This is a genomic window from Streptococcus pasteurianus (genome assembly GCF_004843545.1).
Taxonomy (GTDB): domain Bacteria; phylum Bacillota; class Bacilli; order Lactobacillales; family Streptococcaceae; genus Streptococcus; species Streptococcus pasteurianus.
Genome location: NZ_CP039457.1, coordinates 207844 through 265514, shown reverse-complemented (window position 1 = coordinate 265514; position 57671 = coordinate 207844). Strand labels below are relative to the sequence as shown.

Genomic DNA, 57671 nt, shown 5'->3' with positions numbered 1-57671 from the left:
AGTCCACTCTGGTCCTCTCGTACTAGGAGCAGATCCTCTCAAATTTCCTACGCCCGCGACGGATAGGGACCGAACTGTCTCACGACGTTCTGAACCCAGCTCGCGTGCCGCTTTAATGGGCGAACAGCCCAACCCTTGGGACCGACTACAGCCCCAGGATGCGACGAGCCGACATCGAGGTGCCAAACCTCCCCGTCGATGTGAACTCTTGGGGGAGATAAGCCTGTTATCCCCAGGGTAGCTTTTATCCGTTGAGCGATGGCCCTTCCATGCGGAACCACCGGATCACTAAGCCCGACTTTCGTCCCTGCTCGAGTTGTAGCTCTCGCAGTCAAGCTCCCTTATACCTTTACACTCTGCGAATGATTTCCAACCATTCTGAGGGAACCTTTGGGCGCCTCCGTTACCTTTTAGGAGGCGACCGCCCCAGTCAAACTGCCCGTCAGACACTGTCTCCGATAGGGATCACCTATCTAGGTTAGAGTAGCCATAACACAAGGGTAGTATCCCAACAACGCCTCCACCGAAACTAGCGTCCCGATTTCATAGGCTCCTACCTATCCTGTACATGTGGTACAGATACTCAATATCAAACTGCAGTAAAGCTCCATGGGGTCTTTCCGTCCTGTCGCGGGTAACCTGCATCTTCACAGGTACTAAAATTTCACCGAGTCTCTCGTTGAGACAGTGCCCAAATCATTACGCCTTTCGTGCGGGTCGGAACTTACCCGACAAGGAATTTCGCTACCTTAGGACCGTTATAGTTACGGCCGCCGTTTACTGGGGCTTCAATTCACACCTTCGCTTACGCTAAGCGCTCCTCTTAACCTTCCAGCACCGGGCAGGCGTCACCCCCTATACATCATCTTACGATTTAGCAGAGAGCTGTGTTTTTGATAAACAGTTGCTTGGGCCTATTCACTGCGGCTGACTTAAAGCCAGCGCCCCTTCTCCCGAAGTTACGGGGCCATTTTGCCGAGTTCCTTAACGAGAGTTCTCTCGCTCACCTGAGGCTACTCGCCTCGACTACCTGTGTCGGTTTGCGGTACGGGTAGAGTATAATTAACGCTAGAAGCTTTTCTTGGCAGTGTGACATCACTAACTTCGCTACTTAACTTCGCTCCCCATCACAGCTCAATGTTAGAGATACAAGCATTTGACTCATATCACACCTCACTGCTTAGACGTGCTCTTCCAATCGCACGCTTTAGTTAGCCTACTGCGTCCCTCCTTCACTATATACTCTAGTACAGGAATATCAACCTGTTGGCCATCGGATACACCTTTCGGTCTCTCCTTAGGTCCCGACTAACCCAGGGCGGACGAGCCTTCCCCTGGAAACCTTAGTCTTACGGTGGACAGGATTCTCACCTGTCTTTCGCTACTCATACCGGCATTCTCACTTCTATGCGTTCCAGCGCTCCTCACGGTACACCTTCTTCACACATAGAACGCTCTCCTACCATACCTATAATAGGTATCCACAGCTTCGGTAATATGTTTTAGCCCCGGTACATTTTCGGCGCAGGGTCACTCGACTAGTGAGCTATTACGCACTCTTTGAATGAATAGCTGCTTCTAAGCTAACATCCTAGTTGTCTGTGCAACCCCACATCCTTTTCCACTTAACATATATTTTGGGACCTTAGCTGGTGGTCTGGGCTGTTTCCCTTTCGACTACGGATCTTAGCACTCGCAGTCTGACTGCCGATTATATCTCATTGGCATTCGGAGTTTATCTGATATTGGTAATCCGGGATGGACCCCTCAATCAAACAGTGCTCTACCTCCAAGAGACTTAACATCGACGCTAGCCCTAAAGCTATTTCGGAGAGAACCAGCTATCTCCAAGTTCGTTTGGAATTTCTCCGCTACCCACAAGTCATCCAAGCACTTTTCAACGTGCCCTGGTTCGGGCCTCCAGTGAGTTTTACCTCACCTTCACCCTGCTCATGGGTAGGTCACATGGTTTCGGGTCTACGACATGATACTAAAGCGCCCTATTAAGACTCGGTTTCCCTACGGCTCCGTCTCTTCAACTTAACCTCGCATCATATCGTAACTCGCCGGTTCATTCTACAAAAGGCACGCTCTCACCCATTAACGGGCTCGAACTTGTTGTAGGCACACGGTTTCAGGTTCTATTTCACTCCCCTCCCGGGGTGCTTTTCACCTTTCCCTCACGGTACTGGTTCACTATCGGTCACTAGAGAGTATTTAGGGTTGGGAGATGGTCCTCCCGGATTCCGACGAGATTTCTCGTGTCTCGCCGTACTCAGGATACTGCTAGGGTTTAAGATTATTTCGATTACGAGGCTATTACTCTCTTTGGCTTACCTTCCCAGGTAATTCTTCTATAATCTTGCGTCCCACAACGCAGTCCTACAACCCCGATGTGTAAACACATCGGTTTGCCCTCTTGCCGTTTCGCTCGCCGCTACTAAGGCAATCGCGTTTGCTTTCTCTTCCTGCAGCTACTTAGATGTTTCAGTTCACTGCGTCTTCCTCTTCATTACCTTAACAGTAATGAGTGACATGCTTCACATGCCGGGTTCCCCCATTCGGACATCTCTGGATCAATGTTTACTTACAACTCCCCAAAGCATTTCGTCGTTAGTCACGTCCTTCATCGGCTTCTAGTGCCAAGGCATCCACCGTGCGCCCTTATTAACTTAACCTTATTTTGGTCTATTGACCTTAAACTCATTAAATCACAGCGTTTCGGTTTATTTCTTGTTACTTTCTACAATTATTTCTAATTGTGGAATTTGATATAGATATTCAATTTTCAATGGACAATCACTTTGAATCTTTCGATTCAATGGAGCCTAGCGGGATCGAACCGCTGACCTCCTGCGTGCAAAGCAGGCGCTCTCCCAGCTGAGCTAAGGCCCCACAAGACCTCTCAAAACTAAACAAGACTACCAAACGTGCTTCCGTTTTTCCTTAGAAAGGAGGTGATCCAGCCGCACCTTCCGATACGGCTACCTTGTTACGACTTCACCCCAATCATCTATCCCACCTTAGGCGGCTGGCTCCTAAATGGTTACCTCACCGACTTCGGGTGTTACAAACTCTCGTGGTGTGACGGGCGGTGTGTACAAGGCCCGGGAACGTATTCACCGCGGCGTGCTGATCCGCGATTACTAGCGATTCCGACTTCATGTAGGCGAGTTGCAGCCTACAATCCGAACTGAGATTGGCTTTAAGAGATTTGCTTGCCGTCACCGACTTGCGACTCGTTGTACCAACCATTGTAGCACGTGTGTAGCCCAGGTCATAAGGGGCATGATGATTTGACGTCATCCCCACCTTCCTCCGGTTTATTACCGGCAGTCTCGCTAGAGTGCCCAACTAAATGATGGCAACTAACAATAGGGGTTGCGCTCGTTGCGGGACTTAACCCAACATCTCACGACACGAGCTGACGACAACCATGCACCACCTGTCACCGATGTTCCGAAGAAACTTTCTATCTCTAGAAATAGCATCGGGATGTCAAGACCTGGTAAGGTTCTTCGCGTTGCTTCGAATTAAACCACATGCTCCACCGCTTGTGCGGGCCCCCGTCAATTCCTTTGAGTTTCAACCTTGCGGTCGTACTCCCCAGGCGGAGTGCTTAATGCGTTAGCTGCGGCACTAAGCCCCGGAAAGGGCCTAACACCTAGCACTCATCGTTTACGGCGTGGACTACCAGGGTATCTAATCCTGTTTGCTCCCCACGCTTTCGAGCCTCAGCGTCAGTTACAGACCAGAGAGCCGCTTTCGCCACCGGTGTTCCTCCATATATCTACGCATTTCACCGCTACACATGGAATTCCACTCTCCCCTTCTGCACTCAAGTTTAACAGTTTCCAAAGCGAACAATGGTTAAGCCACTGCCTTTAACTTCAGACTTATTAAACCGCCTGCGCTCGCTTTACGCCCAATAAATCCGGACAACGCTCGGGACCTACGTATTACCGCGGCTGCTGGCACGTAGTTAGCCGTCCCTTTCTGGTAAGTTACCGTCACTGTGTGAACTTTCCACTCTCACACACGTTCTTCTCTTACAACAGAGCTTTACGATCCGAAAACCTTCTTCACTCACGCGGCGTTGCTCGGTCAGGGTTGCCCCCATTGCCGAAGATTCCCTACTGCTGCCTCCCGTAGGAGTCTGGGCCGTGTCTCAGTCCCAGTGTGGCCGATCACCCTCTCAGGTCGGCTATGTATCGTCGCCTTGGTGGGCCGTTACCCCACCAACTAGCTAATACAACGCAGGTCCATCTACTAGTGATGCAATTGCATCTTTCAAGCATCTAACATGTGTTAAACACTGTTATGCGGTATTAGCTATCGTTTCCAATAGTTATCCCCCGCTAGTAGGCAGGTTACCTACGCGTTACTCACCCGTTCGCAACTCCTTCTACTCTAGCAAGCTAAAGTAGTCAGCGTTCTACTTGCATGTATTAGGCACGCCGCCAGCGTTCGTCCTGAGCCAGGATCAAACTCTCATTTAATCTTGTTCTCATTCTGTCACTGACAGATTTATTTCTTAACAGGTCGATTTCTCAACCCGCACGTTTGGTTCGTCTTGTTCAGTTTTCAAAGGTCTTTGTCTCTCGTGAGACAACTTCTATATTCTATCAAATCTAAAACAGCTTGTCAACTACTTTTTTAAAGTTTTCTTCAAATCTGTTTCAATCTGATTACTGCTGAACATCTCGGACAACAGCTATATTAGTGTATCATCTCAAACTTACTTTGTCAACTTCTTTTTTAGATTTTCTGTAAGCCTGACTCCTGCTCTCTTACGACAGCTCAACTAGTATACTAAACTTAAGATAAACTGTCAACTACTTTTTGCATTTTTTACTGTAGTGATATTAACTCCAAGTGGTATGCTCTACCCTTAACGGCAGTTATATCTTCCTATATTTAGTTTTTTCCTATCATAAAATATTATGCACTACAGAGGACTTATATTACCGATTTTTAACAAATACGGGCTCTATAATTTCTGTAGTGGACAAAAGTTCCGCTAAGAAATTATAGAGCCAAAATACGACAGCTCTTCAACTTTTAGAAACAAAAAAAGACATTCAAGATAAAAATCTTGAATGTCTTGAAACATTGATATAATTGAATATTAACGTTTTGAGCAATAATTTTGAAATATTGGTGCGTTCAATATACTTGAATATCCAGTTATATCAACGATTTTATAATTGTTAAGCGGATTGTATTTGATGAAAATGGAAGAATTTAGACGTGATTTGCTACAATTTGCTACAATGCTATTAGATTATTTAATTAGGAGGCCATTCACTTTGAAAGTGAAGTTAATTGTTTTGGGTGAACTAGATGGCATAATTAATTTTGATACTAAAACATATGAATCACTGAAAGAAAAACCATATTTTTCTTCTTTAACGGACTTGGAAATAGATTTTACTTATATGAGCAACAGGTTACGTAAAGCTGTAAGAAATGAACACCAAATATATCATGAAGTCAATTATGATGTTCTAGACACCATTAAAAGTGGCGATGTATTCTTTTATGATAACCATGGAAAGATACGTTTTGAAGTTGAGTAGTGGAATACTGTTCTTCTGGTAGAAATAATTTTTCATAGTTTATGGTTGACATATCCCAATATAAAAAGTAAGATAGTATCAAGTTGATAGTATCTAATTGATATTTAAAAAGAAAGGAGGTATTATTCTGGAATCGCTTAGTTTGTTAGAAGAATTGTTGTCAAATAATAATTTAAGTAAGTCAGAAGTGAGAGTTGTTTATTTTTGTTACAAACAAGAACGTACTTCAAAAGATGTTGCGAATTATCTTAATTGGCAATCTCCTAATGTCGCTAGACTACTTCTTACAATGTATAATAAAGGGCTGTTGACACGGAGACAACTTGATGACAATAAGACATATTTGTACACTACAAATATATCTAGTGAATTACTTGATATCGATTAATGATGGTTTATAAAAACCATCAAATTTTATCACTTATGACTATCGACTGCATAGTATGCACTAGATAATAAAGAAAGGACAATTATTATGAAGAAATTTAAAGAAATTTATCTCAAGGAAGTAATGGAAATGCCTAATATTTCGGGTATCTCTCGAGTACAGCGCTTCAACTCAGACGAATCAGTAGAATTTGAATTAGATGATGAATCAAGAGTATTTTTAAAATCTAATTTGCCACTTACAAGTAAGATTTATGAGCCAACACTTAAAAAACTCGCTGAAAACATTATTATATTAAATCGACAAAAGCACCGTAAAACAGATGTCTCTAGAATTCATTTGATGAATGAACATCAGTACCATGGATATCGAGATGCTTCCTTTTATACGTCTGCAATTTAACAAGCATAACTAAGAGAATGGAGGGGGTGAGATTTCCCCCCTTGCATTGAATTTAAAGAATGGAGAGAAAAAATATGTCTAATTATTTTTGGAAGTCGGCAACACTTATTTTGTTAGCTATCATGTCTTTTTTTGCTGGTTTTACTGCTAAGGGGATTGATTTTACATGTTGGACACCTATGTTATCAGTGAAATTTGCACTTGTGTGCTCTTTGGTAGTTCTTTTGGTTCAAGTACCCTCAATAATTTCAACATTTATTGATTATAGGAGAGCTAAAAATGAGCGCTAAATTGAAAATGTATTTGTTTTTTGTAGTATTCTCGCTGTTCCTTGTTGTTGGTTGTTTTGTATTGGAATCAGGCAGTTTCTTCTCCAATTGTTTTATTGTAATTGGTTCACTAGCCTTCTTTGTATCTGCTTTTTATTTTATAAAACTAAAATTGCACGGTTTATTTAATTTACTGAGCTCGCTGGTTGAAAAAATAAGAGGTATCTAAATGATTAGAATTCTATTGAACCGTTTACGAGGAGAACCACCTTTAATCAACTTTTATGAAGATTATAGGTATGTAAACATTACTCCTTGGATACGGAAGATTCGATTGATTGTCTTAGGAATATCAGCATTCTTATTCTTTGTTGGAATACTTAGTACTACTTCATCAATGGTACCTGCTTTAACTTTTTGGATTATTGCGATTGCTCTTATATATTTTCAAGCTAAATATTTAAAGCGATTGAAAATGTGGGTTGAAAATAATTTTTGGATAGATCGTTTGTTATTAGAAATGATTGTAACCAATGGATTATTTGATGAGAGACTTCAAAATAGTGTGTGGCTATCTTACAGAGAAACGCAGAATACTCTTGAAGTGATTGCGTTAAAGCGTGGAGATAGTTTTTCACGAAAGGTTGAAAATCTAGAAACTGAGATTGAATCAGTTTTAGGACTTCCTCTAATTGAGAAAAACATTTTCCCTACTCGAGTCGAATATTCCCTTTTGAAATATAAGCCAGTAAGGAAACTGGTAGATTCATTACCTAAGGAAGATTCAAGTTTGAGCATAGAAATATATGGGGATTTTGTAATTGACTTGCGACACAATTATTCAATGCTGGTAAGTGGTGCAAGCGGGGCTGGAAAATCTTTCTTTTCTTACTACTGGATAACACGATTTATCTCACAGACTGTAAATGGTAAACATGCTAAGCTTTTTGCTATTGATCCCAAGCAATCAGATTTATATAAACTATGTCGAACTGCTGGTATGCCAACGGAAAATTACGGCACCACAAATGCGGAGGCTTTCAAAATAGTTCGCTCATACCTTAAAGAAATGGAACGTCGTATGGCTATTTATGATGAGAGTTCAGCATTTGATTCAGTTGGCATTGATATTGGACTTGAACCGACGTTACTTATCATAGAAGAATACTCTTCCCTTGTGGCTTCACTCGACACCAAAGAGAAAAAAGATTTCGAAAATAAGGTCGCAATTATAGCGCAAAAAGCTAGGTCTCTTTCAATGGGGATATGTATTGTAATGCAACAACCTCGCTCAGATTCATTGTCAACTAATATTCGTGAGCAATTAGTGAATTCAGTATTTCTTGGTAATCCCTCGAAGGAAAGTGCTGGCATGATGTTTGGCACAACTGATTTACCGCAAGTAAAAGGTAAAGGCGTTGGTGTGTACTCTATTGAACGTGGTAACCCTAAAGAATTTGAGTCGCCACAATTTACCGAAGATGTGTTTGATGTAATCTTGCCAGTGTGGGAGCATGTCGCTAAATCATATCGAACTGAAATAGTTAAAGAAAAGTATTTTTAGTAACCTATAATTGCGCGTTTTGTAAGTGATTAAAACTTGTTTTAATCGCTTATAAAATGCCCTCATGCAGCCGGCGGAATGACGGGCCGGTCGGACGGTACGTCCGAAATAATTGAAAATGACAATAATGTCCAAAACTGAATGACATTAAAAGCTGTACAGAAAGGAAATTTGTTATGAAAGAAACGATTGTTGTTCTTGCCATTTCTACTAAAAAGGAAAAGGGTTGGCTCAAAGTTGCCACTGTACGTGATTCTTGGGGAGACCTTGGAATGCACTTTGACAAAGTAAAATTTAGTAATGTTTTTGTTGCTCCTGGTCTTTACGATGTTGAAGTGGCTAATAACGCTGGGTTTGGACAAAATCCTGCCTATGAGGTTTTACAAGCCCATAAAATTGGTACTTTTGAAGAATTAGTTTCAATGGCAAAAGGGAAATAATCTTATCTCTTATTTTGGGTCAAGACTGAGAACTGCCAGCTCGCTGGCAAGCGGAGCGTGTTCAGTGGAACGGCAGTCTTGATCCAAAATTTAGAGATATGAAAGTGCTTTGCACTTTCAAGAATTAAAACAGGGGGGACTTATGGAAAATGAATTAAAAAATCGGGCTCCCTCTAATAGCCCGATAACGATACATGAAATGTCAAAAACATCATATTCTAAATTTCAAGATGAAGTTTCTTACAAGTATGGATTTGTCGGGTTAAAACTAGATAAATTAAGCTTAACTGCTGACGTTACGGAAGATTTTTACACTTCCATATTAAATGGTGAGTTTGTTTTATATGATTATTTTGGAATTGTTGAACCAAATTTAACAAGAGATGGGGAATTATCCAGTTATAAAGGACAGTTCTTTGATAATGATAAAGAAAACTGGTATGTAGAATATACTCCTATTGCTTCAATCAAGATGAATAAGCGACCATTGAAAATAGAATTTACACCTTCAAAAGTTTCTCGAACGCATTTTTTGACAGTATTCCATGAATTATTTCCGTATATGAAAAACATAGCAATTAGTACATTCCACTTGGCATATGATTTTGAACGTGATTTATCTGCATTACGTGTTAACTGGCCTAAAGTGATGTATCGCCCGATTTATAAGGGCATGAAACTTGAAACAATGGATTTCGGTGCTCCTAAAGGTAATTATCATTTAACAGCATACAACAAGCTTAAAGAGCGTGTAGATAGCGGAGACATGGCAGAAATTGAGATTTATATGCAATATGAGAATCTTTGGAGAATTGAATATAAATTTTATAACGAAGGAAACATAAAAAAGGAATTAAAAAATGGCTTGCCTTTTCTTGCTAAAGTTCCTGTGTTTATTGAAAATTTTCAAGGCTTAGAATTTAATAATTTGGGTGTCAATGAAAAGATTTATCTCTTTGCCCTGCGTAATAAACCTGAACTGTTTGCTGAATCTGACAAGCGGACAGTTGCTAAATATAAGAAACTTGCTGAAAGCATTTCAGAAGTAAATTTGAACGTGTTTTTTCAAAACGCTTTAGATTATACTGAAATTTTCAATCAAGAACCTTGTATGGTAAATTTCTTCGATTTTATGAGTTCTATGCTTGCTGGTGATATTCCAAAATTAAAATAAGGAGGTTGCAGATGATTACAGAAAAAAGTGAATTCCCACTTCTATTGACTAGAGAACAGGCTTCAAACTATCTTGGTATAGATCCGAAGTCGTTCGATAAATATGTTCGCTCTTCTGATGATTTGAAACGGTTCATGGTTGGAAAACAAGAGCGTTACACAATAAAAGAATTAGAGATTTTTATTGTTAATCATTCAATATGTTAAGGAGTTGATATTGTGGCAACCATTATAAAACGTGGTAATTCATATAGAGCTGAAATAAGCAATTATAAGCATGGTGTAAACAATCGACTTACAAAGACATTTAAGACTAAAGCTGAAGCGAAATTATGGGCAATGCAGAATGAAATTGCTAAGGGGAATGGTACTGACTTGGCGAAACGTAATGATACGTTTGCAGAGTTCTTTGAAAATTGGGTAAAGATAGTCAAAAAAAATGACGTGCGCCCTGCAACGTATTTAAACTACACTCGTACAATTCCGATAGTTAAAAAATTATTTGGCAAGATTAAATTAGGTGAGTTAAATGACTTGGTTGTTCAAGCTAAAATTGACGAATATGGTTCTAATCACGCTAGAAAGACGACAACTGAAGTATTATTGAAGATTCGTACTTCATTAAGATATGCGTATGGTCGTGGTCTATTGACTTCTGATTTTGCTGGTCTTGTTAAGACTCGTGGCAAGGAAATGCCCAAAAGAAATAAAGCATTATCTATTACAGAGTTTAAAAAGCTTCGTTCATATCTTTTAGAAAATCATGATACAGATTTCAATGTGCTTGTACTTCTTGCTCTTGAAACTGGTGCAAGACGTGGAGAATTATTAGGAATTAAACCCGAAGATATTTATGAATATGGCGTGAGGATCGTTCGCTCAATAAGTCCTCATAGCGCAGATACAGGTTTAAAAACAAAGCATTCTAGGCGAGATATAAGTATAAACAAAGATGTCTATGAAATCCTAAAAACTGTTAAGGTAAAAGAAGATGGTTATCTGTTTGAGACAGATGGATTTCATCAGTCGGCAGACTTGACAAAGTTGTTAAAGCAACTTGATATTACGAAAACTACTTTCCATGGATTAAGAGATACTAATGCTTCATTTCTGTTTTCAAATGATAATATCCGACTGGACTATATTTCTAAAAGACTTGGTCATAATTCAATACTTACAACACAAAATTACTACTTGGAGCTCATGCCAGAGAAAAAGCATTCACAAGAATCCGAGGCGTTAGCATTGCTTGATTCTTTGAAGTAACGATAGATTTACATCAATTTACACCATAAAATACAAAAAGAACTCCCACAAATAGTGAGAGTTCTGTATTTCTCGGTAAACGATATTAACGTTTTGAGAATTGTGATGCCTTGCGGGCTTTTTTGAGACCTGGTTTTTTACGTTCAACCATACGAGCGTCACGTGTAAGAAGACCAGCGCGTTTCAATGAATCACGGAAATCTGGATCTACTTGAAGCAATGCGCGAGCGATACCGTGACGGATAGCTCCTGATTGACCTGCGTAACCACCACCTACAACGTTAACGAAAACGTCGTATGAACCTTCAGTTGATGTAACTGCAAATGGTTGGTTAATAACAAGACGAAGGTCAGCATGTGGGATGTATTCTTCTACATCTTTTTTGTTAACTGTAATTTTACCAGTACCTGGAACTAAACGTACGCGTGCAACAGCGTTTTTACGACGACCAGTACCTGTGTATTGTGCTTGTGCCATTTAATAGATGCTCCTTTCTCTCTTAGATAAGTCCTTTGATATCAAGTACTTCTGGTTGTTGTGCAGCATGTGTATGCTCGCTACCTACGAAGACTTTCAATTTCATGCCTTGTGCACGTCCAAGAGTGTTGTGTGGAAGCATACCTTTAACTGATTTTTCAATCAAGCGAACAGCATTTTTAGAACGAAGTTCACCAGCTGAAATTTGTTTCAAACCACCTGGATACATTGAGTGAGTGTAGTAGATTTTATCAGTTGCTTTTTTACCAGTTAATTTAACTTTTTCAGCATTGATAACGATAACAAAATCACCTGTATCAGTGTGTGGTGTAAATGTTGGTTTGTTTTTTCCGCGAAGTACGCTAGCAACTACTGCAGAAAGACGTCCAAGAGGTACATCTGTTGCGTCAACAACGTACCATTTACGTTCAACTTGGCCTGGTTTAGCCATGAATGTTGTTTTGTTCATGAGTTCTCCTATACGAATTCGTTTTTGTTTACAAAGTGTGGATGTTCCGGTCCACGAGTTATTTGAAAGGTTCCGGGGCCTTACAAATGGGGTAAACAATACCGTTTATTATAATACCAAAAAAAGTGGTACCAAGTCAACACTTACCTACCATCTTTTCTAAGTTTTTTAGCGATTTTTTCTTCTTTTCCATAGAAAACGCTTAGCGGAATTTACGGGTATTTTCTGCTAGGTGAACTAAGTGGCGTAAAAAGTCATGCGTTTTGGCTTGGTAATCATAAGTCCTGCCTAAATCATAGATATAACCATTGATATAATCAACTTCTGTCTGACGTCCTTTGTTCATATCTTGGTACATTGACGGATAATGCAGAGGGCTTGTTTCCGCGCTAACATACCGAATGGTCTCCCATTCTTCATCACGACTATTCAGAGGAGTAATGCCTGCTAATTCGGCAACGTTATAAGCTTCATCAATTAATTGACGTCCTAATTTTTCGGCACCTTCGTAATCAATGAATTGTCCCATACGAATTTCAAAAAGGGTGCAAATGGTATTGATGACAGAATTGAACACAACTTTTGTGTAAAGTGTTCCTAAAAAATTATCAGTCAGATTTGGATTGAGGTTTGAGGCTTCAAATTCAGTTACTATCTGCTTTTGAACATCATCGATCGTCCCTGATTGAGCAGCAATATTAATAGAACCAGCACCTGCTTTTCCAATAAAATCAACATTTCCTGCGTCTTTCAAGACCGTTCCAATCAGACAAGTTCCTGCTAAAACTTTTTCAGGCGCAAAATAGCGATTGATTTTCTCGATATGTCCCATGCCGTTCATTCCTGTGAAAACATATTGATTTTCGTGGAAAAAATGCATGCTTCGTTCGAGCAACTGTGACAAATGCATTTGCTTATCAAAAATGATAAAAACATCTGGTTTTCCTTGGTATTCTTCTGGTGTCTTAATGCTAATCGGAATCAGATGACGATTTTTACCATCACGTGATTGATAAACACCACCTTGTTTTCTAATCGTGTCGATTTGCTCTTCCCACGTATCAATAAAATCTACTTGAGCACCGAGGTGTTCTTTTAATAGCAGCCCAAAACGTAGTCCCATTGCACCACTTCCAAGTACAGCATAAGTCAAATCCATGTCTTTTCCTCCTTTGATTTTAAAAATTATATCACTTCATCAGTCGAATATGAAGGAAATCAGGTATAGAATTTTCTTATGGCTAGCTATAAATAAAAAGGCTAGAACTTACGATTCTAACCTTTCCCTATTATCTTGCTTCTTTTCCGATTGAAAAGACGGCTAATGTTCCTGGTCCTACGTGGGCAGAAATGACTGGTCCTAGTGGCATGATGAGGACATGGTCAACATCTTCATGTTCTAGTAATGATTTTTTGAGTGTTTCAGCACCTTCGATGTCATTAGCATAGGCAACAACGGCTGTGTCATGTGCTAATGATTGTGTTGCTTGGGAAACGACTTCTTTCAAGGCTTTTTTGCGTCCACGAACTTTGGCTAATGGAACTAACTTTCCAGATGGTTCAATCCACAAAAGTGGCTTGATATTTGCTAAACTTCCCATAATAGCTGACGTTTTTGATAAACGTCCTCCACGCATAAGATGATAAAGGTCATCAACCAAGAAATAGGTTCTTAAACGTGGCAAAATATCAATAATCATTGCTTTGGTTTCTTCAAGAGATTTTCCTTCATCACGCGCTTGCGCTGCTAAAATAGACAAGTAACCTTCACCACCAGCAGCAGCCAAAGTATCAATAATTTCAATAGTAGCTTGCGGGAATTCTTCCAAAACGATATCACGCGCAATCATAGAGCTTTGATACGTTCCTGAAAGAACAGATGAAAATGCCAAATAAAGCACTCTGTCCCCATTTTGAGCATGATGTCGAAAGCTTTCTTCAAATTGTCCCACATTAACTTGACTAGTGGTTGGTTTGCCACCATTTTTCATGCTTTCAAGCAATACTTCACTCGTTAAACGGTTCTCACCGACAGTTTCGTATGTTTTTCCGTCTAATTGAATGGTTAATCCTAAAATTTCAACATCGTGAGCGTTTGCCCATTCTTCATCTAAATCAGCTGTTGAATCTGTTATTAATTTAAAAGTCATAATTATTCCTTTACTATCAAACACTGATTTTTCTGACATTTTACCGTCAAATCAGTTTTCATTTTCAAAATAATACTTTGATAATCAAATGATTTTAAATTATTATACCAAAAAAGCTCACATTGCGCGAGCTTCTTTTTTAAAAGTCTGTTTCTGATTAAACTACATATCGTCTAGCAATTGCTTCAATTTATCCAATTGTCCGTCGTTCCAAGGGCGTAATTTTGGTGTTGTCAAATCAATATGTTGAGACATTTTATCCAAATCTGATTTGACTGTATTAACACGTTGTTCGAGTTCACGGGCCGAGACGCGTAAAGCTCCCTGAGAGAAAACTGTCCACTGCTCATTCAAATCACTGGTCGCAACTTCAACAAGATTACGGGGTGTGTTTAATTCAGCAGCGGTACGTTCAATATAAGAATCTGCAGTCTCGTCTTCTTCTGTAAAGATGACTTGAATTTTATATTGATCATAGCGTTGACGAACTCCAGGGACATATTGCGCATCAAAAACACAGATGATGTCAAGATTTTCAAAATGAGCATAGTTATTTAACTTACGTAGCAAGATATTTCTGGCTTCGTCTAGTTGATTTTTCTTAAACAGTTGACGTGTTTCCTGCCAAAAGGCAATCATATTATAACCATCAACTAAGAGGATTTTTTTCTTCAATTGTTCTAGTCCTTTCATAGATGGCTAGCTTTTTCGGCTTTACAAGGTTTTAGTCGATTTTATGGCGGAAGACTTCGTACATTAATACTGCCGCAGCGACGCTGGCATTTAAGCTTTGCACATGACCGTTCATCGGAATGGTAATCATTTCATCAACTTGTTTTTTGATGTTTTGTGAAATGCCTTTTCCTTCGTTTCCGATGATTAATGCTAATTTACCTGAAGTATTCCATTTGTGAGATGGGGTTCCATTCATGTCTGTTCCAAATACCCAGAAGCCCTGTTCTTTTAATTTATCAAGGGTTTGGCTGAGATTTGTTACACGCGCAATCGGCACATGCTCAATGGCACCTGTTGATGTTTTGGCAACAACTGGCGTAACACCAACCGCACGGTGTTTTGGAATGATAACACCTGTCACGTTTGTTGCATCAGCTGTTCGCAAGATTGAGCCAAAATTATGTGGGTCATTGAGTCCGTCCAAGATAAGAATGAGCGGATTTTCTTCCTGCGCAGCTTTATCCAAAATCATGTCCAATTCTGCATAGGCGAATTCTGAAACACGCAAAACAAATCCTTGGTGAACAGCTCCATTTGTCATATCGTTAAGTGTTTTTTTAGGCATCCAAGAAATAGATACTTTTTTCTCTGCTGCTAAGTTTTTTATCTTATCAACATTTTTTCCGCGTAAATCGTCTTGAATGTAGAGTTTATTTCCTGTATTAGCCGTCAAACTCTCCGTTACGGCATGAACACCGTAAACAATGTCATTAGTTTCATTAAATTCTCTGTTTTTCATAGTGTTATTATATCACGAAAACCAGCTCTCATGCGAGAACTGGCTGTTATTTTTATTTATAGCTAGTCTTCTATTTTCTCAATGGCTTGAATACACCAGTCGATTAGTTCTTCGAGGCGTTCGATTTGGCCAGTCATATGAAGATATCCCATGACTGCTTCAAAGCCTGTTGACATGCGATAAGTCACGACATCCGCATTTTTAGCTTTGGTGTGGCTATTTGTGTTGCGACCACGTTTATAGATGTCTTCTTCTTTTTCGGTCAATAGCCGAGCTTCTAACATAAGATTAATTAGCATAGCTTGCGCCTTAGCAGAGACATATTTGGTTGCTTTGCGGTGCAATTGATTTGGTTTTGTTAATCCTTGAAAAATCAAGTGCTTACGAATATACATAGAATAAACCGCGTCACCTTCAAAAGCAAGGGCAATACCATTAATTAGATTGACATCTACCTTGTTAGTCACGTGTCCACCTCACACCATCTTTGGTATCAAGAAGCTTAATACCTTGTGCTGCTAATTGGTCACGAATGGCATCTGCTGTTGCGAAATCTTTATTGGCACGCGCAGCTTGACGTTTTTCAATAAGTGCTTCAATATCAGCATCCAAGACTTCTTCTTCAAACACAATACCAAATACAGCAAGCATCTTAGCAAAGGTATCTTTGACTGCTTGATTATAATTACCTGAATTAATCCATTTTGCCATATCAAAAATGACTGTAATACCATTTGCCGTATTGAAATCATCATCCATAGCTGCTTCAAAATCAGCTTTAAATTTTGCCAATTCAGCAGCATCGGCTTCTTCAGTAAGTGGCAATGTAAAAGTATTTTTCAAATATTTAAGATTAACAGAGGCGTCATGAACAGCTTTTTCAGTGAAATTCACTGGCTTGCGGTATTGTTGTGTCGCAAGGAAAAATCTTAAAACTTGTCCATCAACGTTTTTTAACATATCATGAACAGTTACAAAATTTCCAAGAGATTTTGACATTTTTTCATTATCCACATTTACAAAACCATTGTGCATCCAATAATTGGCAAATGTTTTTCCTGTTTTGGCTTCAGATTGGGCGATTTCGTTGGTATGGTGAGGAAATTCCAAGTCAGCTCCACCACCGTGAATATCAATCGTATCACCAAGAATGGTTGTCGCCATAACAGAACATTCAATATGCCAACCAGGGCGTCCTTCTCCCCATGGGCTTTGCCATGAAACCTCGCCTGGTTTGGCTGATTTCCAAAGGGCAAAGTCTAAGGGATTCTCCTTGATTTCTCCTTCGCCATCAACACGACCACTAGCTCCAACTTCTAAGTCAGCAAGTGTTTTATTAGCGAGTTTTGCATAGTTTTGGCTTTTTGCAACGCGAAAATACACATCACCATTAGCTTCGTAAGCAAAACCTTTATCTACCAAAACTTTCACAAAGTCAATAATTTCATCCATATAATCAATGACACGAGGATTTTTAGTTGCTGGTTTCACACCGAGTTGTTTGACATCTTCCATGAAAGCGGCGATAAATTTATCTGAAAAAGCTTTGGTGTCCATACCAACTTCAGCAGCTCCTTTGATGATTTTGTCATCAACATCTGTGAAGTTAGAAATGTAGTTAACCTTGTAGCCTCGGTATTCAAAATAACGACGAATGGTGTCAAATGCCACAACGCTACGAGCATTTCCAATATGAATGTAGTTGTAAACCGTTGGTCCGCAGACATACATATTAACCGTATTTTCAGTAATCGGCACGAAATCTCGCAAACTTCTGGTCATTGTATCATAAATTTTAATTGTCATGTCTGTTTCTCCCCTTTTATAGTTCATTCTTAAACTATTCATATTGTCTAAATTTTTGAGGAATGCAAGCTTTAATAGCGTGATTCTTCAAGTTTAGACGTGTAATATTCACGATTTTCTTCCATGTTATGAATAGCATCCACGTCTTTCTTACCGTGGACACGAACAACTTTTGCAGGAACCCCGACAACTGTGACATCAGCAGGAACATCCGCAACTACAACGGCAGCAGCACCTACCCTAGCATTTTTTCCAATTTCAATAGGACCAATGACTTGAGCGTGAGCAGAGACAAGCGCTCCTTCACGAACGGTCGGATGACGTTTTCCCACATCTTTACCTGTTCCACCAAGGGTTACACCATGATAGAGCATAACTCCTTTTTCCACGATAGCTGTTTCTCCAATAACAAGCCCTGAACCGTGGTCAATAAAAACTCCTTCAGCGATTTCAGCTCCTGGGTGAATTTCAATTTGTGTCCAAAAGCGCCAAAATTGACTGTGCATACGAGCAATTAATTTAAAATCATGTTTCCACAAAAAATGCGATAAACGATGTGCAGCTAGTGCTTTAATACCGGGATACGTTAAGATAATTTCCAGAGAGCTACGAGCCGCTGGATCATTTTTCTTAACAATGTCTATGGTTTCTTTCCACCAACCCATATCTTCTCCTTTCCTTTATTCGTCTTCGTCAATTTCAGACCAATCCACTAAGATTTGTTGGTCGTCAAATGGATTAATCGCAACTCCTACGGTTTCGTCAATGTCATTTTCGCCATGTCCTGGTTGGTAAATATCTGCCAAACGCCACGTTAAAACACTTCCTTGTGCTTTACGGAATGGCAAACCAAAATCGTTGTGGTTATACCATTTAGCAAAACTTTGAAGGTTTGAGAAAGCAGGCACATAGCTTTTGCCTTCTGGTGTTGACATTGTTGGAAACATGCGATTAAAACTTTTGTCATCACGTGGGTGAACAAAAGCAGGTACTAAATAATATTTATCCAAAACATCTGCGGCGAGATTTTCTTCTCCCATGAGTTTGTTTAGGATAGTTGTGTAAACATTCAAAAATTGAATCAATTCACTGCTTTTAAAAATGGTTGAATTGCCAAAATCACCTGTCTTTTTGAGGTTAAAAACAAGTCCTGTCAATCCTTTTTCAACAACTTCTCTCAAAACATCTAGCGTTGAACGTTCCACCCAATTTTGTTGTAGAGCACTAGCTTGTTCTGTTTTAAATGTTTCAAGGTCATCTTTGTCTGAAAAAACAGGTGTCACCTTTTGCCCATCAATTTCAAGAGTATAAGGCTGATCACTGGCTAAGACAGAGTTGTTATGCAAGGCATTAACAAGAGCAACACTATCTAAAAAATTGTCTGGTGCGTTAATAAAGGCACGCAAACGGATATCAAGTTCATTTGTATTTGTCATGATAAAACTCCAAAATTATAAAGAATGATCTTTAAGACAGACAATCAGTCGATTTTGTCATGCTTTTCTTTACGATCACGCAAGTGTCCACCAAATGGTGAATGTTCTTTGTATTCTTTCTCAGATCTTGGTGGACGTGGTAACAAAGCCTTCATTGAAGCATCAACGCGACCTTTATCATCAACTTTAATGACTTTAACATCGACTTCTTCACCGACTTCTAAAACATCAGAAACATTAGCCGTACGTGACCATGAAATTTCTGAAATGTGAACAAGGGCATCTGTTTTATCAAAGAGATTAACAAACGCACCGAATTTTTCAATACGAACAACTTTGGCATGGTAAACTTCACCAACTTTAGCCTCGCGAACTAAACCAGCAATGATTTCTTTTGTGCGGTCAATTGCAGCTTGGTCAGATGAATAAATAGATACATTTCCTTCATCGTCAATATCGATTTTAACACCAGTTTCTTCGATAATTTTATCAATCGTTTCGCCACCTTTACCGATGACAACTTTGATTTTATCAACGTCAATCTTGATTGTATCAATTTTTGGTGCTGTTGGAGCCAATTGAGCACGTGGTGCTGGGATAGTTGCTTCAATCAAATCAAGGATTTCAAAACGAGCTTTTTTAGCTTGAGCAAGAGCTTCTTTTAAGATTTGAGGGGTGATTCCTTCAATCTTAATATCCATTTGAAGCGCTGTAATTCCTTCACGTGTACCAGCAACTTTAAAGTCCATATCACCAAAGTGATCCTCAAGACCTTGAATGTCTGTCAAGATTGTGTAATTGCTACCGTCTGAAATTAATCCCATGGCAATACCTGCTACTGGAGCTTTGATTGGTACACCACCAGCCATAAGAGCAAGAGTACCCGCACAGATTGAAGCTTGTGAAGATGAACCATTTGATTCCAATACTTCAGCTACAAGACGGATTGCATATGGAAATTCTTCTAAGCTAGGAAGAACTTGCGCAAGAGCACGTTCACCAAGGGCACCATGACCGATTTCACGGCGACCTGGAGCGCCATAGCGTCCTGTTTCACCAACTGAATATTGTGGGAAATTGTAGTGATGTAAGAAACGTTTCTTGTATTCTGGGTCAAGACCGTCAACAATTTGTGTTTCTCCCATTGGAGCAAGGGTCAAAACTGATAATGCTTGTGTTTGTCCACGTGTGAAAAGACCTGAACCGTGAACTTTTGGTAAATAATCAATTTCAGCATCCAATGGACGAATTTCATCAACACGACGACCATCAGGACGAATTTTGTCTTCAGTAATCAAGCGACGGACTTCCGCATGTTCCATTTGTTCAAGGATTTCAGCAACGTCACGCATGATAGTTTCGTAATTTTCATCGTCAGCGTAGCGTTCTTCGTAAACAGCAATGACTTGTTCTTTCACAGCTTCTGTCGCTGCTTCACGCGCTTTTTTCTCTTCAACTTGAACTGCTTTTTGAAGGTCAGCGTTATAAGCTGCAATAATTTCAGCTTGCAATTCTGGGTCAACTTGAAGCAATTCAACCTCAGCTTTTTCTTTACCAACAGCTGCGACGATTTCTTCTTGGAAAGCAATCAGTTCACGAACAGCTTCGTGCCCTTTAAGAAGCGCTTCAAGCATGATGTCTTCTGACAATTCTTTGGCACCAGACTCAACCATATTAATGGCATCTTTTGTACCAGCCACAGTCAACTCAAGAAGTGATGCTTCTTTTTGTGCAGCTGACGGATTGATAATAAATTCACCGTCAATGTAAGCTACTTGAACGCCTGCAATAGGTCCGTTAAATGGAATATCTGAGATAGATAAAGCAAGTGAACTACCAAACATAGCCGCCATTGGCGCACTAGCATCTTCATCGTAAGAGAGAACGGTATTAATCACTTGAACTTCATTACGGAAGCCTTCTGCAAACATTGGACGAATCGGACGGTCAATCAAACGCGCTGTCAAAGTCGCATCAGTCGTTGGGCGTCCTTCACGTTTATTGAAACCACCAGGGAATTTTCCAGCTGCATACATTTTTTCTTCATAGTTAACTTGAAGTGGGAAAAAGTCACCTGTTGACATCTTCTTAGACATGACAGCTGCACTAAGAATGGTTGATTCACCATAACGTACCACAGCAGCGCCATTGGCTTGTTTAGCAACTTGACCAATCTCAACAACAAGTGGTCTGCCAGCAAAAGTTGTTTCAAAAGTTTGTTTTGACATATTTATTCCTCTGATATTTTATTTTGATACGTCCGTTTTCTACAAAAACCAGTCTGTAAAAGACTTATAAACTCGTCTTTGCATAAAACCACGTATCTCTATCATTTTATCACATTTTATGGGAAATAGCAGAGCTTGTAGCATAGTTTTTTAAGAATACTAAAAAGCAGTTGTCAGTTGACAACTACTTCTTACCAAAATATATCATTGTTTTACTTGCCAAAGAATAAATCAACGACTGCAATAACAATGATAGCTCCTAAAATCGATGGTAAAATTGCCATACCAGCTAACGATGGTCCCCAAAAGCCAAATAAACTTTGACCAACAAAAGAACCAACTAAACCAGCAAAAATATTGTAAATGCAACCCATAGACTCTCCTCTATTGGTAATTGCACCAGCCATCATCCCAATAAGCGATCCGACAATTAATGACCAAATCATAATATTCTCCTTTAAATCGTTGTCCCACTAGAAATATTTGAAAGAACTCCACTAATTATCCAAAAGACGATTAGATAAAATACCAAAACCAAAATAGCCACGACAAATAAAGCTATTCGACTCCGTTTGCTAAATCGATTCGGGCAAGTAAATCCCATTCCAAAAGAACCTAGTATCATCAGTATTAAAAAAACAATTGTTTGTTCTGCCATGAAAATAAAGGAACTTAAAAACACAATTCCGAATGCTAGTGACAAAAGCCACATATATTTCCAACGGTGACCAATTGACAAACTCAAACCAAGAAAAATCAACCCTAGCGGTCCCATTAAAATAAAACAAAATGCTAAAATTCCAAATATCATACCCTTATTGTACCATAAAAGCCTCCCAAATGGAGGCTTTTATGGTATTGACTGCTAACTAAACAACTAATATTAGAACATATCAATCAAAAGTTGTTTCAATTCTGAAATGTATGGTTGACGTGGGTTTGCTGGAGTACATTGGTCATCATATGCCAAACTTGCCAAACGATCAACTGCTGCATCAAAGGCTTCTTTTGTAACACCATTAGCAGAAAGTTTTGGTTCAACGTCAACAGCATGCATCAATTTATCAATGCGATCGCAAAGTGCTTCAACTAATTCTGCATCATCTTTACCTTTAAGACCAATATAACGCGCAATATCTGCGTAATCTTTTTGAGCACGGTATTCTTCATAACGTGGGTAAACTGAGCGTTTAACATTACCAGATACAGCGTTATAGCGGATAACATGTTGCATTGCGATTGAAATAGCTAAACCGTGTGGAAGTCCAAATTCACCACCTGTTTTGTGAGCAAGTGAATGGTTGATACCTAAGAAAGCATTACCAAATGCCATACCAGCAATAGCTGCTGCATAATGCATGTTTTCTTTAGCTTTTTCACCACGAAGTGTTGGGTTCTTAGGATCGTAGTTATAAGCATCTTCAAGATTTTCAATAATCAACTTGATAGCTTCAAGAGACCATGGACGTGTAAAGTCAGATGCCATAACTGATACGTAAGATTCAAGAGCATGTGACAAAGCATCTAATCCTGACCAAGCTGCTGTACGTTTTGGCACAGTCATAACAAATTCTGGATCAACAATAGCAACTTGTGGTACCAATTCATAATCAGCAAGTGGGTATTTCACGTGTGTATAATCATCAGTAATAACCGCAAATGGTGTCACCTCAGCACCTGTACCAGATGTGGTTGGGATACAGAAAAGGCGTGTTGTTGTTTGATGTTTGAATTTCACAATACGTTTACGAATATCAATGAATTTTTGTTGCAATTCAAGGAAAAATTCGCTAACAGCATCATAACTATCAAGGAATTCATCACCACGGTCAAGATAAACTTCATAAATTAAACGTGCAATTTTAGATGCATCAATAGCAGAGCCACCACCAATTGCAATGACTGTATCTGGTTTGAAATCACGCATTTGTTTTGCAATTTCGATTGTTTGTCCAAGAGTTGGGTCTGGTTTGATTGTTCCGTAAATTGATGTTGCGACTTTTTCATCACGCAATGCCAATTGAGCAAGGACAGTGTCAACAAATCCAAATTGAACCATACCTGGGTCTGCTACAATTAAAGCACGTTGCATTGGTTCATATTCATCTTGCAAATATGAGATAGCATTCTTTTCGTAGTAAGTTTTTTCTGGTAAGCGAATCCATTGTGGACGGTTACGACGTTTCGCAACAGTCTTGATATTTAAGAGATCGCCAGTTGAAAGATTGTGTGACAATGAATTTTTCCCCCATGATCCTGTTCCAAGTGTTAAGCTGGCTTTAAGTGCGTCTGTATAGACATCACCGATACCTCCGACTGAATCTGGTTGGTTAACCAAGACACGTGATGCTTTCACGGCATCGCCATATGTTGCTACAAATGGATCTGCTTGTGAACCAATTTGGATACCGGCATTGTGTCCTGCACCTTGATAATCAAGAAGCGCTTCAACAATTTCGATACCTTCTTCACGATCTTTAGCTTTGTACACTGAAAGGAGTGGAGACAATTTTTCTGATGATAGTTTTTCACCGATGTTTTGCTTGTCAAGTTCAAACAAGAGAACGTCCTTGCCTTCTGGCAATTTCACACCAGCTTGTTCACAAATCCAAGTTGCTGGCATTCCGGCAACAGGACCGTTTACACCATGGTTGTCATTGAAAACAAAGTCTTCAATTTTCTTGTAGTCCTTCTTAGGTACTAAGTAAGCACCTTTATCTTGCATTTTTTGCAACCATTCCTTGTAAATTGGCGCTTCAACGACTGCTGAATTTTCAGTCGCACAAATCATACCATTATCAAAGCGTTTTGATAACAACAAGTCTTCCACAGCGCGGTCAATATGAGCAGTTGCATCAACATAGATAGCACCATTACCTGCACCAACACCCATTGATGGGTTACCTGATTTAAGGGCTGCATTTACCATACCAGGTCCACCAGTTGCCAAAATAGAAGCAATTTTCTTGTTTTGGATAAGGGCTGTTGTGTTAGCGATTGATGGTGTTTCAATCCATTGGACAATATTTTCCGGAGCACCAGCTTTCACCGCAGCATCGTAAAGAATTTTTGCTGCATGAGCTGAACATTTTTGTGCTTGTGGGTGGAATGCAAAAACAATGGCATTACGTGTTTTCAACGCCACCAAAATTTTAAACATTGTTGTTGATGTTGGGTTTGTTGTTGGGACAATACCTGCTAAAACACCGAGAGGGGCTGCAATTTGAATACTTCCAGAAACCCTATCTTCACCAATGATGCCAACTGTTTTTTCATTTTTGATACGTTCATAAACGTATTCTGTTGCGAAGTGGTTTTTAGTATCTTTATCCTCAACGACACCACGACCAGTTTCGGCATGTGCTTCTTTTGCCAATTCTAGCGAAGCTTCAGAACCTGCGAGAGCCATAGCTGCTACAATTTTATCAACTTGTTCTTGTGAATAAGTTGCATAAACGCGCTCAGCTTCAAGAGCTTTATCGACAAGAGCCCCTGTGTACTGCTGAGCTACTTCTTCAGCGCTCAACTCGTTATTCTTTACATCTGCATTTGTTGCTTTAGCCATTAAGAAAACCTCCATATAAGTACCCTTAAAATAAGTGCCTCAATTTTTAAGAAGAACAATGAATGAATGACACCAAGATAAAAACAAAGCCTGTATAGTCGTCTAAAACCTCAACAGAGGTCAAAAAACTCTCTTCACTACACAAAATCAAAGGTTAAGTTCTTCAACTATCAATCATTGTGATATTCTTCACCAACTATATTAAACTTTTTTCAAAAAAAGTCAAGTATTTTTTGTAAGCTTTTTCATTTTTATTATAAAAGCATTGTAAGGGAATACAAATAAAACGCCACAAACCTTATTCCATTAATTTTTTTATCACTTTTGACACGATTATCTCATTTTATTTAATCATCTCAAGGTTATTATTGTTTGTTTTCATCTTTTGTGAAATTTACCATTTTAAAGAGAAATCATTTTGGAAAATACAAAAAAGCCCCTTGGAAAAATCCAAGAAGCTTTTAGTTGACTTGGGCGTCTGATTAACGACGAAGTCCGAGTGATGCGATCAATTCGCGGTAACGGTTAACGTCTGTGCGGCGAAGGTATGCCAACAAGTTACGACGGTGACCGATTTTTTTCATCAATCCACGGTAAGTTGCGTGGTCTTTTTTGTGTTGTTTAATGTGCTCGTTAAGATGGTTGATTTCCCAAGTAAGAACAGCTACTTGAACTTCAACTGAACCTGTGTCACCTTCGTGACGTGCGTATTGAGCAATGATTTCATTTTTTTTCTCTTTTGAGATTGCCATAATATTTTTCTCCTTTATATTGCTTCATCCGAGTCGTAGGTTTTTGGCGTCTCCTACAACCAAGAAAAAGTTACTTGTCATACGACAGTCCTTATTGTAGCAGATTACTGCTGCTTTTGTCAAAGGTTTTTAATGTTTTTAGCTAAGGTCATCTAAAAGTTGTTTGGAAGTCATCTGTTTGAAAAACTTTTTTCAAAAATTTATCAAGAACGTCAGAAAAAATGACAAGAACATTCTAAACAACACTCAGCTATTTTCATCTTTTCCAAAATCAACTATACTGAAATCAAACAACAAGAAAGTGAGAACTCTTATGACAAAATCTTTAATTATCATGGATATTGACGGAACATTGACAAACAGCGAGAAAAAAATCACTCCTAAAACAAAAGAAGCTCTTTTAGCCGCTCAAGAACAAGGAGCACGTCTCATCTTGGCTTCTGGTCGTCCTGTAAGTGGTATGCAGGATTTTGCTAAAGAATTAGCAATGGACAAGCACCACGGGCTTTTAGTGGCTTATAATGGCGCTGTGGTAGTGGATTGTGAATCTGGCGATATTCTTTTCAATCAAACCATGACAGTTGAAGAAGGACAAGCAGTTCTTGAACACGTGAAACAATTTGATGTCATCCCAATGATTAGCAAAGGGGATTATATGTACGTCAACGATGTCTATAACAACATGATTCACTGGGAGAAAAAGAATCTAGACATTAATATCATTGAATACGAATCACGTGGCGGTAAATATTTGCTAGCTGAAAAGCGTGATTTGGCTGCCTTTGCTGATTTCCCGCTCAATAAAATCTTATTGGCTGGCAGTAGCGATTATCTTGCTACACATTACAAAGAAATTGCTGCACCATTTGAAGGCAAACTCAGTTCAATGTTTACGGCAGATTTTTATTATGAATTTACTGCTCAAGGAATCGACAAGGCAAAAGCCTTGGATACTGTTTTAGCACCGCTTGGTTATCAACCAGAGGATATGATTGCTTTTGGTGACGGACAAAACGATGCTAGTATGCTGACTTATTCTGGAACTGCGGTAGCAATGGCAAACGCTGTGCAAGAATTGAAAGATATTGCCGATATTATTACCCTTTCTAACGACGAGGACGGTATCGCTGAAACGTTACGAGATTACTTTACCATTTGATTAAACGGGAGATAGAAATGATAAAAATTGAACACATCGGTGTTTGGGTACGTGATTTAGAAACGATGAAAGAGTTTTTTGCTAAATACTTTCAAACAACGGCATCCAAACGCTATCACAATCCACGAACAGGTTTTTCTTCCTACTTTTTAAGCTTCCCTGACAATGCTGCTCGATTGGAATTGTGTCATCGCGAGGACATTTCTGAAGGCGTTGATGAGAGTCTTGGCTTTGCTCATTTAGCCATTTCACTTGGTAGTAAAGAAACCGTTGATCAGTTAACGGCACAGCTTGAAAACGATGGCTATCATGTTTTAGGTCAACCCCGAACAACTGGTGACGGTTACTACGAATCCGTCATTTGTGACCCCGAAGGGAATCGTTTAGAATTGACCGTTTAATAGACTTTGCTATGGGCAGATTACCTATCCAGCATTTGCGAATCTCACCTATAGCAAACAAAAAAGCTTGGGCTAAATCCTAGTCAGATAGGGATTAGGAGTAGTTACCAAGTTTTTATTCTTTTTTCGTTTTGGTCATTCGCTCGTAAGCTTCCAATTTGAATGCCAAATTTTGGTCGTAATTTAATTGAAAATACAAAGAGTACAAACTATCTAACAAATAAAGTAAGGTCATTCGTGTCGAAAATGACGACATCTTATTGTAGTGATTTTCAGAAGAAGCCATGTAAATAATATCGTCAGCATAAGCTGTCAAGGGATTTCCTTGTGTTGATGTCAAGAGAATAATAGGTACCTGATTTTTCTTCAATATCTTGCAAAAGGCCTCCATTGAAGAGCCACGACCACCAAACGAAATCACGAAAGCCAAGTGACTACTATCGCTGTTTGTCGCTGTCAAACTCTTGATATAGTCGTCTTTTGGTACCGTCACCAGCTGATTAATCTCCTGCATTTGAAATTGAAAATTCTCCGCAAAATACAAATTCGCTGATGAAGTATAAATGTCGATGATGTTTGCTTTTGACATTTTTTCAACGGCAAAAACCAACGTTTCTGGGTCTGCTAACCCCAAGGTATCCTCGATTGTTCGCTCATAAACCTCTTTTAACCGCAACATCACTTCATAGTGCGTATCCGTTTCTAAAATTGGAAAATCAATATCTGAGACTTGGTGATTTTGACCTTGTTGGAGATCTGTTCGCAAAAGTAATTTCAAGTCATTGACCCCACGCAATCCCAGCTTATTAATCAAGCGGTAAATGGTCGAAACAGAAATAAAAAGTTTATCTGAGACTTCCTTTGGTTTTAAACCAATAAATTCTTCTGGATTTTCTTTTAAATAATCTACTAAAATCTGTTCTGTTGGTGTTAGATGTTCTAGTAATTGTAACCTTTGTATCATTTTCATAGGTTTATTGTATCATTTTTGACTTAAAAAGCGTGTTTTAAACATCAAGATAAGGCTGATTATTAGGCTAATAATAGCATAAATCACAAAGGCAAAACCAGGTTGTGGATTGATTTTTGAAAAAAGACTGAGGACAATGGCTGCGCTAGCTCCGCCAAAATTACAAAATAACAGAACCAAAGTTGTCGCATGTCCAATCAATTGTGGCGATATTTTATTTGACACATTGCTAAAGACGCTTGTAACCACAATGCTGTACCAGAACCCTGAAAGCATTGTTCCGATAAGCATTAACCAGAGATTGTGTGCCACACCAAGCATAAACAACCCAAGGGCAAATGGAAGCAAGGAAACAATTATCAGCTGTTTCTTAAATCGTGCTAATAAGCCTTCAAAGCAAATACCAGAGAGAATTCCCATTAACATCATGCCACTCAAAATTAAACTAGCTTGGCGTGGACTTCCAAGGTGCAGTTGGTCAACGATAACTGGAATTCTAAGGCTATTAGCACTATTAATATTAATCACAAATCCTGCCAATAAAGACAATCCGACAATATACACAATATCTTTTTTCGTAAATTTAGCTGATGTTTTTTGGCTAGCCACTTCCGCTACAACGGCTCGTTTTGGAGCAAACAGCAAATAAAACAGTAAAATAGGTAAGGCAAAAAGATAAACGATAAACGCCCATGACCATCCAAACGGCACTAAAAAGCCTACCAGAGCTGTTAAAAAAGCATTGCCTAACACTTCAAACGACCCACGAAAGCCAAGCATTTGTGCGCGCTCATTTCCTTGGTAATTTTCGCTAATGATACTAATCGCACGCGCGTTAATCAGACCAATTCCCATTCCTAGAAGCACACGTGAGACGACAACCAACGCATACGTTTTGCCAACAACAGGCAAACTTCCACCAAATGCAATGAATGACAGCCCTAAAATGATACTGCTGCGTTCTGACAGAAAACGGTCCAAGAATGGATTTATCACCAACATTCCCATAATGGCAAAAGAGGAAATGGAAAACAGCATTTCAACCTGACTTGCAGCATAGCCTTGTTGCTGAAAAGTTGAAATCATTTGCGGCAGAGCTGTTGACGTCGAAAAGGTCGAAACCAACATAAGAGACAGCGACAAAAGACTAAGTTTCTCCAAAAGTGCTTTCATACGAACTCCTTACTTGTTTTTTTCATCAAATCAAGTATAATCAAAGTTAACGCATAAAAATATGACTTTTGTCACAATTAAAAGGAGATATACGTGTCATTAGAAGCCTATATTAAAGAATATCAGCTAGAAAAAATCTTCCCTACTCATTATTTTGATAAATTGCAAGTCTTGCAACTATCTGCTGGGGATGCCATTTGTCATCAAGGCGAATCATTAACAGCACTCTCTTACTTTGCCAATGGAAAACTCAAAATCGTTCGCCGACTTTTTAACGGAAAAGAACACATTCTTGACATTAAAGAAAAGCCAACCTTAATTGGTGATATCGAGTTATTAACAGACCAGCTTGTCGTATCATCTGTCATCGCTCTTGAGGATACTCTCATTATCCAATTACCTTTAGCTGGTATTCGTGAACAATTGCTTTCTGACAATGCCCTACTTTTAAACTTGAGCAAGGGCTTAGCACAATCTCTCTACGAGCAAAATATTCGCGCATCAACGAATTTAAATTACACATTGAAAGAACGCCTAGCAACGCATATCTTGGCTATCGAGGAAAAAGGTGTTTTCAAATTAGAATTGACAAGCCTTGCTGATTCATTTAGCGTCAGCTACCGTCATTTACTGCGTGTCATTCATGAACTGATTGATACAGGAATCATCGAAAAACGCAGACCCTATTATTACATCAAAGACATGACACAATTGATTGACCTAAAAATCACTAATTAAGCCTTTAACTTTCTCGTTCCGCATTTTTGTGCTATATTGTTATTATAGAATAAATTGAGGAGAAAATATGTCAGTTATTGAAAAATTAGCAAAACCAAGTCATTTAATCAATATGGATGACATCATTCGTGAAGGCAATCCGACACTTCGTGCGGTTGCCGAAGAAGTAACGTTTCCTTTGTCTGATGAAGAAATTATTCTAGGCGAAAAAATGTTGCAATTCTTGAAAAACTCACAAGACCCTGTGACAGCTGAAAAAATGGGCTTGCGTGGTGGTGTTGGTCTAGCAGCCCCACAATTAGACATTTCAAAACGCATCATTGCTGTTCTCGTTCCAAATCCTGAGGACAAAGACGGTAATCCACCAAAAGATGCTTATAGCTTACAAGAAGTCATGTACAATCCAAAAGTTGTGGCACATTCTGTTCAAGATGCTGCGCTTGCTGATGGTGAGGGATGCTTGTCTGTTGACCGTGTTGTCGAAGGCTATGTGGTTCGTCACTCGCGTGTAACCGTTGATTACTTTGATAAAAATGGTGAAAAACATCGCATTAAACTCAAAGGTTATAATTCAATCGTCGTTCAACACGAAATCGACCACACCAACGGTATCATGTTCTACGATCGAATCGATGAGAAAAATCCATTTGCCATTAAAAAAGGTATGCTAATTATCGAATAAAACAAAAAGCTCATTGTCTTTCGCAGAAATTGACAATGAGCTTTTTTGTGGCTAAGGTGAGCTTAAATACCATTTTAGCAAAACCATTCGTAATAAAAAAACATCTTCATTTAAAAGTATATATTTATTCTCAAATATGAGATTTTTGGGGAAATAAATTTCATATTTGAGAATATCGTAAGTCACGCCTTTATTGTGATATAGTTAGCTTATTAGTATTAGCAATAAATAATACTATTCAAACAAAGAAAGCTCTTGAGGAGGAAAGTTTATGGTGAAATTAGAACGACATAATCAAATGTTACTCTTGTCCCTTGCTTTGACGGCAATGAGTTGGTTGTCACTTAACCTGATTAGCTTGCTAAGTCGCATAGGTACCCATGGTATTATCTCTAGCGCTGTCACCATAATCGGTGTTATCGCTGGCATTGGTGGCTTTGTCTCTGGAATCGTGGCAATTGTGTTGTTCCTTGTCGGGCAAAAAAACAACACTACTCTCCATTAATTAATAATTTGATATAGAATATAGTTGTTCATATCATCAATTTGATATTTCGATGTATCCCCAATATAAAAAAGCTCATTATCAACTATTACGGCTGACAATGAGCTTTTTATATGACTTGACTTAGTCGATTGCTGATAGAAGGGCTTGAGCTTGTTTGTCAAGGTTTGCAAGAACTTCTTCTGTTGGAACGAACACACCATCTGCCCAAGCTGAATCATTTACGCGTGTCGTTGTGATTTCATCGACAAATTGTGTACGAATGAATGGAAGCAAGGCACGATAGCTTTCTGCTACTTGTTCGTGACCACCATTAGCAAGAATAGAAACCGTAGTTACTTTTTCGTTTATTGCTGATGGACCTGTTGGATCTGAAAGATCAATAGCACGTGACAACCAGTCTAGCAAGTTTTTCATAGAACCTGGGATAGCAAAGTTGTAAACAGGTGAGAAAATCCAGATAGCATCAGCTTCTGAAACAGCTTGACGAGCTGCCTGAACAGCTGCTGGAATATTAGCTTCTAAATCTTGTGAAAAGACTGGTACTTGTGACCAATCAAGATAGCTAATCTCTGCTTTTCCTTCAAGCACTTTTTCAGCATTTTTAGCGAATTGAGCATTGAATGAACCGCTACGTAATGAGCCAACAACAAATAGAACTTTTTTCATATTAGTCTCCTTAAAAAGGTTATTTATTTAGTAATGATTAATTTTAAAGAAATCAAAGTATCATTTATCACTAAATAGTGCTTTTTATATGCTGCCATTGTACACTTTATTTTTGATTTTGTAAATTATTTTGCTCACAAGGTTTAAATTTTTTCAAAAGTCGAATGAGTTCTGCTTGTTCGTCCTCTGTTAGCACTGAAAAAGTTTCCTCAATTTTAGCAATATGAAGCGGTAGAGCGTGTTCAATGACCTGGCATCCTTGCTCTGTTAATCCAACTAGATAGGCTCGTTTATCGTGAGGGCAAGTGGTACGTGTCACCCAACCTTTTTTCTCCATATTTCTGATGACAACCGTCATATTGCCAGAAGTTGCCAACATACTGTCTAGTAGTTCTGCGATTTTCATCGGTCCTTTGGCATAAAGAACGTCTAAAACACCAAATTGAGTCGGTGTCAAATGGTCAACTTTAAACGACTCTGATACTCTAGCATCAATCGTGCGAAAAGCTTTTCGCATCACAACCATTGATTTTACAGCATTATTTTTGAAATTCGCCATTTCGTCTCCTTAAAAATTCCTTTATAAATGTCATAAGAAAACGAACAAACCACGTCCGTTTTTCTGAAAGCAATTTGTTCGTTTCTATCCTAGTTAAGTTTCTATCTTAAAAGAAATCATCAAATAGACTTAATTGGTTATCTTCTGGCATATTGCCGAGGATTCCCATTTCGTCCATTTTTTCAACTAATGTGGCTGAAACGCCACCACGTTTGCGGAGTTCCATTTTTGAGAGGAATTCTCCTTCTGTACGTGCTTTAACAATTTGCTTAGCAACATTCTCACCAAGACCGTCCATCGCTACGAACGGTGGAATAAGAGTATCACCGTCGATGATAAACTCGATTGCATCACTACGGTAAAGGTCAAGTTGACCAAATTTATAACCACGTTCGAGCATTTCATTGACAATTTCAAGTGTGGTGTATAAATCAATTTCAACATTTGAAGCTTCGTTATTCTTACGCTTATTAGAAATATCAGCCATGCGTTCTTTCACCGCATCAAGCCCAGCACTCATTGTCTTAATGTCAAAGGCCTTAGCACGGATTGAGAAATAAGCACAATAGTAGTAAATCGGATAATGTACTTTAAAGTAAGCTACACGAAGCGCCATTAAAACGTAGGCTGCCGCATGGGCTTTGGGGAACATGTACTTGATTTTACCACAAGATTCAATGTACCAGTCGGGCACATTATTTTCTCGCATAGCTTCAATGTATCCATTACGTTCTTCGTCAGAGATTTTAAGCCACATTCCCTTACGCACACGTTCCATAATAGTAAAGGCCATTTTTGGCTCCAAACCTGCGTGCATGAGGTAAACCATGATGTCGTCACGACAACCGATAACGGTTTTCAGCGTAGCAATTCCTTCCTTAATCAAGTCTTGAGCATTTCCTAGCCAAACGTCGGTACCATGAGAAAGCCCTGATAACTGAAGCAATTCGGCAAATGTTGTTGGGTGAGTTTCTTCAACCATACCACGAACAAAGTTTGTCCCAAATTCTGGAATACCAAGCATTCCTGTCGGCGTTCCGATTTGTTCAGGGGTGACACCAAGCACTTCTGTGCCTGAGAAAAGCGCCATAACGTCTGGGTCATCAGCTGGAATATCCTTAGGATCGATACCAGATAAATCCTGCAATTTACGAATCATGGTCGGATCATCATGACCGAGAATATCAAGTTTCAAGACGTTTTCATCGATATCGTGGAAGTTAAAGTGAGTGGTTTGCCATTCTGCTGATAAATCGTCCGCTGGGTATTGAACAGGGGTAAAATCATACACATCCATGTAGTTTGGAATAACAACGATACCACCTGGGTGTTGTCCAGTCGTACGTTTAACGCCAGCTGCACCTTGTGCCAAGCGTTCCACTTCTGCTTCTGGATAGAATTTGCCATAATCACGCTCGTAACCTTTAACAAATCCGTAAGCAGTACGGTCTGCCACCGTACCTACGGTTCCAGCACGAAAGGCGTATTGTTCACCAAAAATATCACGAACGTCCAAGTGAGCTGACGGTTGGTCATCACCAGAGAAGTTCAAATCGATATCGGGAACCTTGTCGCCATCAAAACCAAGGAAGGTTTCAAACGGAATATCGTGTCCATCTTTCTTGTAACGTGTGCCACATTCTGGGCAATCCTTGTCAGGCAAATCATAACCAGAACCGACAGAACCATCGGTGATGAATTCTGAATGCTGACAATTTGGACAGACATAATGTGGTGGCATTGGGTTAACTTCGGTAATCCCAATCATGGTTGCCACAAAACTTGACCCAACCGAACCACGCGAACCAACCAAGTAACCACGGTCGTTGGAACGAATTACCAACATCTGCGAAGCCAAGTAAATCACGGCAAATCCATTACCCAAAATTGACGTTAATTCTTTTTCAATACGTAAATCGATGATATCAGGAAGTGGATTACCATAGATTTCAAAGGCTCTTTGATAGGTCATTTCAGCGACACGTTCTTCTGATTTTTCAAGGAAAGGTGTGTACAAGTCTTTCTTAACAACCTCGACTTCCTCGAAACGGTCAGCAAAATCATTGGTATTCTTAACAACAATTTGATACGCGACATCTTCGCCAAGAAAGGCAAATTCATCTAACATTTCATTGGTTGTACGGAAATGCGCTTTTGGTAACGGAGCAGGTTGGGCATTTTCACCACGACCAATCGGACGGTTAATCGGTGCCCCTTGCCCTAAACTACGGACAATGATTTCACGGTAAATCTCATCTTCGGGCTCGATATAATGGACATTCCCAGTCGCCAAAACAGGCTTGTTCAGACGACGTCCAACCTCAAGCAAATCTCGGATGACTTGTCGAATACCTTCTTCATCTTTGATTGTTCCTTGCGCCAATAGCGGAGCGTAAAGCACTGGTGGCATAACTTCGATGAAATCATAATATTTCGCTACTTTAACCGCAGCATCTACCCCTGAAGATAAGACCGCATCAAAAACTTCGCCCTCTGAGCAGGCTGTTCCTAGCAAAAGCCCTTCACGGTGAGCGTCAAGAACCGTTCTTGGAATGCGAGCTACACCTTCAAAATATTTGACATTAGAAAGGCTGACGAGTTTGAAAATATTTTTCAAACCTGTTTGGTTTTGAACATAAATCGTCGCGTGTTTGACACGTGCTTTCTTGTAAGAATCCTCAGCAACTAATTTCGTATTCAAATCCATCATGTTAGCTAAACTGTGGTTTTCACGTGCTTCTTTCAGGAAAATAAAGAGCAAGCGCCCCGTTGCTTCCGCATCATAGTTCGCCATATGATGGTGTTCTAGTGAAACTTGGAAACGTTTGGTCAATGGTCCCAAACCATGACGTTTGTATTCTGGATAGAGATTTCGAGCAAATTCCAAGGTATCAATGACAGGTTGTGTAATAATTGGCATGCCATGACGTTCATAATTGGCATTCATAAAGCCAACGTCAAAGGTTGCATTGTGGGCAACTAGCACAGTATCCTGACAAAAATTTTGGAACATTTGAAGGACTTCTTCAATCGGTTTAGCATTGCGAACATGATTATCCGTAATACCAGTCAATTCCGTTGTAAAAGCTGATAAATGATGACCTGGGTTGATGAACTCATCAAACTGCTCAACAATATTTCCCTTGTACATTTTTGAAGCCGCAATCTGAATCAAATCATTATTGACCGCAGAAAGCCCAGTCGTTTCCACGTCAAATACGACGTAGGTAGCTTCGTTTAACTCAATATCTTGAGGATTGTAGGCAATCGGCACTTTGTCCTCAACGATATTAGCCTCTAAACCAAAAATCGCCTTAATACCATTTTTACGTGCTCTGTGATAACCGTGTGGGAAACTTTGCACATTGCCGTGGTCAGTAATAGCAACAGCCTTGTGCCCCCACTTCGCCGCTGTATCAATTAATTCTTCAACCGTTGGCAAAGCATCCATGGTTGACATATTCGTATGGGCATGGAATTCCACACGTTTTTGACCTTCTGGCATTAAATCCTTGCGGTCATGATGAACAATCTCTTTGACATCTTGTACATTCATGGTCAATGCATGGGTGAAATTATTATTTTCAACATTCCCACGAACTCGAAGCCATGCCCCTTTGGCGATCATATCGTATTTTTTCAACTCATCATCATCTTTTGCCCATTTCTGCATGGCAAAACTTGATGTGTAGTCAGTCATTTTAAAATTAATAATGTGACGTCCTGTACGAGTTGTTTTCTTCTCAACGTCAAAAACCATCCCCTCAAAAACAATTTGGTTTTCTTCTGTTGTGACTTCAACCATTGGTGTGATTTCGGCATTTTCAAAACCTGCACGGCGCTGTTTGGCACGTTCTTTAAAATCAAATTTAATTTTTGGTGTTTCTTCATCTGGAGGCATAGAGGCTTCCAAAGATTTAACCGCCTCACGATTTTCTTGCACCGCTTTTTCCACCATAGCTTCGCGATTTGACGTAAAATCTTCTCGTAATGCTTGCGTCATCGCTTCATCAGAAATCATGTCTATGGTAAGCTTGCCAAAACCAAACGCTTCAAACTGACGCGCTAGATTAGGTAGATGATTTTTGCGAAAATGGTCATTATTAACAAATGCTGGTGCTTCAATCAATAATTTGGTACCATCATAAGAAACCTTCAATTTGCTAAAAGAAGCCTTGAAACTGGTGCTATCACACGGAGCATGCTCAAAAGCTTCTTCATAGTAGGTTTGCAATAAAGGTTGTGAAAAATCGACAGTTTCTGCCTGAATATCAAAAGTCACTCTGATATCCGCTTGTTTAAAAGTGTTCACCAATCGATAAGACAATTCACGATAGATTTCAATTGGCAAAATTTCCGCAAATGAAAAATGGAACTCCCAGAGGCGAGATACAGAATGTACCTTAACTTCACGAATATCTGCAGATGAAAAAGCAGAAGATTGTCGCATGTCAAGCGGCATATCGATTTGCTCCATCAATTTTTTAAATAATTCTGACATAATGCGTAAACTACCTCAATTCCAAAAACTAAATTTATCTACTAAGGCAAAATACACCTCTTGGTTACCCTATTTTGCCTTCTTTTCTAGTTACGTTATCTCTTAATTTTACCACAAATGAAATCTTTTTTCGACACAAAAGAAAAAGGTCAGAACTGACTGCCTGACCTTGTTATCATTAATTTTCTTTTGTCAAAATTTCAAGAGTTTCGATAAGGTTTTCTGCGTTAACTTCGATAGTATCGCCAGTTGCTTTAATTTTCACTTCAACGATACCGTCAGCAGCTTTCTTACCCACTGTGACACGAATTGGGAGACCGATAAGGTCGCTGTCTGAGAATTTAGAGCCGACACGTTCGTTACGGTCGTCAACCAAGACTTCGTAACCTTTAGCAACCAATTCAGCTTCAACTTTCGCTGTCAAAGCTTGTGCTTCTTCATCTTTCACATTGACAGTGATGACGTGTACATCAAACGGTGCCAATTCTTTAGGGAAGTTGATACCCCATGCAAAGCGGTAAGCGCCTTTTGGTGTTTTAGAAACAAAGAGACGGGCATGTTGTTCAATAACAGCTGACAAGATACGGCTAACACCGATACCATAGCATCCCATAATAATTGGAATAGCACGTCCATTTTGGTCAAGGATTGTTGCTCCCATGCTTTCTGAATAGCGAGTACCGAGTTTGAAGATGTGTCCAATTTCGATACCACGAGCAAATTTAAGAACACCTTTACCGTCTGGTGAGATTTCACCTTCTTTAACTTCACGAATATCAACGTATTCCGCTTCAAAATCACGTCCTGGGTTAACACCTGTCAAGTGATAGCCGTTTTCGTTTGCGCCAACAACTGCATTGGCAACATCTTGCACTTTGCGGTCAGCAACGATGCGGACATTTTCAGGAAGGTTAACTGGTCCAAGTGAACCAAAGTTAGCACCAAAGACTTCAACAGCTTCTTCTTCGCTTGCAGGTTCAAGGAAATCAGCTCCAAGATAGTTTTTCAATTTAACATCATTGACTTGGTCGTTTCCGACAAGAAGAGCAACTACTGGTTCATTATCAGCAACGAAGAAAAGTGTTTTGATTGTTTGTTCTTCGTCAACTTTCAAGAATGCAGCAACATCATCAATTGATTTGCAATCTGGTGTTTCCACACGTTTGACATCTTCTTGAGCGACAACTTTTGTTGTTGGTTTATATTCATTGCTTGCCATTTCAAGGTTAGCAGCGTAGCTTGATTCTGTTGAGTAAGCAATGGTATCTTCACCTGAAACCAACCATGATGCCAATTCTTTTTTGATATCTTCTAAAACATCAGCTGGAATTTCATCAATTGAAGCGATTGATTTATCAAGAACCAACCAACGGTCAAGGTCTGTACGATCTGGAGTGATAGCCATAAACTCTTGAGAATCTTTACCACCCATGGCACCACCGTCACCAATGATACCTTTGAAATCAAGACCAGCACGTGTGAAGATAGCTTCATATGCTTTACGGTAATCTTCGTAAGTTGTGTCCAATCCTTCGTAGTCAGCGTGGAAACTATAACCATCTTTCATGATAAATTCACGTGTACGAAGAAGTCCGTTACGAGGACGTTTTTCATCGCGATATTTAGATTGGATTTGGTAAAGGTTCAATGGCAACTGTTTGTATGATTTTACCGCATCACGGACAAGACTTGTGAATGTTTCTTCGTGTGTTGGACCAAGAATGAAGTCTGATTTATCACGGTTTTTAAGTTTATAAAGGTCTTCACCATAAGTTTCGTAACGACCTGATTCACGCCAAAGATCAGCATTCAAAAGTGCTGGGGCAAGCATTTCAACCGCACCAATTTTTTCAAATTCTTCACGCATGATTGCTTTGAATTTTTCAATCGTACGGTTAGCAAGTGGCAAGTAAGCGTAAATACCTGCTGAGACTTGGCGAACGTAACCAGCACGTACCATAAGGGCATGACTGATAACTTGGGCATCGCTTGGCATTTCGCGAAGCGTAGGGATAAGCATTTGTGATTGTTTCATAACAAAATATAACGGTCAAATCATGAAAATAAGTAAGCTCTTCAATCAAACAAGTAGCTCACTTATCTTCTTTTTATAAAAGGCCGTATAAATTCCTTTCTAAAAAATAGGTTTTATTTATAAATTATTGTACTACATCATTTAGGCGTAATCAGATATATCTAAAAGAAAACTCGCATAATATCGTTCCAAGTGACAGCAATCATCAAAACAAGCATGATAACAACGCCAACTAGGGTGATGTAAGTTTCGGTTTCTTGTTTAAGCGGTTTACGACGAACAATTTCGATAAGGTTCATCAAAATTTTTCCACCGTCCAAGGCTGGAATCGGAATCAAATTCACAATTCCTAAGTTCATTGACAATAGCGCCAATAAATAAAGAACTGAAGTCAATCCATTTGAAGCAGCTTGACTTGAAGCTTGATACATGGCAACAGGACCACCTAATTTATCCAAACTAAAGTTTGAAATCAAGCCTTTCAAAGCTGTCAGAATAGCTGTCGCGCTTTGCCAAGCCATTTGGAAGCCACCAGTGACCTTGTCCCAGAAACCTGTTTTCAATACTCGAGTGACACCGATATAGTAACTTCCATTATTTTCTTGTGGTGTTATATCCAGCGTTTCAGTCTTTCCTGAGCTGGTTTCAACGGTTACGGAAATCGTATCACCACTTGAAATATTTTCAGTTACTTTTGTGACAGCCTCCGTCAAATCAGACCAATTAGAGATGTCATAATTTTCGATGGATAAGACACGGTCACCACTTTCAACACCAGCTGCCTGCATGGCACCACCGTCAGTTACTTGAATAACATTCGTTGACGTATCTTGAACACCACCTTGCATGAAAACAAGAAGGATAAAGACAATTGTTCCCAAAATAAAGTTATTCAACGGACCAGCAAAGTTTGTGATTAAACGTCCCCAAACTGTTGCATTTTGATATTGTACATCTAGCGGTGCAATACGGATTTCTGTACCATCTTCCTCGACAATAGTCGCATCATGGTCAACAGAATAGGTTTTCGTTTCATCAAGCACTAGACCTGTGATTTCCAACTTATCCTCTAAATCATAAGCTGTGACATTCATCGGAAGAGCGGTGTTGTCCAACTGCTTTTGTGATAAATTAATACGTGTCACTAAACCGTCTTGATTTAGTGTCAAACTGGCAGGCGTTCCAGTCTTGATTTCCGTCGTATCATCACCCCAACCAGCCATGCGTACATAGCCACCCAGAGGTAGGATACGAATTGTATAAGCGGTACCCTCTTTATCAATATGCGAAAAGATTTTCGGGCCCATTCCGATAGAAAATTCTCGTACTAAGATGCCAGACTTTTTAGCAAAGTAAAGGTGCCCAAATTCATGGACAATAACTAAAATTCCAAAAACGATAATAAAGGTTAAAATTCCGAGCATTTTACTCCTTTCTGTACCAGTAAATTTGATAATCATCCTAATGATCATTCACTAGCCATTAAGCGACAAGAGCGACTTGTCAGCGTTAACTCACAATCAAATTAGAAAAGACCAAGGAGATGCATCATTGGAAAGACAAAAATCATTGAATCAAAGCGGTCCAAAATACCACCATGACCAGGGATTAATTTGCCTGAATCTTTCACGCCAAAGTGACGTTTGATAGCACTCTCAACCAAATCACCGAATTGACCAAAAACACTAAACAACACAACATAAATAAGCATTGCAAAAAGATTATGCGGTGTATAGACTGCCTTATCAACAAGCATGAAAATCAAAGCAACAATAACAGCACAGACAATTCCTCCAAGGCTACCTTCAATTGTTTTATTCGGAGAAACTTTCGGTAACAATTTACGACGTCCAAAACGACGTCCAATCATGTAAGCACCGATGTCAGTCGCCCAAACGATAAACAAAGCAAATAAAACTTTATCTAAACCGCTGATACGAGCATTAACAAGGTTTTGAAAACCGATGCCGACGTAAAGACTAGCCGCAATCGGATAAGAAACATCGTCAAATGAATAATCATCACTGTTTAAAACAGTTCCAGCCAAGAGTAGAAAAACTAGCAAGCCATAAACTGAAAAACTTGAGTCCAGCGGTAGCGATGTAAAATAATTATCCAAAGGCACAGTAAGAACAAAAGCTCCCAACATCGCTAAAACACCTTCAATTGAGAAAAATTCTAGACGTTTCATGCGCAACATTTCTGCCACACCAATCATCGCTAAAAGACCAGCAAAAACTTGGAAAGATAAGCCTCCTGACAACAGAAACGGCAGTAAAATTAGTAAGGCAATCGCCCCCCAAATCACACGTTGTTTCATGACATTTCCTTTCTATATTCCACCAAAACGACGATGACGTCGATTGTATTCAGCAATTGCCTTAATCAGCTCATCTTTTTTGAAATCAGGCCATAAAACTGGTGTGAAATAGAATTCACTATAAGCTGACTGCCAAGGCAGAAAATTACTTAGGCGAAGCTCACCGCTTGTTCGAATAATCAAATCAGGGTCACGGTATAAATACGGTAAGTGGTTTGTCATCAAGTGGTTTGAAATCACATCTTCTGTAATGTCATCAGGATTGATTTTAGCTTCAAGCACTTCTTGGGCAATGTTTTTTACTGCTTCTGTGATTTCTGAACGTCCACCATAATTAAGCGCAAAATTCAAAATCAAACCAGAATTGTGCTTTGTTTTCTCGCAAGCACGTTTCATCGCATCAAAAGTATCTTTTGGCAGGCGGTCTGTTTCACCAATAACTTGAACTTTGACATTATTTGCGTCCAATTCAGGGACATATTTATCAAAGAATTCGACTGGTAAATTCATAATGAATTTAACTTCATCTTCGGGACGAGACCAATTTTCAGTTGAAAAAGCATAGACCGTCAAAACTTTAACACCAAGTTCAGAAGCCGCAATAGTGACGTCTTGCAGAGCATCCATTCCCGCTTTGTGTCCCATGACACGTGGTTGCATACGCTTTTTCGCCCAGCGACCATTTCCATCCATGATGATTCCGATGTGTTTTGGAATCTTTTCAAGGCTTATCGCCTTTTCTTTTTTTCTAAATTTAAACATAACATTTCCTTAAAAGCATACTCGCTATAATATTTTATCATAAATCAGCAATTTTTTCTCCACTTATTACACGCTTTTAAGCAGATTATGCTAGAAAATTCTCCAAATATTGCATTTAAAAAGCCAGACGTTTTTCACATCTGACTTCATGTATTAATCTTTACTTTCAATAGCAGCATCTGTGCTTACTTCCTCAGCAGCTTCTTCAACAACTGCTTCTGTTTCTGTTACTTCTTCGATAACAGTTGTTTCAGGTTCAACAGTTTCTGGTTCTGCACGGTTAATAACACGTTTCAAAGCGCTCAATTCAAATGTCAAGTAAACACCATCAATGTCTAAAACCATTTTTTGGTTATCTTCATCTACTTCGTCAACAACTCCGTAAAGACCACCGATAGTTACAATTTCATCACCTTTAGCTAGTGCTTTAAGCTGATTTTGACGTTCTTGAGCTTGTTTCTTTTGTGAACGTTGCATGAACCAAATCATACCAACCAACACAACCAACATAATAATTGTTCCCATATGTTTCCTCCAAATTTATAATGTCAAAATTTACTATACCAAATTTAAGTTATCAACGCAAGAATTGACCGTTAAATATAGTAATAAAGCAGGGGTTCAACGTGTGAACTATGTCAATGTTTTCACATAAAACACTTGAGTCTGTTCTTTGAATCCTAATTTTTCATATAGATGCTTAGCTGCAATGTTGGCTGATTCAACTGCAATCTGAAAGGCTTTCTCATTTTCAGCAATCAATTGATTCACCAACCTTTTCATAAAATAAGTGCCAATTCCTTGACCGCGACAATCCTCAACCACCGCAAAACCGTAAAAATAGTTATAATCCGTGCTAAAATCAACTGTACAAGAGGACAAAACTGTATCTCCTCTCATGACAGTATACAGCTTGCCATTCTCATCTTCCAAAGCCCCTTTGGCATAATGAAGCGCTTGTTCTTTCGATTCTTTAAAAGCCTTCATTTGGAAATCAGCAATAACTTCAATATGTGCTGTACTAGCCTCAAGAACGGTTAAATCCGTGCGTTCTTCTAAAGGATATGGTTCTCGCTCACGTGTCAACCAATATTCAAAAATCAGGTTCTAACACCATGCCCAAATGCCTGATTAAGTCAGGATTTTTGTCTAAAAAAACACTTCTCAGTCATGATGATTGGTCTTAGTTGATAATCACGTCTAATCTCATCAAATTCACGCCAGAGCGCCTTTGCATACCCCTTTCGACGATGATTTGGGTGAACCAAAATAGCAAGCTCGGCTTCTTGACAATCAGCATAAACGGTTAATAAAGCCACTAATTTTCCCTCATCATAACCCAAGAAAAACGCTGGCATATCCACATCAAAATTAAGCTGATTAGACAAATACGGTGTGCGATGTGTCTGGTCAAACGCTTGAACAACCTTGATAAGTACATTAGCTGCCAACAATTCCTCATCTGTTAAAACATTAGTCCTAATAATTTCCATAATATTTCCTTTTATAATCAAGAACAGGACACCAAGTTGAACTTGGTGTCCTATTATATTTATCTATCATTATACCCATTTGGGTGGCTTGAGTGCCATGCCCATGCTGAGGCAATGATTTTTTCAATGTCGTCAAATTGTGGTTTCCAACCAAGGACTTCACGCGCTTTGTCAGATGACGCGATAAGAGTATCTGGGTCACCAGGGCGACGGTCAGCCAGTTCAGCTGGAATTTCTTTACCAGTCACTTTACGAGCTGCTTCGAGAATTTGAAGATTTGAAAATCCTGTTGAAGAACCAAGATTGAATGCCGTTGACGGATTACCTTCACGAAGGTATTTAACCGCAAGCAAATGCGCATCTGCTAGGTCAAATGGGTGAACATAATCACGGACATTTGTGCCATCTGGCGTGTTGTAATCATTACCAAAAATCATGATTTTTTCACGTACACCTTGTGCCACTTGCAAAATAATTGGTAACAAGTGTGTTTCTGGACCGTGGTCTTCACCGATTGAACCGTCTGGTTTTGCACCAGCAACATTAAAATAGCGAAGCGGTACAAATTTAATACCATAAGCTTGGTCAGACCATTTCATGATTGTTTCCATCATGAGTTTACTTTCGCCATACGGATTGATTGGGCGTTGTGGTGTTGTTTCTTTGATTGGAATTTCATCTGGAATGCCATAAGTTGCTGCTGTTGATGAGAAAACAATGTGCTTCACGCCAAATTCGTTCATCACTTCAAGCAATTTGACCATGCCTGCTGTATTGTTATCAAAGTATTTTAAAGGTTTTTCCATTGATTCAGCAACCAATGAATAAGCCGCAAAGTGAATGACAGCATCAATATCTGGATTTTCTGTAAAGACTTTACGCATAAAGTCTTGGTCAGCAAGGTCGCCTTGATAAAATATCGCATCAGGGTGAACCGCAGCACGGTGCCCTGTCACCAAACTATCAACCACGACGACTTCTTCGTCACCTTTTTCAACCAAACGGTCAACCATGTGAGAACCGATATAACCAGCCCCACCAAGCACTAAAATTGACATGTATTTCTCCTATTCTAACCCCACGCTATCTACAAAACGCATAAAGGCAGCTTGACCTTTTTCATCACGTTTGTAAACACCTGCGTCTTCTAAAACACGAACAAAAACTTTTCCGACTTCCTCTTGTACAATATTATACACTGATTTAGCCGTAATATCCGTACGTTTTTTAATATTATCTGCCCAATCTTTGTGATAGTCAGCGATTTCATTATACTGGTTCAAAAGATATTTTTCAACTTCTGACAGTTCATCTTTCAGACGCGGAGGTAAAATAGCTAAGCCCATAACCTCAATCAGACCGATATTTTCTTTTTTGATGTGTTGCACATCAGCGTGCGGATGATAAACACCGTCAGGAAATTCAGCAGTCGTGTGATTGTCACGTAGGACAATGTCCAATTCAAACAAGCCACGACGTTTACGAGCAATTGGTGTCACGGTGTGGTGCGGTGTGTCTCCTGTATAGGCGACAACATCAACGCTATCATCAGAATAATCACGCCAAGCTAAGCGAATGGTTTCAGCTAGTTCAACCAAACGATTTTTATCAGCGCTACGCAAACGAATAACAGACATTGGCCAGTTGACAATACCAGCTGTCACATCAGAAAAGCCTTTGAAATGAAACTCACGGTCTAGCTCTGCTATTTCCATAGGAAAGACATGACGCCCACCTTGATAGTGATTGTGTGTCAAAATTGACCCACCAACAATCGGTAAATCAGAATTTGACCCTGCAAAATACCCTGGGAAAATATCAACAATGTCCAATAATTGCGCAAAAGTATCCTTGCTAATAACCATTGGCACATGCTCAGTATTTAAAATAATGCAGTGCTCATTGAAGTAAGCATAAGGTGAATACTGGAAGCCCCATTTTTCATCACCTAACTTCATACGGATAATGCGGTGGTTAGCACGGGCAGGGTGGTTAATCCTACCTTGGTAACCTTCATTTTCCATGCAAAGTTGGCATTTTGGATATGAGGAAGCTTTGACCAGTTTAGCTTGTGCAATAGCTTTGGGGTCTTTTTCAGGTTTTGATAAATTGATTGTGATTTGAATATCGCCATATTGTGATGGTGTTGTAAAGGCAATATTTTTTGCGATTGCAGCAACTTTAATGTAATCGTTGCGTTTGCTGAGGGCGTAAAAATCTGCGATAGCTTGTTGAGGAGATTTTGCATAAGTATCCCAGAATTCACGGTTCACCTGACTTGGAACAGGTGTGATAAAATTCATTAGCTCAGCACCCAAACAATCTTTTTCGGTCACCAATTCACCAACCTTGCCATTTTGCACAGCTAGGTCAACCAGTTCATCTTTGAGGGCAATAAGTTCTGTTTGCTTCGTTTCTTGCTGTGAGCCTTCTTCGCCAACAAGGGCAAGGACACGATTACACAAGTAAAACATATCATCTTCTGTGTAGTCGCTAACTGCAATAACTTTAGCAACAAAAGTATCTAAAAGTTTCATTTTTCTTCTCTAATCTTACTTATTTTCGAGACAAGACACGTGAGCCACCTGCAATTTCAGCAATGTAGAAAGCTGGCGCATAGCCAATGATTTCTGTATAAACCTTGCCGACATTTTGGGTGAATTCATCAACTTTATCTTTAGCGACAATGGCAATACCGCAGCCACCAAAGCCCGCTCCTGTCATACGAGCTCCAAGGACACCTTCTTGTTGCCAAGCGGTATGAGCAAGGGTATCAAGCTCAATACCAGTCACTTCGTAATCATGCTCAAGTGATACATGTGAGGCATTGACCAAACGACCAAATTTTTCAAGTTCACCTGCAATCAAAGCTTCTTTGGCTTGAAGAGTGCGTTGATTTTCCCAAACAGCGTGACGAGCACGTTTGAGACGATTAGCATCTTTAATGAGGTAACTGTATTCATCAAAAGCTTGCAAATCAAGTTCACCAAGTGTCTTGATATCAAGCACTTGATTCAATTCTTCAACGGCTTTTTCACATTCGGCACGACGTTCATTGTATTTTGAATCAGCCAATTCACGGCGTTTGTTAGTATTCATGATAACAATGACATTGTCACCTAAATCAAGCGGCACAAGGTCGTATTCTAATGTGTTGGTATCAAGGTAAATAGCTTGCTTGTCAGCTCCCATACCAATAGCAAATTGGTCCATGATTCCTGAATTAACGCCGATAAATTCATTTTCCGTTTGTTTACCAATTTTTACTAAGTCAAGACGGTCTAAGTTGAGGTCAAATAATTCTTCAGCAACAATTCCGACCAAGAGCTCTAACGAAGCTGATGATGACAAGCCTGAACCGTTTGGAATATTCCCATTGACGTAAAGGTCAAAACCAGTATTAATCGTATACCCAGCTTCTTGCAAGAATTTAATGACACCTTTTGGATAATTCGTCCAGTTGTCTTTTTTATCAAAGACAAGGTTAGCAAGGTCAACCTCGATAATGCCTAAATCAGCAAAGTTTGCTGAATAAAAACGAAGTGTTTGATCGTCACGTTTGCGAGCTGCACCGTATGTTCCAAGGGTGATAGCCGCTGGGAAAACATGACCGCCATTGTAGTCTGTATGTTCACCAATCAAATTGATACGTCCTGGTGAGAAAAAGGTTGCGTCTGCTTCATTGCCAAATACGGCTGTGAAGGCTTCTTTTAATTCTATAACTTTCATGAGGGTCTCCTTTTTTAACTTTTTCTATGATTACGTTTTCATTGTACACCTGTTGATGTTCCAAGTCAATAAAATTTACTAAATTTTTACTTAAAATTTTTGTTATGTTATTTTTTGTGCTACAATAAAAGTAAGAAAGAAGGGATAACTTATGGCTACATTAAAAGACATCGCAAAGTTGGCAAAGGTTTCATCAGCAACCGTTTCTCGGGTGCTTAATCAAGATGCTACCCTTTCTGTTAGCGAAGAAACACGGCATCGCATTTTAACCGTCGCTGAAGAGCTGGGGTACGAAAAGCACAAACGCAGCACAAATACCTTACAAGAACGGCAAAAAATTGCTATTGTGCAATGGTACAGTGAGCAAGAAGAACTCAATGACCTCTATTATTACAGTATTCGTATCGGACTCGAAAAACGTGCTCAAGAGTTGGGCTATGATATTATTCGTTACTTTAATAATGATATTTTAACGATTTCTGAAAACATCTGTGGTATTATTGCCATTGGTAAATTTTCTAGCGCACAAATTTCAAAACTCGAAAAATTGTCTCAAAATCTTGTGTTTGTTGACAGCGACACACTCAATGCAGGACACCCTTGCGTGACCACTGATTTTGATAATGCTGTTATCAAAGTGCTTGATTACTTTATGGACCAAGGATTCACAAAAATTGGGATGATTGCTGGCGAAGAACGCACAACCGACCAACAAGAACTCATTGTTGACCAACGCTTCCGTACTTTCAAAAATTACGCCTATGAAAATAATCTCTACAATCCTAACTACATATTTGTCGGAGATTTTTCAGCACAAGCAGGATATGAGTTAATGAAAAAAGCCATTACCGAACTTGGTGACGACCTCCCTCAAGCTTTCTTTCTTGCCAATGACACCCTTGCAATCGGTGCGCTTCGCGCTCTCCAAGAAGCTAGTATCATTGTGCCAAATCGCGTTAGCCTCATCTCTTTTAACGATACCCCACTAACTAAACAAGTCTTTCCAGCCTTATCAAGCATCACTGTCTATACCGAAGAAATGGGACGGACTGCCGTTGACATCCTTAACCGCCAACTTATCAACCATAACACTATCCCAACAATGACAAGACTTGCAACCACTCTAACATTACGAGACAGCACGAAATAAAAGACGTTAATAAAAAGAGTTCCAAATTAAATTTGGAACTCTTTTTATTTCATATTTTGCCCGACTTTCATGCAAAAGGCATCCCATGGTTGAAGTTGATGATTTTCAAAATCAGCAAGTTCTGCGGTATTGCTGATGATAGTTTCTTGGTAGCCAAGGTCGCATTCAAATGGTTGCGCTTGGTTCGATAGGTTAGCCACAACAAGATAAGTAGCATCCACAGTTTTTCTGAGATAGGCAAAGACCTTATCTGCTGTCTCTAAAAGTTCAAAATCCGCATCAATCAACCACTCATTTTCCTTGCGAAGCGTGATGAGTTTTTGATAAGTATAGAAAATAGATTCTGGATTGTCTAAAGCAGCTTGAACATTGATGTCCTGATAGTTTGGATTAACTGGCAACCAAGTCTTATCAGCTGTTGAAAATCCTGCATTCTTGCTACTATCCCATTGCATTGGCGTTCTAGCATTATCGCGTCCAATCATGCGAATACTGTCTAGCACTTCTTCTGACGTCTTACCATTTTCAAGCGCTTCTTTGGCAAAATTGAGCGACTCAATGTCATCAATTTCTCCTAAATCCTTGAAAGGATAGTTAGTCATGCCGATTTCTTCTCCTTGGTAGATGTAAGGCGTACCACGCATTAGGTGCAAGCAAATCGCTAGCGCTTTGGCTGATTTTTCACGATAAGTGTCTGTGTCTCCCCAAATCGATAAAACACGTGGCAAATCATGATTGTCCCAAAAAAGCGAATTCCAGCCCTGACCAAGCTCAAGCTCTGTCTGCCACTTGTTGAAAATGGCTTTAAGTGCAGGAACATTTAATTCTTTTTCGTATTCCCATTTTGAAGCATTTGGCTTGTGTTGCAGACCGATATGTTCAAATTGAAAAACCATTGATAATTCTTTTTCATCTGGGGATGAGTACTGCTTAGCAATTTCTGGTGTTGCGCCCCAAGTTTCGCCAACCGTTAACAAATCCTTTCCAGCCAAGGTTTCTTGATGCATTTCTTTGAGATAATCATGCAATTTTGGTCCATTATTAGAAATTAATTGGTCTGGCATTTTCCCAATCATGTCAATCACGTCCATACGAAAGCCAGAAATACCTTTGTCAATCCAGCGATTCATCATATCGTAAACAGACTTGCGTAATGCGAGATTTTCCCAATTCAAATCTGGCTGTTTCTTGCTGAAAAAGTGCAAATAATATTGCCCAGTTTTGCCATCATATGCCCAGGCAGAGCCACCAAAAATAGAATCAAGCTCATTTGGTTCATCACGCCAAATGTAAAAATCACGGTATGGGCTGGCAGGATTTTCACGCGCTTCAACAAACCAAGCGTGTTCATCTGATGTGTGATTAACCACCAAATCCATGATAATACGAATACCACGCGCTTTTGCCTGCGCTAGCAATTCTTCCATGTCAGACATATCTCCAAAAATATCCGCAATCGCCTCATAATTTGAAATATCATAACCATTATCATCCATCGGAGACTGATAAACAGGAGAAAGCCAAATCGCTGTAATACCAAGCTTTTGTAAGTAGTCAAGTTTACTGATAATCCCTTGCAAATCACCAATTCCATCACCATTTGAATCCTTAAATGATTTTGGGTAAATTTGATAAATGGTTGCTTTATGCCACCAATGTTTTTCCATAGTGCACCTCTATTTTGATTTATTTGTCTTTATTTTAACGCTTTCTTGTTATTTGTGCAAGCGTTTGCGTTATAAAAAATAGAAAGGAAGCTAGGAGTTTGCCCAGCCACCTTTAGATTATAAGAAAGTAACTTCTTCCCCGTTTTCTTTAACTGCGTAGCTTAACTCTTTTAAATTAATTTGGGCTTCCGCAACCACACTGCTACCTTGATTACGGCGAGTGATTACAAGCGTATTTTCATCTAATATCTCTACATCAATACTGCCATCCAGGGCAAAAGCAGCCGATTGATTACGGAAAGTAAATAATTTTAGCAAAGCTTGAACAACTGGACGTTTGACTTCTTCTGCAATTTCGCTACTGCTATAATAATGACGATTAATATTGCGACCTTCTTTTGTTTTTTCTAACAATTCAAGATCATTTTTACCAGCTAAAAAGCCAACATAATACACTTGTGGAATGCCTGGCGCGAAAGCTTGAATCAAACGAGCTAAGAAATATTTCTTGTCATCATCCCCAAGCGCAGAATAGTAAGTTGAATTGATTTGGTAGATATCAAGATTATTATACTCGGCTGTTGAATATTTTCGGTTGACGTTGGCACCTACTTTATAAAGTTCATTTGACGTGTAATCAATTTCCTCATCCGTCAAGATATCTTTGACATCAACAACTCCAATACCATCGTGCGTATCAAGTGTCGTAAATTGTTTCATGGGAGACATTTTAAGCCATTTCGCCAAACGATTAACATTTCCGCTGTAAAGGCTATAAAGAACCACCATCGGAAGGGCAAAATCATAAACATAGTAATCGTGCTCAGCGATCTTAAACTGGATTGAATAGTGCTCATGAATTTCTGGAAGCAACTCTGTACCAGATTCCGCAGCAATGCTGCGGACTTTATCAAGCAATTCCCAGATTTCTGGTTCTACAAAGAAATCATTAGTATCTAATTTTTTAACTGCATAAGCAAAAGCATCTAATCGAATAAGGTCGCAACCATTTTCAGCTAAATGCGCGATGGTCTTTCGAATGAAATCCATGGTCACGTCTTTTGTCACATCAAGGTCAATCTGCTCTTCACCAAATGTGTTCCAGAGCTGCTCAACTGAACCGTCCGCAAAGTGAATTCCTTGTTTTGGTGCGCGGTCTTTACGCTTGTAAATCAAATCCACATCAGCTTGTGTCGGACGATTTTCTGGCCAAAATTTATCCCAGTTAAGAAACATATCCTTGTAAGCACTAGCTTCGTGCTTTTCCTGATAATCTTTGTAATATTTTGATTGACGAGAAATATGGTTAATCATGAAATCAAACATGAGATAATACTTCTCACCCAATGCCTTCACGTCATCCCAATCCCCAAATGCAGCATCAACCTCATCATAATCGACTGGCGCAAAACCACGGTCACCTGTTGACGGGAAAAATGGCAAAAGATGAACCCCGCCGACAGCTTCTCCAAAATACTTGCCAAGATTTTCATTTAATTCTTTCAAATTCTTTCCCAGACTATCTGAGTAAGTAATAAGCATTGTTTTATTTTGTATTGTCATAGTTACTCCTTTACCCTTTTGGATTTTAGCACCCAGCAAAAGTTGAACTCGGGCTACAGGCTGGGTGAAAAAGATGAGCCTCCTTGTGTCTTAATGACACTGCGTCGACTCCTTATTTCACTGCGCCGTTGCTCATTCCTGAAATGATATGTTTTTGGAAAATGAGGTAAACGATTGTGATAGTAATAATACCAACGACGTATGATGCAAAGCTTGGTCCGTAGTCGCTGAGGTATTGTCCTGTGTAGTTGTATTGAAAAAGTGGCAATGACCAAGAGTCTGATGATTTATTCAGCATCAAGAGTGGAAGCATGAAGTCATTCCAAAACCAAAGTGCATTGATAATCAAAGTTGTAGCGTGCATTGGTTTTAACATTGGAAAGACGATTTTGCGATAAGTTGTGAATTTATCAGCACCATCAATCTCAGCTGCTTCATCCAAACTGTCAGGAACACTTAACTTGATGTATCCGACATACAAGAATAAGGTTTGTGGTACAGCATATGTTAAGTACAAGATAATCAAACCCCAAATATTAGTCAAGCCAAGTCGACTCATCATCACTGTGATTGGAATCATGATAACTTGAAATGGCACAAAAATTCCCAAAATCAACAAACTGTACATGATATTGAAAGCTCGTTTTTTGCTCATATTACGAGCAATTGAATAAGCAGCCGCAGGAATAAATAAAGTCACCAAAATCACTGATACAACGGTGATAATCGTTGAATTTAAGAAATAATGTCCGATGCCATCAGCAAGCAAGCGTGTGTAGTTGCTTAGAGTGACAGGATTTGGAAAAGCAAAGAAATGTTGCATGATATCCTTAGTTGTCTTAAACGAACTAAAGACAGTTGCTAATAAAGGAATCAAAATCAGAATTGAACCCGCAATTAAGAGCACATATTTCCAAAAAGTATTATAACGTTCTTCTTTTTTCATCTCTCACTCCTATACTTCAAAACGACTTGATAATTTAAGTTGCAACACTGAAACAAGAACAATGATGGCAAAAAGAATCAAGGCAATTGCGTTAGCATAACCGTATTGGTTACTTGAAAAGGCATAATTGTAAACCAAAAGTCCGATTGATGTTGTTGAATTACTTGGTCCACCACCAGTCAAAGCAAAGATTTGGTCAAAAGCTGTTAAGCCACCTTTTAGTGCCATGATAAAGACCATAGAAATACTTGGTAACAGATATGGTAATTCAATGTTCCAGAACGTTTGTTTGCTATTTGCGCCATCGATTGCTGCCGCTTCTGTGATTTCACTTGGAATGGTTTGAAGACCAGATAGGAAGAGAATAATCGGCATGGCAACACCTTGCCACAACATAACAAAGATTGCTGCAAAAACAGCACCGCCAGTTGTTCCTAAAAGACTTGTTTTTAAACATTCAATATTCAAAGCTTCGCCGATAGCAGGCAAACCATAGTTAAAAACTTGTTTAAAAATCAAAGACACTGTCAACCCTGACAAAACAGCTGGGAAAAAGAACCAAGCTCTAAAGAACGTTTGACCTTTGATTTTAGTATTCAAAGCACGCGCCACCCAGATACCAATCACAATTTCACCGACAATTAACGCAATGGTCAAAATCAAAGTAAAGCCAAGAGCTTTAAAGAATTTGGTATCCGTTAGCAAGATTTTATAATTGTTGACACCAACAAAATCAAAATTGTAAGTCAATCCAGTCCAGTTTGTAAAACTGTAGAAAGCACCTTGAATCATTGGGAAATAGAAGAAAATTGCTTGTAAAATCAAGGGAACAATCAAGAACACCCAGCCCCAATATTTATTTAAAAATTTTCGCATTCTAGTTTCCTCCTACTTCGTCACATCGGCTTTCATCGGATTGAAAAAGGCATTTAATTCATCTGTATATTGCTTAGCATCTTCGCTCATCAAATAATTGGCTGTCAAACTCCAGAAGTCTTCTTCGCTTGTCCAATTTTCACCCAGCCAAACATAGTGCTTATCTGTAAAAGCTAATCGATAAAGCGGAGCAAGGGGAGAGTTCTCATCTTCAACCACACCATTTACAGATACTGGTGAGCCATCGACGTCATAATATTTTTGCATTGCTTTAGCTGAAGCCATATAAGAAATGAATTTTTCGCACTCTTTTTTGTGTTTGCTTGCTGATGAGATAGACAAAGCCAAATCACCTGCACCAACAGTCACTTCTTGACCAACTTCATTCCCAGGAAAGGCAAAGGTTGAGATGTCAAATTTAGGGTCTTGTTGCTTAATGGCTGCTAATACCCATGAACCGCCAGGTAACATTAAAGCTTTTTCAGTCGCAAAGGCTACAACAGAATCATTATAAGAAGCCCCTTCCCAGTTAGTTTGTTGATTTCCTTTTTCAGCCAATAAATCAAGACGTTTCAAGACATTTTTTACTTCTTTGTCATCTGTTGAAATAGAATTCACCGGAGAAAAACGAAGATAATCATTTGCCTTATCACCGCTGCCAGTCACACTGATATAAGCTAGTTGGTGATAGCCATTTAAAGTCCAACCTTCACTACCAGCAAGCGCAAACGGGGTTTCGCCGTCAGCTTTAATCTGTTTAACAAGTGTTTCAAATTCATCCCAAGTTTCTGGAACTTTGAGGCCTAATTCTTCAAATTTTGTCTTGTTAAAATAAATCCCTGAAACGTTGGCTGATAGCGGGACGCTATAAATTTTGCCGTTGACAGCATAATTTTTTTCGTAATGATTTTTGATGTTTTTAAGATATGATTTTCCAGTCATATTCTCAAAGTAACCTGCTTTTGCCCACTCTTTAAAATCAACGTTCTGAGGGTAAATGTTAATGACATCCGGAGCATCACCTGCAAGCATACGTGTTTTTAGAACAGTACCAGCACTTGGCACACTGGTCATTTTGACATGGATTTTTGGATTTTCTTTTTCAAAATCCTTAATGATTTCTTTTAGCGTATCAACCATTTCTGTTTTTTGGTTGAAATATTCGATAGTTACCTTGCCATCATTAGAGGAATCACTGTTTTTTGGACAAGCTGTCAATGTCAAAGCAGCTGCCGCTGTCAACATTGCCACTCCAGTCACTATTAATCGTTTAGGCCATTTCATGGAAAACCTCCTTATTGTTTCACGAAATAGTATTGTTTGCTGAGGTAATCACCTTGTGGGAGAATCGCTATGAGGCCCGCGTACATGAGCTCTGCTCCTGAGTAAACTTGGTCTGTTCCTTGCAAGCAGTAAAGAGCTTCTTCTTCCAAACCTTTCAGCTTAAGTGTTGTTTCAATGATTTCAATGGTTGAAAGTGTGCGAACATAAGTGACAACTACCTTATCTTCATAAACAAATTGAACCGCTGCTTCATTTGACCCTTCTTCTGGATTAATCAAGCGATATTGCTTACCAAATTGAATCACTGGACGAATCTCTTTGTAATGAGCGACTTGAGCAGCAATTACATCTTTTTCAGCTTGTGGCAAGCTTTTCAAATCAAGTTCATAGCCAAGATTTCCCATCATGGCAACATTACCGCGAGTTTCAATCGGTGTTGTGCGTCCCATTTGGTGATTAGGACTTGCTGATACGTGAGAGCCCATTGAAATGGTTGGGTGAAGGTAACTTGAGCCGTATTGAATTGGCAAACGTGAAATGGCATCAGTATTGTCACTAGCCCAAACTTGTGGGAAATAGCGCATCATACCAAGGTCATTTCGACCACCACCACCTGAGCAAGATTCAAAGAGAATGTTACTATGCTTTTCTGTCAAATAAGACACCAAATCATACAAACCTAGCATGTAATCATGAGATTGCATTTGGGTCGCAAGATAAGTATCACCATTTCCGATATTTGTGATGTTACGGTTATAATCCCATTTAACATAATCAATAGTATTTTCTGTCAAAATCTTATCAATAGCTGCCTTGATGTAGGCTACGACATCAGGATTTGCAAGGTTGAGCACCAATTGATTACGAGAATAAGTATGACCACGACCTTCAGCTTGAATAGCCCAATCTGGATGCGCACGATAAAGATCACTATCAACAGAAATCATTTCTGGTTCAAACCACAAACCAAATTTCAAACCTTTGGCATGCACTTCAGCAATCAAGTCATTCAAAGGCCCACCGAGTTTTTCTTCGTTGACAACCCAGTCACCAAGCGCACGATTATCATCAAATCGATTACCAAACCAACCGTCATCAAGAACAAAAAGCTCGATACCAAGTTTGCTTGCTTCGTCAGCTAAATCAAGCAATTTTTCTTTTTTGAAATCAAAATAAGTCGCTTCCCAATTGTTAATGAGAATTGGACGTTCAGCATGTGCAAATTGTTTTGGCATGATATGATTTTGCACAAACAACTGGCTTTCTTGGCTCAAGTGTGTCAAACCTTTTGCCGAATAAGTCATCAAAGCCACTGGCGTTTCAAAATTATCTCTAGCTGCCAATTGCCAAGCAAAGTTATCATCATTAATACCAATCCCTAAGCGAACTTCATTCAATTGATTTTTTTGAACAAAAGCTTGAAAATTACCACTATAAAGTAGCTGCAAAGCAAGGGCACTGCCAGCATCCTCCGTCGCTGTCCTATCACACAAAATCACAGCTGGAGTCTGAGCATGACCAGAAGCTCCGCGATTTGAAGCAATGCTAAAGATACCTTGCTCGACCATTTGACGACGAACTGTTTTCTCACGCGCATAAGCTCCTTGCAAAGTCACCACATCATAATTTCCAGCAGGTACATCAAGCATAGTTGATAAAGCACGGTTGATGATAACAGCTTTATCGGATAGATTACTAATCTTAGCAAAGGTTGAAATAGTTGCACGATCTGCATAAGCTGTGTAATAAAGCGTCAGACGCAATTTAGCAAATTCATCTTCTAAGATAAACACTAATGTTTCAGCACCTTCCATTGAATGAGGACTAGGTAATCCTGTTGCCTCAACAACTCCATGTAAAATATGACTATCTTTTAACTTAAATTGTGTTAATTCATTGTTATCATGTTGAATTTTAAGTGATGGGCAACGAAAGTCACCAAAGCCATGCACACCAAAGATTTGACGTTGGGTATCATAGCTAAACGTACGATTATCGGGAGTCGGATTGCCTGAAAAAGCATGATCTTTCTCAAATATCGCATTTGAACCGTGATAGTTAGCGATTTTACCCCCAATATGACGAAGAAGTAAATCACCTTCTCGATTCTCAATAATCATTGACATCTCTTTACTCTGAATATAGAAAAGATTTCCTTTGATTGTAATTCCCACAAGTTTTCCTCCTCTACTTTTACTAAAATTTTACCACCAAATTACCCCTTGTTGAATGGTAGGATGTTGGACAAATATGGTAAAATGTTGCTTATAGAGGAGATGATAGTTTGAACGTTCTAAATACCTATAACGAATTTGATACCAATAATTTTGATCTAAATGTTGACCACTATGGGGCTGAAATTTGTGACAAAAACTACTCTTTTGGTCCAACTATTCGTGATAATTTTGTTCTGCATTTTATTGTTGATGGTAAAGGAAAATTTACTATTGATGGCCAAACCACTGAACTTGGTGTTGGTGATATGTTTATCCTTCCCAAAGGAAAAGTGACCTTTTATCAAGCTGATAAAGAACATCCTTGGACATACCTTTGGGTCGGATTTAGCGGTTCAAAGGCTGAAAGTATTTTAAGTAAAACTCAGCTACTAGAGCAATACTTCTGCCATTCAACACTTAAGTCCAAGGTTCTTGATCAAATCGTCAAATTAACTCAATTTCGCGATCAAAAACTTGATGACGTGACTGAACTCCAACTGATTGCTGAACTTTACAAACTACTTGCTTACCTAATAGAAGAATCTCCCAGTAAAGCAATTTCTGATGGTAGTATTCTTATTCAAAATTATATTAGACAAACTAAAAAAATAATTCATTCACAATATGGAACTTCTTTAAAAGTGGGAGAAATTGCTAATAAACTCAATCTCAACCGCAGCTACCTCTACAAGATTTTCAAAGAAGAAACTGGCTATTCGATCAAAGATTATATCGTCCAAGTCCGCATGGAAAAAAGTGCTGATTTACTTACCAACACTACTTTTCATATCTCAGAAGTCGCAAACGCCGTAGGCTTCACAGATGGTCTCACAT

General features: G+C 39.2%; 49 protein-coding genes, 1 tRNA gene, 2 rRNA genes and 1 pseudogene (2 of these 53 only partly in view). 15 read left to right on the top strand and 38 right to left on the bottom strand.

Going from position 1 to position 57671, the window contains the following annotated elements; all coding sequences use genetic code 11:
- From E8M05_RS01570 to E8M05_RS01560, 3 genes are all read right to left on the bottom strand, one after another.
- Positions 1 to 2678: ribosomal RNA gene (locus E8M05_RS01570) — 23S ribosomal RNA — on the bottom strand (it extends 223 nt beyond the left edge of the window).
- Positions 2679 to 2822: 144 nt separating this feature from the next.
- Positions 2823 to 2895, bottom strand: a tRNA-Ala gene (locus E8M05_RS01565).
- Between the two features lie 55 nt (positions 2896 to 2950).
- A 16S ribosomal RNA gene (locus tag E8M05_RS01560) occupies positions 2951 to 4499 on the bottom strand.
- Together the 16S and 23S rRNA genes with 1 tRNA gene alongside form the textbook arrangement of a ribosomal RNA operon.
- Positions 4500 to 5309: 810 nt before the next feature.
- Between E8M05_RS01560 and E8M05_RS01555 the strand changes: the two genes are divergently transcribed.
- The 8 genes from E8M05_RS01555 to E8M05_RS01520 all read left to right on the top strand — a co-directional run bounded on the left by E8M05_RS01555 (position 5310) and on the right by E8M05_RS01520 (position 11081).
- Positions 5310 to 5579, top strand: a complete 270-nt coding sequence (locus tag E8M05_RS01555) for a hypothetical protein (RefSeq protein WP_111718168.1) — start codon at positions 5310 to 5312, stop codon at positions 5577 to 5579.
- Positions 5580 to 6054: 475 nt separating this feature from the next.
- The gene (locus E8M05_RS01550; RefSeq protein WP_046921867.1) at positions 6055 to 6369 is read left to right on the top strand and encodes a hypothetical protein; all 315 of its coding nucleotides are present in this window, start codon (positions 6055 to 6057) and stop codon (positions 6367 to 6369) included.
- Between the two features lie 74 nt (positions 6370 to 6443).
- Positions 6444 to 6659 (top strand): hypothetical protein, encoded by a 216-nt coding sequence (locus E8M05_RS01545; protein WP_048791232.1) that lies wholly within the window; start codon positions 6444 to 6446, stop codon positions 6657 to 6659.
- 208 nt (positions 6660 to 6867) lie between these two features.
- Positions 6868 to 8202, top strand: coding sequence for an FtsK/SpoIIIE domain-containing protein (locus E8M05_RS01540; protein WP_048791234.1), 1335 nt, complete (start codon positions 6868 to 6870; stop codon positions 8200 to 8202).
- A 176-nt stretch (positions 8203 to 8378) separates the two neighbouring features.
- Positions 8379 to 8642, top strand: a complete 264-nt coding sequence (locus E8M05_RS01535; RefSeq protein WP_048791235.1) for a hypothetical protein — start codon at positions 8379 to 8381, stop codon at positions 8640 to 8642.
- A 142-nt stretch (positions 8643 to 8784) separates the two neighbouring features.
- Positions 8785 to 9816: a replication initiation protein gene (locus E8M05_RS01530; RefSeq protein ID WP_048791236.1), complete on the top strand. Its 1032-nt coding sequence runs from the start codon at positions 8785 to 8787 to the stop codon at positions 9814 to 9816.
- 11 nt (positions 9817 to 9827) lie between these two features.
- A complete protein-coding gene (locus tag E8M05_RS01525; RefSeq protein ID WP_048791237.1) occupies positions 9828 to 10022 on the top strand; it encodes a hypothetical protein in 195 nt (64 codons plus the stop codon).
- A gap of 12 nt (positions 10023 to 10034) precedes the next feature.
- Entirely contained in the window at positions 10035 to 11081 is a 1047-nt protein-coding gene (locus E8M05_RS01520) for a tyrosine-type recombinase/integrase (RefSeq protein WP_111718167.1), read from the top strand.
- Between the two features lie 85 nt (positions 11082 to 11166).
- Here E8M05_RS01520 and rpsI read toward each other — a convergent pair whose 3' ends face one another.
- The 15 genes from rpsI to rpsO form a co-directional block, all read right to left on the bottom strand.
- Positions 11167 to 11559, bottom strand: a complete 393-nt coding sequence (rpsI, locus tag E8M05_RS01515; RefSeq protein ID WP_003063193.1) for a 30S ribosomal protein S9 — start codon at positions 11557 to 11559, stop codon at positions 11167 to 11169.
- Between the two features lie 22 nt (positions 11560 to 11581).
- Positions 11582 to 12028: a 50S ribosomal protein L13 gene (gene rplM, locus E8M05_RS01510; RefSeq protein WP_003063191.1), complete on the bottom strand. Its 447-nt coding sequence runs from the start codon at positions 12026 to 12028 to the stop codon at positions 11582 to 11584.
- 202 nt (positions 12029 to 12230) lie between these two features.
- On the bottom strand, positions 12231 to 13187 hold the full coding sequence (locus E8M05_RS01505) for a ketopantoate reductase family protein (RefSeq protein WP_003063188.1): 957 nt from the start codon (positions 13185 to 13187) through the stop codon (positions 12231 to 12233).
- Positions 13188 to 13317: 130 nt separating this feature from the next.
- Complete coding sequence (locus E8M05_RS01500; RefSeq protein ID WP_013851443.1) at positions 13318 to 14178, bottom strand: DegV family protein; 861 nt, start codon at positions 14176 to 14178, stop codon at positions 13318 to 13320.
- Positions 14179 to 14340: 162 nt separating this feature from the next.
- Complete coding sequence (locus E8M05_RS01495; protein ID WP_012961367.1) at positions 14341 to 14853, bottom strand: NYN domain-containing protein; 513 nt, start codon at positions 14851 to 14853, stop codon at positions 14341 to 14343.
- Positions 14854 to 14902: 49 nt separating this feature from the next.
- Complete coding sequence (gene rlmB, locus E8M05_RS01490) at positions 14903 to 15652, bottom strand: 23S rRNA (guanosine(2251)-2'-O)-methyltransferase RlmB (protein ID WP_003063182.1); 750 nt, start codon at positions 15650 to 15652, stop codon at positions 14903 to 14905.
- 62 nt (positions 15653 to 15714) lie between these two features.
- Complete coding sequence (locus E8M05_RS01485; protein WP_003063179.1) at positions 15715 to 16119, bottom strand: Mini-ribonuclease 3; 405 nt, start codon at positions 16117 to 16119, stop codon at positions 15715 to 15717.
- Positions 16112 to 17458: a cysteine--tRNA ligase gene (gene cysS / locus E8M05_RS01480; protein WP_003063177.1), complete on the bottom strand. Its 1347-nt coding sequence runs from the start codon at positions 17456 to 17458 to the stop codon at positions 16112 to 16114. The genes E8M05_RS01485 and cysS overlap by 8 nt, the downstream gene beginning before the upstream one ends.
- 71 nt (positions 17459 to 17529) lie before the next feature.
- Complete coding sequence (cysE, locus tag E8M05_RS01475) at positions 17530 to 18123, bottom strand: serine O-acetyltransferase (protein ID WP_003063175.1); 594 nt, start codon at positions 18121 to 18123, stop codon at positions 17530 to 17532.
- Between the two features lie 15 nt (positions 18124 to 18138).
- Positions 18139 to 18894: an SseB family protein gene (locus E8M05_RS01470; protein ID WP_003063173.1), complete on the bottom strand. Its 756-nt coding sequence runs from the start codon at positions 18892 to 18894 to the stop codon at positions 18139 to 18141.
- A gap of 44 nt (positions 18895 to 18938) precedes the next feature.
- On the bottom strand, positions 18939 to 21122 hold the full coding sequence (gene pnp, locus E8M05_RS01465; RefSeq protein ID WP_003063171.1) for a polyribonucleotide nucleotidyltransferase: 2184 nt from the start codon (positions 21120 to 21122) through the stop codon (positions 18939 to 18941).
- A 212-nt stretch (positions 21123 to 21334) separates the two neighbouring features.
- Complete coding sequence (locus E8M05_RS01460) at positions 21335 to 21568, bottom strand: GlsB/YeaQ/YmgE family stress response membrane protein (protein ID WP_003063169.1); 234 nt, start codon at positions 21566 to 21568, stop codon at positions 21335 to 21337.
- 11 nt (positions 21569 to 21579) lie between these two features.
- Positions 21580 to 21933, bottom strand: coding sequence for a hypothetical protein (locus E8M05_RS01455; protein WP_003063166.1), 354 nt, complete (start codon positions 21931 to 21933; stop codon positions 21580 to 21582).
- A 72-nt stretch (positions 21934 to 22005) separates the two neighbouring features.
- Entirely contained in the window at positions 22006 to 24687 is a 2682-nt protein-coding gene (gene adhE, locus E8M05_RS01450) for a bifunctional acetaldehyde-CoA/alcohol dehydrogenase (RefSeq protein WP_013851441.1), read from the bottom strand.
- Between the two features lie 482 nt (positions 24688 to 25169).
- Entirely contained in the window at positions 25170 to 25439 is a 270-nt protein-coding gene (gene rpsO / locus E8M05_RS01445; protein WP_003063161.1) for a 30S ribosomal protein S15, read from the bottom strand.
- A gap of 313 nt (positions 25440 to 25752) precedes the next feature.
- Between rpsO and E8M05_RS01440 the strand changes: the two genes are divergently transcribed.
- Both E8M05_RS01440 and E8M05_RS01435 read left to right on the top strand, forming a co-directional pair.
- Positions 25753 to 26598 carry a Cof-type HAD-IIB family hydrolase gene (locus E8M05_RS01440; protein WP_013851440.1) on the top strand — a complete coding sequence of 282 codons (846 nt, stop codon included), beginning with the start codon at positions 25753 to 25755 and terminating at the stop codon, positions 26596 to 26598.
- Between the two features lie 17 nt (positions 26599 to 26615).
- Positions 26616 to 26999, top strand: a complete 384-nt coding sequence (locus E8M05_RS01435) for a VOC family protein (RefSeq protein ID WP_013851439.1) — start codon at positions 26616 to 26618, stop codon at positions 26997 to 26999.
- A 115-nt stretch (positions 27000 to 27114) separates the two neighbouring features.
- Here E8M05_RS01435 and E8M05_RS01430 read toward each other — a convergent pair whose 3' ends face one another.
- Together E8M05_RS01430 and E8M05_RS01425 are read right to left on the bottom strand one after the other, a co-directional pair.
- Positions 27115 to 27969, bottom strand: coding sequence for a MurR/RpiR family transcriptional regulator (locus tag E8M05_RS01430; protein ID WP_003063154.1), 855 nt, complete (start codon positions 27967 to 27969; stop codon positions 27115 to 27117).
- 12 nt (positions 27970 to 27981) lie between these two features.
- Complete coding sequence (locus E8M05_RS01425; protein ID WP_003063152.1) at positions 27982 to 29142, bottom strand: MFS transporter; 1161 nt, start codon at positions 29140 to 29142, stop codon at positions 27982 to 27984.
- A 93-nt stretch (positions 29143 to 29235) separates the two neighbouring features.
- Between E8M05_RS01425 and E8M05_RS01420 the strand changes: the two genes are divergently transcribed.
- The 3 genes from E8M05_RS01420 to E8M05_RS01410 all read left to right on the top strand — a co-directional run bounded on the left by E8M05_RS01420 (position 29236) and on the right by E8M05_RS01410 (position 31067).
- Positions 29236 to 29880, top strand: coding sequence for a cyclic nucleotide-binding domain-containing protein (locus tag E8M05_RS01420; RefSeq protein WP_003063150.1), 645 nt, complete (start codon positions 29236 to 29238; stop codon positions 29878 to 29880).
- A gap of 67 nt (positions 29881 to 29947) precedes the next feature.
- Entirely contained in the window at positions 29948 to 30562 is a 615-nt protein-coding gene (gene def / locus E8M05_RS01415) for a peptide deformylase (RefSeq protein WP_003063148.1), read from the top strand.
- A gap of 271 nt (positions 30563 to 30833) precedes the next feature.
- Entirely contained in the window at positions 30834 to 31067 is a 234-nt protein-coding gene (locus E8M05_RS01410) for a hypothetical protein (protein ID WP_003063145.1), read from the top strand.
- Between the two features lie 123 nt (positions 31068 to 31190).
- Here E8M05_RS01410 and E8M05_RS01405 read toward each other — a convergent pair whose 3' ends face one another.
- The 12 genes and pseudogenes from E8M05_RS01405 to E8M05_RS01350 form a co-directional block, all read right to left on the bottom strand.
- Positions 31191 to 31736 (bottom strand): NADPH-dependent FMN reductase, encoded by a 546-nt coding sequence (locus E8M05_RS01405; protein ID WP_003063143.1) that lies wholly within the window; start codon positions 31734 to 31736, stop codon positions 31191 to 31193.
- 106 nt (positions 31737 to 31842) lie between these two features.
- Positions 31843 to 32295, bottom strand: coding sequence for a MarR family winged helix-turn-helix transcriptional regulator (locus E8M05_RS01400; protein ID WP_003063141.1), 453 nt, complete (start codon positions 32293 to 32295; stop codon positions 31843 to 31845).
- 106 nt (positions 32296 to 32401) lie between these two features.
- Complete coding sequence (locus E8M05_RS01395) at positions 32402 to 36796, bottom strand: PolC-type DNA polymerase III (RefSeq protein WP_048791238.1); 4395 nt, start codon at positions 36794 to 36796, stop codon at positions 32402 to 32404.
- Between the two features lie 178 nt (positions 36797 to 36974).
- Positions 36975 to 38831: a proline--tRNA ligase gene (locus tag E8M05_RS01390; protein WP_003063137.1), complete on the bottom strand. Its 1857-nt coding sequence runs from the start codon at positions 38829 to 38831 to the stop codon at positions 36975 to 36977.
- A 161-nt stretch (positions 38832 to 38992) separates the two neighbouring features.
- Positions 38993 to 40255, bottom strand: a complete 1263-nt coding sequence (gene rseP / locus E8M05_RS01385) for an RIP metalloprotease RseP (protein WP_013851436.1) — start codon at positions 40253 to 40255, stop codon at positions 38993 to 38995.
- 101 nt (positions 40256 to 40356) lie between these two features.
- Positions 40357 to 41151, bottom strand: coding sequence for a phosphatidate cytidylyltransferase (locus E8M05_RS01380; protein ID WP_003063131.1), 795 nt, complete (start codon positions 41149 to 41151; stop codon positions 40357 to 40359).
- 12 nt (positions 41152 to 41163) lie between these two features.
- Positions 41164 to 41913, bottom strand: coding sequence for an isoprenyl transferase (locus E8M05_RS01375; protein WP_003063129.1), 750 nt, complete (start codon positions 41911 to 41913; stop codon positions 41164 to 41166).
- Positions 41914 to 42066: 153 nt separating this feature from the next.
- Entirely contained in the window at positions 42067 to 42438 is a 372-nt protein-coding gene (gene yajC, locus E8M05_RS01370) for a preprotein translocase subunit YajC (protein WP_003063127.1), read from the bottom strand.
- A gap of 108 nt (positions 42439 to 42546) precedes the next feature.
- Positions 42547 to 43406: pseudogene (locus tag E8M05_RS01365) on the bottom strand (GNAT family N-acetyltransferase).
- Positions 43407 to 43465: 59 nt separating this feature from the next.
- A complete protein-coding gene (gene galE, locus E8M05_RS01360) occupies positions 43466 to 44464 on the bottom strand; it encodes a UDP-glucose 4-epimerase GalE (RefSeq protein ID WP_003063121.1) in 999 nt (332 codons plus the stop codon).
- 9 nt (positions 44465 to 44473) lie between these two features.
- Positions 44474 to 45943, bottom strand: coding sequence for a UDP-glucose--hexose-1-phosphate uridylyltransferase (gene galT / locus E8M05_RS01355; protein ID WP_003063119.1), 1470 nt, complete (start codon positions 45941 to 45943; stop codon positions 44474 to 44476).
- A 19-nt stretch (positions 45944 to 45962) separates the two neighbouring features.
- Positions 45963 to 47135 (bottom strand): galactokinase, encoded by a 1173-nt coding sequence (locus tag E8M05_RS01350; RefSeq protein WP_003063117.1) that lies wholly within the window; start codon positions 47133 to 47135, stop codon positions 45963 to 45965.
- A 151-nt stretch (positions 47136 to 47286) separates the two neighbouring features.
- On the opposite strand from E8M05_RS01350, the gene E8M05_RS01345 reads away from it, so the two are divergent.
- On the top strand, positions 47287 to 48285 hold the full coding sequence (locus E8M05_RS01345) for a LacI family DNA-binding transcriptional regulator (RefSeq protein ID WP_048791239.1): 999 nt from the start codon (positions 47287 to 47289) through the stop codon (positions 48283 to 48285).
- A gap of 44 nt (positions 48286 to 48329) precedes the next feature.
- Here the strand turns inward: E8M05_RS01345 and dexB are convergent, their stop codons facing one another.
- The 6 genes from dexB to E8M05_RS01315 all read right to left on the bottom strand — a co-directional run bounded on the left by dexB (position 48330) and on the right by E8M05_RS01315 (position 56795).
- Entirely contained in the window at positions 48330 to 49952 is a 1623-nt protein-coding gene (gene dexB / locus E8M05_RS01340) for a glucan 1,6-alpha-glucosidase DexB (RefSeq protein ID WP_003063113.1), read from the bottom strand.
- Between the two features lie 117 nt (positions 49953 to 50069).
- Positions 50070 to 51515 (bottom strand): sucrose phosphorylase, encoded by a 1446-nt coding sequence (gene gtfA / locus E8M05_RS01335; protein WP_048791240.1) that lies wholly within the window; start codon positions 51513 to 51515, stop codon positions 50070 to 50072.
- A gap of 112 nt (positions 51516 to 51627) precedes the next feature.
- Positions 51628 to 52461 carry a carbohydrate ABC transporter permease gene (locus E8M05_RS01330; protein ID WP_003063108.1) on the bottom strand — a complete coding sequence of 278 codons (834 nt, stop codon included), beginning with the start codon at positions 52459 to 52461 and terminating at the stop codon, positions 51628 to 51630.
- A gap of 9 nt (positions 52462 to 52470) precedes the next feature.
- Positions 52471 to 53337: a carbohydrate ABC transporter permease gene (locus E8M05_RS01325; RefSeq protein WP_003063104.1), complete on the bottom strand. Its 867-nt coding sequence runs from the start codon at positions 53335 to 53337 to the stop codon at positions 52471 to 52473.
- A gap of 12 nt (positions 53338 to 53349) precedes the next feature.
- Entirely contained in the window at positions 53350 to 54621 is a 1272-nt protein-coding gene (locus E8M05_RS01320) for an extracellular solute-binding protein (RefSeq protein WP_136596398.1), read from the bottom strand.
- Between the two features lie 11 nt (positions 54622 to 54632).
- Positions 54633 to 56795 carry an alpha-galactosidase gene (locus E8M05_RS01315; RefSeq protein WP_013851433.1) on the bottom strand — a complete coding sequence of 721 codons (2163 nt, stop codon included), beginning with the start codon at positions 56793 to 56795 and terminating at the stop codon, positions 54633 to 54635.
- Positions 56796 to 56905: 110 nt separating this feature from the next.
- On the opposite strand from E8M05_RS01315, the gene E8M05_RS01310 reads away from it, so the two are divergent.
- Positions 56906 to 57671: the 5' portion of an AraC family transcriptional regulator gene (locus E8M05_RS01310; protein WP_003063094.1), read on the top strand. The gene runs 68 nt beyond the window's last position; the window shows 766 of its 834 coding nt (coding positions 1-766); its start codon is at positions 56906 to 56908; the stop codon falls past the right edge of the window.

Excerpts from the sequence above, each read along its gene's own strand:
- E8M05_RS01550 (WP_046921867.1), top strand. The coding sequence starts at position 6,055 with ATGAAGAAATTTAAAGAAATTTATCTCAAGGAAGTAATGGAAATGCCT.
- E8M05_RS01545 (WP_048791232.1), top strand. The coding sequence starts at position 6,444 with ATGTCTAATTATTTTTGGAAGTCGGCAACACTTATTTTGTTAGCTATC.
- E8M05_RS01540 (WP_048791234.1), top strand. The coding sequence starts at position 6,868 with ATGATTAGAATTCTATTGAACCGTTTACGAGGAGAACCACCTTTAATC.
- E8M05_RS01535 (WP_048791235.1), top strand. The coding sequence starts at position 8,379 with ATGAAAGAAACGATTGTTGTTCTTGCCATTTCTACTAAAAAGGAAAAG.
- E8M05_RS01530 (WP_048791236.1), top strand. The coding sequence starts at position 8,785 with ATGGAAAATGAATTAAAAAATCGGGCTCCCTCTAATAGCCCGATAACG.
- E8M05_RS01525 (WP_048791237.1), top strand. The coding sequence starts at position 9,828 with ATGATTACAGAAAAAAGTGAATTCCCACTTCTATTGACTAGAGAACAG.
- rpsI (WP_003063193.1), bottom strand. The coding sequence starts at position 11,559 with ATGGCACAAGCACAATACACAGGTACTGGTCGTCGTAAAAACGCTGTT.
- rplM (WP_003063191.1), bottom strand. The coding sequence starts at position 12,028 with ATGAACAAAACAACATTCATGGCTAAACCAGGCCAAGTTGAACGTAAA.
- E8M05_RS01505 (WP_003063188.1), bottom strand. The coding sequence starts at position 13,187 with ATGGATTTGACTTATGCTGTACTTGGAAGTGGTGCAATGGGACTACGT.
- E8M05_RS01500 (WP_013851443.1), bottom strand. The coding sequence starts at position 14,178 with ATGACTTTTAAATTAATAACAGATTCAACAGCTGATTTAGATGAAGAA.
- rlmB (WP_003063182.1), bottom strand. The coding sequence starts at position 15,652 with ATGAAAAACAGAGAATTTAATGAAACTAATGACATTGTTTACGGTGTT.
- cysS (WP_003063177.1), bottom strand. The coding sequence starts at position 17,458 with ATGACAATTAAAATTTATGATACAATGACCAGAAGTTTGCGAGATTTC.
- cysE (WP_003063175.1), bottom strand. The coding sequence starts at position 18,123 with ATGGGTTGGTGGAAAGAAACCATAGACATTGTTAAGAAAAATGATCCA.
- E8M05_RS01470 (WP_003063173.1), bottom strand. The coding sequence starts at position 18,894 with ATGACAAATACAAATGAACTTGATATCCGTTTGCGTGCCTTTATTAAC.
- pnp (WP_003063171.1), bottom strand. The coding sequence starts at position 21,122 with ATGTCAAAACAAACTTTTGAAACAACTTTTGCTGGCAGACCACTTGTT.
- E8M05_RS01460 (WP_003063169.1), bottom strand. The coding sequence starts at position 21,568 with ATGATTTGGTCATTAATTGTCGGATCGCTTATTGGGATGATGGCTGGT.
- E8M05_RS01455 (WP_003063166.1), bottom strand. The coding sequence starts at position 21,933 with ATGATATTTGGAATTTTAGCATTTTGTTTTATTTTAATGGGACCGCTA.
- adhE (WP_013851441.1), bottom strand. The coding sequence starts at position 24,687 with ATGGCTAAAGCAACAAATGCAGATGTAAAGAATAACGAGTTGAGCGCT.
- rpsO (WP_003063161.1), bottom strand. The coding sequence starts at position 25,439 with ATGGCAATCTCAAAAGAGAAAAAAAATGAAATCATTGCTCAATACGCA.
- E8M05_RS01440 (WP_013851440.1), top strand. The coding sequence starts at position 25,753 with ATGACAAAATCTTTAATTATCATGGATATTGACGGAACATTGACAAAC.
- E8M05_RS01435 (WP_013851439.1), top strand. The coding sequence starts at position 26,616 with ATGATAAAAATTGAACACATCGGTGTTTGGGTACGTGATTTAGAAACG.
- E8M05_RS01430 (WP_003063154.1), bottom strand. The coding sequence starts at position 27,969 with ATGAAAATGATACAAAGGTTACAATTACTAGAACATCTAACACCAACA.
- E8M05_RS01425 (WP_003063152.1), bottom strand. The coding sequence starts at position 29,142 with ATGAAAGCACTTTTGGAGAAACTTAGTCTTTTGTCGCTGTCTCTTATG.
- def (WP_003063148.1), top strand. The coding sequence starts at position 29,948 with ATGTCAGTTATTGAAAAATTAGCAAAACCAAGTCATTTAATCAATATG.
- E8M05_RS01410 (WP_003063145.1), top strand. The coding sequence starts at position 30,834 with ATGGTGAAATTAGAACGACATAATCAAATGTTACTCTTGTCCCTTGCT.
- E8M05_RS01405 (WP_003063143.1), bottom strand. The coding sequence starts at position 31,736 with ATGAAAAAAGTTCTATTTGTTGTTGGCTCATTACGTAGCGGTTCATTC.
- E8M05_RS01400 (WP_003063141.1), bottom strand. The coding sequence starts at position 32,295 with ATGGCGAATTTCAAAAATAATGCTGTAAAATCAATGGTTGTGATGCGA.
- E8M05_RS01395 (WP_048791238.1), bottom strand. The coding sequence starts at position 36,796 with ATGTCAGAATTATTTAAAAAATTGATGGAGCAAATCGATATGCCGCTT.
- E8M05_RS01390 (WP_003063137.1), bottom strand. The coding sequence starts at position 38,831 with ATGAAACAATCACAAATGCTTATCCCTACGCTTCGCGAAATGCCAAGC.
- rseP (WP_013851436.1), bottom strand. The coding sequence starts at position 40,255 with ATGCTCGGAATTTTAACCTTTATTATCGTTTTTGGAATTTTAGTTATT.
- E8M05_RS01380 (WP_003063131.1), bottom strand. The coding sequence starts at position 41,151 with ATGAAACAACGTGTGATTTGGGGGGCGATTGCCTTACTAATTTTACTG.
- E8M05_RS01375 (WP_003063129.1), bottom strand. The coding sequence starts at position 41,913 with ATGTTTAAATTTAGAAAAAAAGAAAAGGCGATAAGCCTTGAAAAGATT.
- yajC (WP_003063127.1), bottom strand. The coding sequence starts at position 42,438 with ATGGGAACAATTATTATGTTGGTTGTGTTGGTTGGTATGATTTGGTTC.
- galE (WP_003063121.1), bottom strand. The coding sequence starts at position 44,464 with ATGTCAATTTTAGTGCTTGGTGGGGCTGGTTATATCGGTTCTCACATG.
- galT (WP_003063119.1), bottom strand. The coding sequence starts at position 45,943 with ATGAAACTTTTAGATACTTTTGTTGCTAAAGTTATTGCAGTTAGCGAC.
- E8M05_RS01350 (WP_003063117.1), bottom strand. The coding sequence starts at position 47,135 with ATGAAAGTTATAGAATTAAAAGAAGCCTTCACAGCCGTATTTGGCAAT.
- E8M05_RS01345 (WP_048791239.1), top strand. The coding sequence starts at position 47,287 with ATGGCTACATTAAAAGACATCGCAAAGTTGGCAAAGGTTTCATCAGCA.
- dexB (WP_003063113.1), bottom strand. The coding sequence starts at position 49,952 with ATGGAAAAACATTGGTGGCATAAAGCAACCATTTATCAAATTTACCCA.
- gtfA (WP_048791240.1), bottom strand. The coding sequence starts at position 51,515 with ATGACAATACAAAATAAAACAATGCTTATTACTTACTCAGATAGTCTG.
- E8M05_RS01330 (WP_003063108.1), bottom strand. The coding sequence starts at position 52,461 with ATGAAAAAAGAAGAACGTTATAATACTTTTTGGAAATATGTGCTCTTA.
- E8M05_RS01325 (WP_003063104.1), bottom strand. The coding sequence starts at position 53,337 with ATGCGAAAATTTTTAAATAAATATTGGGGCTGGGTGTTCTTGATTGTT.
- E8M05_RS01320 (WP_136596398.1), bottom strand. The coding sequence starts at position 54,621 with ATGAAATGGCCTAAACGATTAATAGTGACTGGAGTGGCAATGTTGACA.